Annotated in this window: 49 protein-coding genes (1 of these 49 running past the window's edge); 27 read left to right on the top strand and 22 right to left on the bottom strand. The window is 49.2% G+C overall.

Going from position 1 to position 57,671, the window contains the following annotated elements; all coding sequences use genetic code 11:
• Positions 1–1,486, top strand: the 3' portion of a protein-coding gene (locus tag ACOSVP_RS11360) for a TRAP transporter large permease (RefSeq protein WP_487347623.1). 128 nt of this gene lie to the left of the window's left edge; the window shows 1,486 of its 1,614 coding nt (coding positions 129–1,614); the start codon falls outside the window, past its left edge; the stop codon is at positions 1,484–1,486.
• Between the two features lie 68 nt (positions 1,487–1,554).
• Here ACOSVP_RS11360 and ACOSVP_RS11355 read toward each other — a convergent pair whose 3' ends face one another.
• The 7 genes from ACOSVP_RS11355 to efp form a co-directional block, all read right to left on the bottom strand.
• Complete coding sequence (locus ACOSVP_RS11355) at positions 1,555–2,082, bottom strand: hypothetical protein (RefSeq protein ID WP_487347622.1); 528 nt, start codon at positions 2,080–2,082, stop codon at positions 1,555–1,557.
• Between the two features lie 17 nt (positions 2,083–2,099).
• Positions 2,100–3,284 (bottom strand): AAA family ATPase, encoded by a 1,185-nt coding sequence (locus ACOSVP_RS11350; RefSeq protein ID WP_487347621.1) that lies wholly within the window; start codon positions 3,282–3,284, stop codon positions 2,100–2,102.
• Between the two features lie 92 nt (positions 3,285–3,376).
• Positions 3,377–4,126, bottom strand: a complete 750-nt coding sequence (locus tag ACOSVP_RS11345) for a sulfite exporter TauE/SafE family protein (protein WP_487347620.1) — start codon at positions 4,124–4,126, stop codon at positions 3,377–3,379.
• A 97-nt stretch (positions 4,127–4,223) separates the two neighbouring features.
• On the bottom strand, positions 4,224–5,582 hold the full coding sequence (locus ACOSVP_RS11340) for a sigma-54-dependent transcriptional regulator (protein WP_487347619.1): 1,359 nt from the start codon (positions 5,580–5,582) through the stop codon (positions 4,224–4,226).
• 10 nt (positions 5,583–5,592) lie between these two features.
• Entirely contained in the window at positions 5,593–7,878 is a 2,286-nt protein-coding gene (locus ACOSVP_RS11335; RefSeq protein ID WP_487347618.1) for an ATP-binding protein, read from the bottom strand.
• A gap of 29 nt (positions 7,879–7,907) precedes the next feature.
• Complete coding sequence (gene epmA / locus ACOSVP_RS11330) at positions 7,908–8,882, bottom strand: EF-P lysine aminoacylase EpmA (protein ID WP_487347617.1); 975 nt, start codon at positions 8,880–8,882, stop codon at positions 7,908–7,910.
• 85 nt (positions 8,883–8,967) lie between these two features.
• A complete protein-coding gene (gene efp, locus ACOSVP_RS11325; RefSeq protein ID WP_417552598.1) occupies positions 8,968–9,543 on the bottom strand; it encodes an elongation factor P in 576 nt (191 codons plus the stop codon).
• A gap of 165 nt (positions 9,544–9,708) precedes the next feature.
• Between efp and epmB the strand changes: the two genes are divergently transcribed.
• Positions 9,709–10,719, top strand: a complete 1,011-nt coding sequence (gene epmB / locus ACOSVP_RS11320; protein ID WP_487347616.1) for an EF-P beta-lysylation protein EpmB — start codon at positions 9,709–9,711, stop codon at positions 10,717–10,719.
• Between the two features lie 74 nt (positions 10,720–10,793).
• On the opposite strand, the gene ACOSVP_RS11315 is transcribed toward epmB, so the two are convergent.
• Positions 10,794–10,988 carry a hypothetical protein gene (locus tag ACOSVP_RS11315; protein ID WP_487347615.1) on the bottom strand — a complete coding sequence of 65 codons (195 nt, stop codon included), beginning with the start codon at positions 10,986–10,988 and terminating at the stop codon, positions 10,794–10,796.
• A gap of 301 nt (positions 10,989–11,289) precedes the next feature.
• Here ACOSVP_RS11315 and ACOSVP_RS11310 point away from each other — a divergent pair, with 301 nt between their 5' ends.
• The 4 genes from ACOSVP_RS11310 to ACOSVP_RS11295 are packed head-to-tail and all read left to right on the top strand — an operon-like array spanning position 11,290 to position 15,208.
• On the top strand, positions 11,290–12,219 hold the full coding sequence (locus ACOSVP_RS11310; protein ID WP_487347614.1) for an ABC transporter substrate-binding protein: 930 nt from the start codon (positions 11,290–11,292) through the stop codon (positions 12,217–12,219).
• A 5-nt stretch (positions 12,220–12,224) separates the two neighbouring features.
• Positions 12,225–13,256: a FecCD family ABC transporter permease gene (locus ACOSVP_RS11305; RefSeq protein ID WP_487347613.1), complete on the top strand. Its 1,032-nt coding sequence runs from the start codon at positions 12,225–12,227 to the stop codon at positions 13,254–13,256.
• Positions 13,257–13,268: 12 nt separating this feature from the next.
• On the top strand, positions 13,269–14,339 hold the full coding sequence (locus ACOSVP_RS11300; RefSeq protein WP_487347612.1) for a FecCD family ABC transporter permease: 1,071 nt from the start codon (positions 13,269–13,271) through the stop codon (positions 14,337–14,339).
• On the top strand, positions 14,336–15,208 hold the full coding sequence (locus ACOSVP_RS11295; protein ID WP_487347611.1) for an ABC transporter ATP-binding protein: 873 nt from the start codon (positions 14,336–14,338) through the stop codon (positions 15,206–15,208). The genes ACOSVP_RS11300 and ACOSVP_RS11295 overlap by 4 nt, the downstream gene beginning before the upstream one ends.
• Before the next feature lie 23 nt (positions 15,209–15,231).
• Here ACOSVP_RS11295 and ACOSVP_RS11290 read toward each other — a convergent pair whose 3' ends face one another.
• A complete protein-coding gene (locus ACOSVP_RS11290) occupies positions 15,232–16,131 on the bottom strand; it encodes a LysR family transcriptional regulator (RefSeq protein ID WP_487347610.1) in 900 nt (299 codons plus the stop codon).
• Between the two features lie 145 nt (positions 16,132–16,276).
• Here ACOSVP_RS11290 and ACOSVP_RS11285 point away from each other — a divergent pair, with 145 nt between their 5' ends.
• On the top strand, positions 16,277–18,244 hold the full coding sequence (locus ACOSVP_RS11285) for a TonB-dependent receptor domain-containing protein (protein ID WP_487347609.1): 1,968 nt from the start codon (positions 16,277–16,279) through the stop codon (positions 18,242–18,244).
• 100 nt (positions 18,245–18,344) lie between these two features.
• Here the strand turns inward: ACOSVP_RS11285 and glnE are convergent, their stop codons facing one another.
• Together glnE and ACOSVP_RS11275 are read right to left on the bottom strand one after the other, a co-directional pair.
• Positions 18,345–21,287, bottom strand: coding sequence for a bifunctional [glutamate--ammonia ligase]-adenylyl-L-tyrosine phosphorylase/[glutamate--ammonia-ligase] adenylyltransferase (gene glnE, locus ACOSVP_RS11280; RefSeq protein WP_487347608.1), 2,943 nt, complete (start codon positions 21,285–21,287; stop codon positions 18,345–18,347).
• 12 nt (positions 21,288–21,299) lie between these two features.
• Positions 21,300–22,262 (bottom strand): CYTH domain-containing protein, encoded by a 963-nt coding sequence (locus ACOSVP_RS11275; RefSeq protein WP_487347607.1) that lies wholly within the window; start codon positions 22,260–22,262, stop codon positions 21,300–21,302.
• A 114-nt stretch (positions 22,263–22,376) separates the two neighbouring features.
• Between ACOSVP_RS11275 and argE the strand changes: the two genes are divergently transcribed.
• On the top strand, positions 22,377–23,546 hold the full coding sequence (gene argE / locus ACOSVP_RS11270) for an acetylornithine deacetylase (protein WP_487347606.1): 1,170 nt from the start codon (positions 22,377–22,379) through the stop codon (positions 23,544–23,546).
• Positions 23,543–24,865, top strand: a complete 1,323-nt coding sequence (gene argA / locus ACOSVP_RS11265) for an amino-acid N-acetyltransferase (protein ID WP_487347605.1) — start codon at positions 23,543–23,545, stop codon at positions 24,863–24,865. Before argE ends, argA begins: the two co-directional genes overlap by 4 nt.
• Before the next feature lie 85 nt (positions 24,866–24,950).
• Here the strand turns inward: argA and ACOSVP_RS11260 are convergent, their stop codons facing one another.
• The 5 genes from ACOSVP_RS11260 to rpoE form a co-directional block, all read right to left on the bottom strand.
• Entirely contained in the window at positions 24,951–26,351 is a 1,401-nt protein-coding gene (locus tag ACOSVP_RS11260) for a DegQ family serine endoprotease (protein ID WP_487347604.1), read from the bottom strand.
• A gap of 70 nt (positions 26,352–26,421) precedes the next feature.
• On the bottom strand, positions 26,422–26,889 hold the full coding sequence (locus ACOSVP_RS11255; protein ID WP_487347603.1) for a SoxR reducing system RseC family protein: 468 nt from the start codon (positions 26,887–26,889) through the stop codon (positions 26,422–26,424).
• The gene (locus ACOSVP_RS11250; protein ID WP_487347602.1) at positions 26,882–27,829 is read right to left on the bottom strand and encodes a MucB/RseB C-terminal domain-containing protein; all 948 of its coding nucleotides are present in this window, start codon (positions 27,827–27,829) and stop codon (positions 26,882–26,884) included. The genes ACOSVP_RS11255 and ACOSVP_RS11250 overlap by 8 nt, the downstream gene beginning before the upstream one ends.
• Positions 27,826–28,476 carry a sigma-E factor negative regulatory protein gene (locus tag ACOSVP_RS11245; protein ID WP_487347601.1) on the bottom strand — a complete coding sequence of 217 codons (651 nt, stop codon included), beginning with the start codon at positions 28,474–28,476 and terminating at the stop codon, positions 27,826–27,828. Before ACOSVP_RS11245 ends, ACOSVP_RS11250 begins: the two co-directional genes overlap by 4 nt.
• A gap of 2 nt (positions 28,477–28,478) precedes the next feature.
• The gene (rpoE, locus tag ACOSVP_RS11240) at positions 28,479–29,090 is read right to left on the bottom strand and encodes an RNA polymerase sigma factor RpoE (protein WP_487347600.1); all 612 of its coding nucleotides are present in this window, start codon (positions 29,088–29,090) and stop codon (positions 28,479–28,481) included.
• A gap of 197 nt (positions 29,091–29,287) precedes the next feature.
• Between rpoE and nadB the strand changes: the two genes are divergently transcribed.
• Positions 29,288–30,916: an L-aspartate oxidase gene (gene nadB, locus ACOSVP_RS11235; protein ID WP_487347599.1), complete on the top strand. Its 1,629-nt coding sequence runs from the start codon at positions 29,288–29,290 to the stop codon at positions 30,914–30,916.
• 368 nt (positions 30,917–31,284) lie between these two features.
• Here nadB and ACOSVP_RS11230 read toward each other — a convergent pair whose 3' ends face one another.
• A complete protein-coding gene (locus tag ACOSVP_RS11230; RefSeq protein WP_487347723.1) occupies positions 31,285–31,563 on the bottom strand; it encodes an FAD assembly factor SdhE in 279 nt (92 codons plus the stop codon).
• Positions 31,564–31,879: 316 nt separating this feature from the next.
• Between ACOSVP_RS11230 and ACOSVP_RS11225 the strand changes: the two genes are divergently transcribed.
• The 7 genes from ACOSVP_RS11225 (at position 31,880) to ACOSVP_RS11195 (ending at position 39,407) form a co-directional block, all read left to right on the top strand.
• Positions 31,880–32,314 (top strand): pseudoazurin, encoded by a 435-nt coding sequence (locus ACOSVP_RS11225; protein WP_487347598.1) that lies wholly within the window; start codon positions 31,880–31,882, stop codon positions 32,312–32,314.
• 388 nt (positions 32,315–32,702) lie between these two features.
• Positions 32,703–34,010, top strand: coding sequence for an ABC transporter substrate-binding protein (locus ACOSVP_RS11220; protein WP_487347597.1), 1,308 nt, complete (start codon positions 32,703–32,705; stop codon positions 34,008–34,010).
• Between the two features lie 110 nt (positions 34,011–34,120).
• Positions 34,121–34,981: a carbohydrate ABC transporter permease gene (locus ACOSVP_RS11215; protein ID WP_487347596.1), complete on the top strand. Its 861-nt coding sequence runs from the start codon at positions 34,121–34,123 to the stop codon at positions 34,979–34,981.
• Positions 34,982–34,991: 10 nt separating this feature from the next.
• On the top strand, positions 34,992–35,822 hold the full coding sequence (locus ACOSVP_RS11210; protein WP_487347595.1) for a carbohydrate ABC transporter permease: 831 nt from the start codon (positions 34,992–34,994) through the stop codon (positions 35,820–35,822).
• Between the two features lie 18 nt (positions 35,823–35,840).
• Positions 35,841–36,944, top strand: coding sequence for an ABC transporter ATP-binding protein (locus ACOSVP_RS11205; RefSeq protein WP_487347594.1), 1,104 nt, complete (start codon positions 35,841–35,843; stop codon positions 36,942–36,944).
• Positions 36,937–38,367: a mannitol dehydrogenase family protein gene (locus ACOSVP_RS11200; protein ID WP_487347593.1), complete on the top strand. Its 1,431-nt coding sequence runs from the start codon at positions 36,937–36,939 to the stop codon at positions 38,365–38,367. Before ACOSVP_RS11205 ends, ACOSVP_RS11200 begins: the two co-directional genes overlap by 8 nt.
• Positions 38,368–38,510: 143 nt before the next feature.
• Entirely contained in the window at positions 38,511–39,407 is an 897-nt protein-coding gene (locus ACOSVP_RS11195) for a helix-turn-helix domain-containing protein (RefSeq protein ID WP_487347592.1), read from the top strand.
• An 81-nt stretch (positions 39,408–39,488) separates the two neighbouring features.
• Here the strand turns inward: ACOSVP_RS11195 and xylB are convergent, their stop codons facing one another.
• Positions 39,489–40,985, bottom strand: a complete 1,497-nt coding sequence (gene xylB / locus ACOSVP_RS11190; protein ID WP_487347591.1) for a xylulokinase — start codon at positions 40,983–40,985, stop codon at positions 39,489–39,491.
• A 246-nt stretch (positions 40,986–41,231) separates the two neighbouring features.
• On the opposite strand from xylB, the gene ygfZ reads away from it, so the two are divergent.
• Positions 41,232–42,143, top strand: a complete 912-nt coding sequence (ygfZ, locus tag ACOSVP_RS11185) for a CAF17-like 4Fe-4S cluster assembly/insertion protein YgfZ (RefSeq protein WP_487347590.1) — start codon at positions 41,232–41,234, stop codon at positions 42,141–42,143.
• 97 nt (positions 42,144–42,240) lie between these two features.
• On the opposite strand, the gene ung is transcribed toward ygfZ, so the two are convergent.
• Positions 42,241–42,924, bottom strand: coding sequence for a uracil-DNA glycosylase (ung, locus tag ACOSVP_RS11180; protein WP_487347589.1), 684 nt, complete (start codon positions 42,922–42,924; stop codon positions 42,241–42,243).
• Positions 42,921–43,808: a phosphotransferase gene (locus tag ACOSVP_RS11175; protein ID WP_487347588.1), complete on the bottom strand. Its 888-nt coding sequence runs from the start codon at positions 43,806–43,808 to the stop codon at positions 42,921–42,923. Before ACOSVP_RS11175 ends, ung begins: the two co-directional genes overlap by 4 nt.
• Before the next feature lie 89 nt (positions 43,809–43,897).
• Here ACOSVP_RS11175 and hexR point away from each other — a divergent pair, with 89 nt between their 5' ends.
• The gene (gene hexR / locus ACOSVP_RS11170; protein WP_487347587.1) at positions 43,898–44,761 is read left to right on the top strand and encodes a transcriptional regulator HexR; all 864 of its coding nucleotides are present in this window, start codon (positions 43,898–43,900) and stop codon (positions 44,759–44,761) included.
• A 332-nt stretch (positions 44,762–45,093) separates the two neighbouring features.
• Positions 45,094–46,590, top strand: coding sequence for a sodium/proline symporter PutP (gene putP / locus ACOSVP_RS11165; RefSeq protein ID WP_487347586.1), 1,497 nt, complete (start codon positions 45,094–45,096; stop codon positions 46,588–46,590).
• A gap of 185 nt (positions 46,591–46,775) precedes the next feature.
• On the opposite strand, the gene edd is transcribed toward putP, so the two are convergent.
• Positions 46,776–48,590 (bottom strand): phosphogluconate dehydratase, encoded by a 1,815-nt coding sequence (edd, locus tag ACOSVP_RS11160; protein WP_487347585.1) that lies wholly within the window; start codon positions 48,588–48,590, stop codon positions 46,776–46,778.
• A 363-nt stretch (positions 48,591–48,953) separates the two neighbouring features.
• Here edd and gap point away from each other — a divergent pair, with 363 nt between their 5' ends.
• From gap to ACOSVP_RS11130, 6 genes are all read left to right on the top strand, one after another.
• Positions 48,954–49,967, top strand: a complete 1,014-nt coding sequence (gap, locus tag ACOSVP_RS11155) for a type I glyceraldehyde-3-phosphate dehydrogenase (RefSeq protein ID WP_487347584.1) — start codon at positions 48,954–48,956, stop codon at positions 49,965–49,967.
• Positions 49,968–50,053: 86 nt separating this feature from the next.
• Positions 50,054–51,499, top strand: coding sequence for a pyruvate kinase (gene pyk, locus ACOSVP_RS11150; protein ID WP_487347583.1), 1,446 nt, complete (start codon positions 50,054–50,056; stop codon positions 51,497–51,499).
• Positions 51,499–51,954 carry a methylglyoxal synthase gene (locus ACOSVP_RS11145; protein WP_487347582.1) on the top strand — a complete coding sequence of 152 codons (456 nt, stop codon included), beginning with the start codon at positions 51,499–51,501 and terminating at the stop codon, positions 51,952–51,954. Before pyk ends, ACOSVP_RS11145 begins: the two co-directional genes overlap by 1 nt.
• 203 nt (positions 51,955–52,157) lie before the next feature.
• Complete coding sequence (gene purE / locus ACOSVP_RS11140; protein WP_487347581.1) at positions 52,158–52,649, top strand: 5-(carboxyamino)imidazole ribonucleotide mutase; 492 nt, start codon at positions 52,158–52,160, stop codon at positions 52,647–52,649.
• A gap of 3 nt (positions 52,650–52,652) precedes the next feature.
• Positions 52,653–53,723, top strand: a complete 1,071-nt coding sequence (gene purK, locus ACOSVP_RS11135) for a 5-(carboxyamino)imidazole ribonucleotide synthase (protein WP_487347580.1) — start codon at positions 52,653–52,655, stop codon at positions 53,721–53,723.
• A 183-nt stretch (positions 53,724–53,906) separates the two neighbouring features.
• Entirely contained in the window at positions 53,907–54,380 is a 474-nt protein-coding gene (locus ACOSVP_RS11130; protein ID WP_487347579.1) for an Lrp/AsnC family transcriptional regulator, read from the top strand.
• Here the strand turns inward: ACOSVP_RS11130 and ACOSVP_RS11125 are convergent.
• Positions 54,377–55,678 carry an MFS transporter gene (locus tag ACOSVP_RS11125; RefSeq protein WP_487347578.1) on the bottom strand — a complete coding sequence of 434 codons (1,302 nt, stop codon included), beginning with the start codon at positions 55,676–55,678 and terminating at the stop codon, positions 54,377–54,379. The two genes, ACOSVP_RS11130 and ACOSVP_RS11125, sit on opposite strands and share 4 nt — an antisense overlap.
• Positions 55,679–55,880: 202 nt before the next feature.
• Here ACOSVP_RS11125 and ACOSVP_RS11120 point away from each other — a divergent pair, with 202 nt between their 5' ends.
• Positions 55,881–57,584: a protein adenylyltransferase SelO gene (locus tag ACOSVP_RS11120; RefSeq protein WP_487347577.1), complete on the top strand. Its 1,704-nt coding sequence runs from the start codon at positions 55,881–55,883 to the stop codon at positions 57,582–57,584.
• Positions 57,585–57,671 lie beyond the last annotated feature (87 nt).

Here is a 57,671-nt window from a genome sequence, read left to right as displayed (position 1 = left end):
GGCAATTTCGTTATTTGGTGCAGGTCAACACTACACCTTGTTGGCGATTCCATTCTTTATTTTGGCGTCGTCATTCATGTCGACCGGTGGTGTGGCAAAGCGTTTGATTAACTTTGCCATTGCTTCAGTCGGCCACTTCCGTGGCGGTCTAGCCATGGCATCGGTATTGGCATGTATGATGTTCGCAGCCTTGTCTGGTTCATCCCCAGCAACCGTAGTAGCCATCGGTACCATTGCCATTGCGGGTATGCGCCAAGTCGGTTACTCAAAAGAGTTCGCCTCAGGCATCATCGCTAACGCAGGTACTCTAGGTATCTTGATCCCACCTTCTATCGTAATGGTGGTATACGCTGCCTCAACAAACGTATCCGTGGGTCGTATGTTCCTAGCGGGCGTTATCCCAGGTCTAATGGCCGGCGGTATGCTGATGCTAGCGATTTACGTCGTGGCTCGCGTTAAAAACCTACCGGCTGAAGAGTGGAAAGGTTTTGGCAACTTTATTCGTGGCGGTAAAGACGCTGGTTGGGGCCTATTCCTAATCGTTATCATCATGGGTGGTATCTACGGTGGTGCTTTCACGCCTACCGAAGCCGCCGTGGTGGCAGCCGTATACTCTATGTTCATCGCGCTGTTCGTTTACCGCGATATGGGACCACTTAAAGGTCAAACATGGACCAATGACAGCGATGCCCCAGCAGCGCGTGTTGGCTTTAACGGTAGCGTGTACGGCGTGTCTTTCTTCCTAGTATGGGAAATCATGTCCTTCTTCGCTTTCTCTGGGAGCGAAACGGTCACAGCAGGTACCCGTGCCATCATCGGTCTAGTGCTAGGTATTCTGCTAGCCCTGTTCTACATCTCTAAACGTGGCGCGAAACTGGAAGACGGTCTAGTAAGCTGCTTTGTTCAAGGTTTGCCAATCTGGGGTCGTAACTTCTCTTTGATGGCGCGAGGTTTCTTCCCAGCACTGTTCGGCGAGGAAACTCGCAAGACCATGCTAGAAGGTACTAAGACCACCATCATGCTGATGTTCATCATCGCTAACGCGCTACTTTTCGCTCACACCTTGTCAGCAGAGCGTATTCCGCAAGCGATCACTGAATGGATGCTAGGGGTTGGTTTCAACTGGTTCACCTTCCTAATTGCTGTCAACGTTCTACTGTTGATCGGTGGTCAGTTTATGGAGCCATCTGGTCTACTAGTCATCGTAGCGCCAGTTGTGTTCCCAATCGCAATGGAGTTGGGCGTAGACCCAATTCACCTAGGTATCATCATGGTGGTGAACATGGAGATCGGTATGATCACGCCACCGATTGGTCTGAACCTGTTCGTGACCTCGGGGATCACAGGTATGAGCTTGGCGCGCGTGGTAAAAGCGGCGATGCCATTCGTAGCCGTACTGTTCGTGTTCTTGATCCTAGTAACTTACATTCCTGCACTATCGACTGCACTACCATACGCGATTATGGGGCCAGAGATCGTACAGTAACCGTTTAATGACAGCCCTCTTGTCATTCTTTAGGCGCTCCTCGGAGCGCCTTTTTTATGCTTGATAGCCTACGCCTTAATTGCATCACGCACAGATACTACCGACTGATTTCTCGTTTGCTCCAATACTATGAGAGTAAATAGATCTGCGTAGGCCTTGGGATCAGTATGACTTCCACTTAACTTGGGGTGTAGTCGTCGCTTTAAATTTTGGCTGGTTTCATGGGCATTTACACGCTCCCCTAAAACATCTAACAGAGCACCTTCCAAACACTGAGGGCTCCACAGAATTATCTCAAAACCTGCTTTTGAAGCTTCTTTATCTTTTGCTTGAGTGGGCGGTAGATCAGAGTCTAAAACGAGTAACTTTCTAGAGTACGGCTTATTACCATATGTCCTAATTGAGTTGGTAATAATCACATCAGCTGATCCACCATCACCAGCTTCAATCTTGGGGCCTTTAAATCCGAGTTCACGCTTTTGAAATAAGCTCTTCATATAGCTTATAAATGCTTTGTCATCAGGGCCTTCTCCGACTATCAAAAGGGTCGTATCGCTTGCGCTTCTTGCTGCGCGTTTTTGTTTACCTTTGGCCATTTTTCGCTTCCTGCGTTTTACAAGTCAGGCACTGCGCCCAACGCACCAACCATATACTTAGCGTATAAATTATCATCCGATCGGACATTTTGCATTTCGTCCAACCTCCAAGCCTCACTGACCTGGTCGACTTTCTCTACTAAGTAGATTTGATGCTTTTGTAAACGATCCAACACCTCTGGAGAATGACAAGTAAATATCAACTGAGCTTGCTTGGGATTGGTATGTTCGAACCTAAACCAATCCATTAAAACAGGTACTAAATGAGGATGTAAGTCATTATCCAGCTCATCGATTACTGCTATCCCTCCCTGTTGTAACGTCTTAATAATTGGCTCTAACAACACAAAGGCAGATTGCGTTCCACTGGACTCCTCGAAGAAAGGAAGCTCAAACTCTTTGCCATCATCAGTCAGATGCTTCCCAAAGGGGATATAAATTTGTTTCTCTTTACCTGTCTCATCACGAACAACTCCGGACTGAACCGCCACACTACTGATTCCTAAGTCAAATTGACTTATAGCTTGTGACATTCTCTCACTATGTTCTGGCATTTTATGAAACCTTTCAGCCGCATCTAATAAAGCACCATGTTGATAATGACGACGTCCAGTACTCATAACATTAGTCTCGATTCGCTCAAAAAAATCTATAAATAGCCGAGCTTCGGGGACATCATTATTATACGCAGCTCCAATGAGAGATGTATTAGGGCGAATTTTTTCAGCAGTAGACTTTGAAAGCGAAAAGCCTTTTTGACTAAACTGATAGCCAGTTTTAGACAGCTGACGTTTAAATAGATAACTGAATTTACTACTTGTTTTAACGAAAAGACCTTCAAACTGAACCTCATTTGGGGTAATAGTCAGTTGGTATCGATAGTCTCTGTTATCAACAGCAAAATCCAACTCAAAACTAGTAGGTTTGTCGCTGTACAGAGCATGAGGAGCACAAGGAATCTTGTCGTCTGGTGAACTGTTAAGAAAAGAGTCCGTTATAAACCAGCTTAAAAATGCCAAAGGTTTCAAAAGTTGAGTCTTACCCGAACCATTTGCACCAAGAATAGCAATTGCTTTATTGAATCGCTCTTCACCAATGCTTACGTCGTAACCTGATGGCGTAGGCTTCTTACCAAGACTGAAATCAATAGTCGTCTCTTCTGCAAAGCTGTAGAAGTTTTCAAACGTGAGACTCTTAATCATATAAACCAACAATAGACATATTTTTGTTTATTCTGTCTTTTAAAGAGCATTCTAACAAGTATCAATCTTCAAAAATCACATTTCACTCAGTTTTAAGAAGATAAGCCCTGCCAGATCAAACGCACCGCCAGTAAGGTCAGGATGATATTAAAGATACGATGAAAATGGCGGTCGGGCATTTTCTTTAAGACTTTTAAGCCAATCCAAGTACCGATGGCACCACTGATGACCATACAAACCAGCAAAGGTAACCACGAGCCGATCGGGAAGCCCGCTTGTTCAAACACCACGATTTTCAACACATGCTGCAAAGACATGGCCGTAGCAAACGTGGCCACGGTACGAAAACGATCAACAAACACTTGCTTGATAAAGGCTGCCACCAAAGGTCCCGTAGCACCGACGAATAAGGTTAAAAACGTTGTAATCCCACCCGCGAGCATGGTGCCAAATTTGCCCAGCACCAGTTTGGGTAACTTAGGTCCCCAGCACAGGAACAAAATAAAACAGGCAATAGAGAAATACATCACATCCGCAGGCAGTGCGACGAGCACAAACTGACCGATTAACGCGCCGACAATCGCTCCAGGGAGAAACAAGCCAATCAAGCGCCAATCAATATGACGCCAGCTCATGGCGGCACGGCCCGCGTTGGAGCCCAACTGCGCCACACCGTGTAGTGGGATAATCACTTGCGGCGGTAGCACTTGAGCCATCACACCAAGCAGCATGACACCGCCGCCAGCACCGAAGCTTGCTGTAAATAACGAAGTAAAACCGGCGGTTATCACTAACAGCCAAAAGATCATTGGCGACAGGCCATTTAAGAAGAATTCAAGCACAACAGCACCCTATGTTGAAGGAAGGCTAATGCTAGCACGTTCCTTCAACGGGATTGGATGGAGAGATGATTTCTAATAGCGCAGAGAAGAAATTGAATTACGACTTGTATAAGTCTTTATCGAGACCGTACTTACGCATTTTGTCGTACAAGGTTTTACGCGGCAGGCCGAGTGCATCCATAGTATCTTTGATGGAGCCTTTTTGACGCATTAATTCTTGCTCTAAAAGCGTTTTTTCAAAACGTTCCATCTGCTCTGGCAAGGTCATAAAACCTGGGTTGGTTTCATTAGTAATGATCTGATCAAATTCAAACGAACCGGCCTCGCCCATCAATACATAACGCTCGGCAAGGTTACGCAGCTCACGCACGTTCCCCGGCCAATCGTAAGTCATTAAACTGTGCATGCGCTCCGCCGACAGTTGCTCGGATTCACGTTTGTACTGCGCCGTCGCCACCAAACAGAAGTGCTGCCAGAGTAACGGAATATCGTCCTTACGATCGCGCAGTGGCGGGATATCCACACGCACCACGTTTAAACGGTAGTACAAGTCTTCACGGAAGGTGCCGGTTTCACTCAGCTCTTTTAGATCGACCTTGGTAGCAGCCAAGATACGCAAATCCAAATCCACGCCCTTGTTCGATCCCAAACGTTCGACTTTGCGCTCCTCTAGTACTCGTAGCAGACGAATTTGCATCGACATGGGCATGCTCTCGATTTCATCGAGGAACAAGGTGCCGCCGTTAGAGTGCTCGATCTTACCGATACGCTGTGTCTTGGCATCGGTAAAGGCGCCCTTCTCATGGCCAAATAGCTCTGATTCCATAATCGAATCCGGCACCGCACCACAGTTGATCGCTACAAACGGCTTACCGCGGCGAGAACTGTGTTCATGGATAAAACGCGCCACCATTTCTTTACCGGTGCCGGTTTCCCCTTGAATTAAGATATCCGCTCCCGTGTCCGCCACATGCAATAACGCCTGACGCAGTCGGTGAATGCCCGGTGTATTGCCAATAATGCGTGGTCCTGGGGCATTGTGTGCCGCCAGTTCCAAACGCAAGAAACGGTTTTCCAGCGTCAAGCGACGCTTTTCACTGGCGCGGCGTACCACCTCAATAAAGTCATCGTTCGAGAACGGCTTTTCGATAAAGTCATAAGCGCCATCGCGAATAGCGTTTACCGCCATGCTGATGTCGCCATGTCCGGTAATCAAAATAAAGGGAATCTCAGCATCGATCTTTTTGACTTGCTCAAACAACTCCAAGCCATTCGTACCCGGCAAGTTAATATCGCTGACGATCACGCCTGGCCAATCAATAGATAATTGCTCGGTGACCCCTTGCGCGGAACCAAATTCCAATACGTCAAAATCTTCTAACTGTAGGGTTTGCGAGATGGCCATACGCACCGACTGTTCATCATCAATGACAATGACGCGATCCAATTCAGACATGGCTGAGTCCTTATTCTTTATCTAGCTCAAAGGCGTTTAGAGTAACACAAAACTCAGCGCCACCTTGCGGATGATTCTGGGCACTAAGATCGCCATTCATGGCATCCATAATACGCTGACTGATGGACAAGCCTAGGCCGAGTCCGGTGCCGCTACTTTTTGAGGTATAGAAGGGTTCAAACAAATGCTCCAGCGCATCGGCGGACAAGCCAGTACCGCTGTCACGCACATAGATGTGCACTCGATTCTTAAGTTGCTGCACCCGTACTTGGATCTGCTTTTGCTCACCGTTCTGCTCGACAATGGCATCACAAGCATTGGCCAGAAGATTCACCAACACCTGCTCCAAAAACACCATATCGGCCAGTACCACCGCCTGCACATCGTTGGGCACCTCAACCTGAATATTGGTTTCTTTGAAGCGCGGCTGCATAATTTTCATCGCCCCCTTGATCGCCGACTGCACGTCGATCGGGGTATGCACCACATTGCCTTTGCGGGCAAACACTTTAAAGCGGGCAATGATGTCACCCATATGATGACCGAGCTGACTGATGTGCTGTAGGTTGCTTTTCGTCTGTTCAAATTTTTCCCGCTCAAGGAACTTTAAGCCATTATCGGCAAACGCTCGAATTGCAGTAAGCGGTTGATTTAATTCATGATTTAAGCCAGCGCTGAGCTGACCTAAGACAGCCAGTTTTGCGGTTTGGATTAACTCCTGTTGCGTCGCCTTGTGCTCACCGATTTCATGACGTAAACGCTGGTTGGCTTGCTCTAATTCAGAGGTTCGCTCTTTCACCCTAATTTCTAGAGCATGGCGGGCATCGGTAATTTCCTGCTCGTAGCGTTTACGCTCGGTCATATCATGGAAGGTCACCAAATGACTGCGACGGTTAGGCAATTGCAGTTCACACAGGGTTGCCTCAAGCGCCACGTCTTGGTCCCCGCCTTCCACTTGGAATTTGCCTTCTACCGTGGTCAACCGCAGCGGCTCTCGCTCCGCATCCACTTCGCTGGACAAGGCGTGCTGCCAGCGCTCGGCGTCCCGCTCCGAAACATGAAACAAAGCCGATAGCGGCTTGCCAATCAAGCTGGATAAGGAACGGGCGGCTAACTTTTCTACGGCGGGGTTTAACGCCTCAATACGATAATGACCATCGAGGGTGACCAGACCTGCTTGAGTATGTTGAATTACTTCGCGAATATAGGCTTGGTTATGACGCGCCATTTCAATGGCGTCGGAACGTTCTTGCAACATGCGCGAACGCAAATGCGCCAAACCAAACACCAGCATGGTGATGGTGATCCCCCCTGCAAAAATGGCGCGCCATAGGGCAATTTGCTCTTCAATGGCGGTCAGCGGCACAAAAATCGCCACTTGGAAATCAAGCATCTGAATCCGGCGACTCATGGCCAGATAGCGATGCCGATCAACCACGTCATTGCCCAAGTTATCGGTCACCTGATCTAGCATTTCAATGACACTGGCACGCTCATCAAACTTCCGGCGCGACACGATGGGTAAGGTTTCAATGGCTTGATCGAAGTAGCGCTGGGATTCGGCAATACGGGTCAGCTCTTCGTGGGACAATTCTCCCATAACTTTATACAGCCATTGGGAGCGGGAAGAACTAAACACCACCCCATCAGGATCCAGCATTAAGAAGTCATAGGCTTGGTTATTAAAGCGCTTTTCAAATTGGGTCAGATCGACTTTCACCACCGCCACGCCGATGACACTATCACCTTCAAATACCGGATAGGAAAAGTAATAGCCACGACGATTTGAAGTGGTGCCTAGGGCGTAATAACGCCCCGGCTTGCCCTTAATGGCATCTTGAAAATAGGGACGAAAGGCAAAGTTCCCCCCCACAAAAGAGGTGCTCGAACGATAGTTGGAGGCGGCGATGGTATTGCCGTTCATATCGATAATGTAGCTGTCAGAAGCTTCGGTAATACGGTTGATTTGCTCTAACTCGCGGTTGAGCTGATTAATATCGGAAGGTAAACCGTCGCGCAAGGCCTTGCGCACTCGGTCGTTGGAAGCCAGCAGGGTCGGCATATGTTGGTATTTAGCGATGGCACTTTCCACCACGCTGGCCAATTGATTCAGCTGTTCGAGCGTATCGGTCGCCAGATCTTCGGTTTGCTGTTGCTTGAGCGCATCGCCACCACGCCAAAGGGTCAGCAAGCAGATAAAAAACACCGCCACGTACAGCCAAGCAAAGCGCTTTGGATTGGCAAGGGATTGCTTAGGCCTTAAAAAATCACTCACTCTTGCTAACAAAGGGGACATGGCGGTCTCTTATTATGGTCTGATAGCCGTTAGGCATGGGCTCCGGCGAATGGCACAACCCAATCAATATGAGGTTTGTTTTGCAATAACATTAGCAGACGATCGACCCCTAGCGCTACGCCAGCACACTCTGGTAAGCCCTGCTCGATGGCACTGATCAAACGCTCATCCGCTTGGCGCCACACTTGACCATTCGCCGCGCGCTCGGCCATTTCAGCTTGCATACGTTGCTGCTGTTCGGCGGCATCGGTTAGCTCATAGTAACCGTTAGCCAGCTCCATACCCTGCCAATACCATTCAAAGCGTGCTGCAGTGGCATACCCTTGTTCATCCTGCTGCTGTTTCGCTAACGCCGCTTGGGAAGCTGGATACGCATGGATAAAACAGGGTACGTCTTGGCCGATATTTGGCTCAACCAAGGTGGCAAATAACAACTCTAGCAGAGTGTCACGATCCTCTTCTTCCAGACCGTATTCGCTATGCTGATGGCAAACTTGTTGAAGTTCGTCAAGGCTAGCGCTAAATGGATTTAAGCCCACATGACGCTCAAAGGCAGCCGCATAACTAAGACGTTCTGAGACAATCGATTGCCCCATTAGCTCAGATAGCAGCTCGTCCATTTCTGCCATTAATTGCCAATGATCAAAGCCTAAGCGATACCACTCCAACATGGTGAATTCGATGCCATGACGACGACCGATCTCTTCGGCACGAAAGACTTTACCTAATTGGTAAATACTTGGCGCACCAGCAGCCAATAGACGCTTCATAGCGTATTCAGGAGACGTCTGTAGGTAATAAGTCACATCCTGCCCCAATGTGCGCGTGTGACTGGTCAGCACTTCAATATGGGGGTCACTGATGCTACCAAGCGACAAACACGGAGTGTCCACTTCTAACACCTCACGCTGATAAAAGAACGCGCGAATTTTATGAAACACCTCGGCGCGAAATTTCAACGCACTTAGATCAGCGGTTGGTTGCCAAACGTCTTTTGAATACATAGTTACGATCTTCTTTTAAACACAGCTCTCAAACACAAAAAAAAGCCCCCACACCTTGCGGCTGGGGGCTTCTTTCAAAAGGTAATTACTTACCCGTTGCGCGAGACACGTACTCACCCGTACGAGTATCGATACGTAGTACTTCACCAATGTTGATGAATAGAGGTACACGTACCACAGCGCCAGTCGCAAGTGTTGCTGGCTTAGAACCACCGTTCGCTGTATCGCCTTTCACACCAGGATCTGTTTCCGTTACTTCAAGCTCGATGAAGTTTGGTGGTGCTACTGCTAGAGGTGCGCCGTTGTAAAGTGTTACAACGTATTTCTCTTGCTCTTTCAACCATTTAGCACAGTCACCTACGGCCGCAACGTCAGCTGCGTGCTGCTCAAATGAGCCGTCAGTCGCCATGAAGTGGTAGAATTCGCCGTCTGTGTATAGATATTCCATATCGGTATCCATTACATCCGCGCCTTCTAAGCTGTCGCCAGATTTAAACGTACGTTCCCAAACACGACCAGTTTTTAGGTTACGCAGCTTAATGCGGTTAAACGCCTGACCTTTACCCGGCTTAACGTGTTCGTTGTCTAGTACAGCACAAGGCTCACCATCAACCATTACTTTAGTACCGCCGCGCATTTCGCTGGTAGAATAACTCGCCATAAATCCTCACAATGTCATGATTTAGATAAAAAGCTCTGAACGAACAAGATGTTCACAGGAGTTCATCGCGAAATAATTGTGCGAGACTCACAAGAGCGGAGGCCATTGGGCCAAAGATTGGCGGCCATAATAACCCAATTTAACTTAATTTTGCAGATATTTGACGTGATCCCGATTCAAAATGCGACCGACATTCATTGGTCCACTGAACTAGCCCAAGCAATTAAATCTCCAGCCGAACTATGGCCTTTAATTGGCCTCACCGAGCAGGACTTACCCGACGCCCAAAAAGCCATGGCGTCTTTTAAAATGCTGGTGCCACGACCTTTCGTTTCGCGTATGGAATTCGGTAACGCCAACGACCCACTGTTAAAACAAGTGCTGGCCGATGATATCGAAATGCTGCCAGTTGCCGGCTACAGCAAAGACCCGCTGGATGAAGGCAATCACAATCCGCAAAAGGCCATCGTGCATAAATACGAGCGTCGTATTTTGGTGATCACCACTGGCACCTGTGCGGTGAACTGCCGCTATTGCTTTCGTCGCCATTTCCCTTATGGGGATAACCAGCTGGCACAAAAAGAGTGGGACAGTGTGATCGATTACTTAAAAGATCATCCAGAAGTAAATGAAGTCATCTTAAGTGGTGGCGATCCTTTGATGCTAAAGGACAGCCAACTTAAGCAGCACATCGCTCGCTTAAACGCTCTGCCGCAGTTAAAACGTCTGCGCATTCATTCGCGTTTACCGGTGGTGATTCCTAGCCGTATCAATGACGAGCTGCTCGAATGGGTGTCTGCCAGTCGTTTAGATGTGGTGTTGGTGCTGCACAGTAATCATGCCAATGAGATTGATCAGACCATTGCCGACAAAGTCGCTCTGTTAAAGCAAGCTGGCGTCACGGTATTGAATCAGGGCGTGCTATTAAAAGGTGTGAATGACTCAGTCGACGCACAAGTGGCGTTAAGCGAAGCCTTATTTGATGCGGGCATCTTACCCTACTATATGTTTACCTTTGATCCGATCGAAGGCGGTGCCCACTTTGATATCTCGATTAGCGAAGCACAGCAACTGATGGGGCAAGTCGCACAGAAATTGCCAGGCTATTTAATGCCGAAACTCGCCAAAGAAATTCCCGGTGAGCCCGCCAAAACTGTCTTAGCACCGACGCTATAAGTCTTTTCCCTACTTTTTATAAAACAAAAAGCCGCTCACGCATGATGCGGGCGGCTTTTAACATCTCAATCAAATTAGACTTTGATATTGATGTTTTGTCCAAGGTTGCCAGTCGCAGGGGCGCTGGATTGAATCTGTTGAGTCGAAGTCGCTGCACTCGCAAGTAACTGTAGAGATTGTTGCCCCTGAGCTTCCTGCTGATTTTTAGCCATTTTTGCACTCAACGCTTCCATACCGTACGACGAACCAGCACTAGTGACACTGTTCATAGTCAGACCTCTTAGTTTGGCATCCTGCCTTTTGAACGATTAATGAGCGGTACATCCGAGTATTGCTCCACCGTGTTAACGGCCTACTTTTTAGACACTTTAACAGAAAGTTACGCTAAAACCCGAAAGCTACAAAATATTACATTCCACGCAACCCAGCTAAGTTCCCTCTTTTCCGTTGCAAATCCTGCAACGCACCATTGAAGGTAAAACTGCGTAAATCCAGTGCAACAGGATACTAAAGATTAATAAGAAACATTATCATTCAGTCCGTTGATTCATTTTTATTTAAGGAGACAGCATGTCTTTTATGCGTCGTGTAATGCTAGGCACTGCCGCTTCGGCCGTGGCTCTGTTCGCCAACAGTGTGTTTGCTGATGTAACAGTGGAGACTAAATACGGTCCGGTTACTGTGAAAGACGATGTCAAAACCGTCGTGACCTTGCACGAAGGCGCACTTGATGTGATGTCTGCCATTAACTTCCCTGTGGCAGGTTCCGTCGCGACCCGTGGCAGTGAAACGGTTTCCGATTACCTTGCGAAGCGCCAACCGAACATTCATATCGTGGGCACGGCACGTGAAACGAACCTTGAAGCGGTGATCAAAGAGCAGCCGGATGTGATCCTAGCGTCCAATGCCCTATCTAAAGAGCAGTATTTGATCCTTTCAAAAATCGCTCCAACGATTGTGCCGGAATGGAGCTTTGACACCCCGAATGCATGGCGTAAAGAAGCAGCCCTATTTGGCAAAGCCACGGGTAAAACTGCAGAAGTAGAAAAAGCCATGGCCGCCGTGGATGCCCGTGCTGCTGAGATTAAAGCCAAAGTGGAGCAGCAAATTCCAGCGGATCAGCGCCAAGTGTATATCGCGCGCTGGATGCCACAAGGTCCTATGGTAATGTCGAAAGACCTATTTGCTGGTAGCCTATTGGCACAAACCGGCTTTGCCCCACAAGATGGCGGTTTGTTAAAAGAAGGTCGTCCACACTCAAGCATTCTTAGCCTTGAGAACATTGGTGTCATTGACCATGACTGGCTGATCATGGCGACCTTGAATAAAGATGGTCAAGAAGCCTTCGATGCTGCCAAGCAATCCAGCGCTTTCTCCCGCCTAAACGTAGTGCAAAGTAATCACGTTCAGACAGTAGACGGTCAGGTTTGGACCAGTACGAATGGCCCGTTGGCGGCACAAGTCGTACTGGATGACATCGAACAGTTACTGGAAAAATAACACTAATGTTCCATCCGGTTCAGTTTTTTCAAAGGGCGCCTTCACAGCGCCCTTTAGTCGTTTGTTTTACCCTAGTCTGTAGCGCACTCATTGCCAGCATAGTCATTTCCTTGCTGATCGGTGCTGGCAGTATCGATATGGCGCAATCTTGGCAGGTGCTGCTCGGACAAGGCTCCGATGAAGCCGCTTTTATTGTGTCCGAATTACGTTTTCCACGCACGTTAGTGGCGTTAGTGGTCGGCATGGCCTTGGGCGTCGCAGGCGCACTGATGCAAGCAGTCGCGCGCAACCCTCTGGCGGAACCGGGCTTGTTGGGCGTCAGCGCTGGCGCTTCATTTGCCGTCGCCATGGCTCTATTACTGGGAGCCAGTGCCGCGACCCTGTCTGCCGGTGTCGCGCAAATCGGCGCGCTGGTCGGTTGCTTTTTCGTCATGGCAGCCGCCCGTTTGCAAGGCCAATTCAGAGACCCTGTGCGCTTGGTCTTGGCGGGGGCCGCACTGAGTTCACTGCTCACAGCGCTTACCTCTATTTTGCTGATGTACGATCAACGTGCCGCCGATGAGATTCGCTTCTGGGTCACCGGCAGTGTCGCAGGCCGTTCCTTAGATAGCCTGTTTACCGTCATGCCTTATTTTATTGCCGCCGCCCTGCTGACGCTTTATGTGTCGCGCCCGCTAGCCTCCATGGCATTGGGGGAAAAGGTGGCCCTCGGTCTGGGTCATAATCCTCGAGTAATTCGCTACCTAGTGATGCTAGCGGTGGCGTTGCTAACCGGTTCCGCAACCGCCATTGCAGGTCCGATTATGTTTGTCGGCTTAGTGGTGCCCTTTGCCGCACGTGCTTTAGTGGGTCCCGACATTCGTCGCACCATGATCATGTGTTTGCCGATTGGTCCTTTGATGATCATCAGTGCCGACATCCTCACTCGGGTGATTGCTCAGCCAGCGGAAATGCCGCTGGGCGTGCTCACGGCGATCGTTGGCGCGCCAGTGTTAATGCTGATTGTACGCGCTAAGCGCTTACCGACATTGGCTTAGGAGAATTTATTTATGTCTGTTTCAGATGCTTCTGTGCCACGTTTGACGGCTCCCGTCGGCCATTGGCTATTGAGCGTTGGCCAACGTACCCTACTGCTTGATAAGCAGGCGCTTAAGCGCAATGTCTTATTAAGTCTTGCCCTGATTGTGATCGGTATCGTCAGCCTAGGCATAGGCACCTTATCGGTTGCTCCAAAAGAGGTGGTGCTTGCGCTGTTTGGTCAAGGCGACACCATGACGCAATTTGTGATCAATGAATTACGTCTCAACCGTTTGCTGGCTGGGGGGTACACAGGTGCGGCCTTTAGTATTGCCGGTTGCTTGATGCAAACCGTGGCTCGCAACCGTCTCGCCACCCCCGGCATTATCGGTATCGACAATGCCGCCATGGCGTTTGCCGTGGCTTCAGTCGTTGGCGTTGGCATCAGCTTTGCGCCTTCGACCATGGCCTTAACCGGCGCGGCCACCGCAACAGCCCTAGCCTTTATTATCGGTGGTGGCAGCGGGACTCGAGGTTATCGTTTTATCGTTGCAGGCTTGGCCATTGGTTCCGTGTCTGCCGCCGTCTCCCAGTTACTGCTGACCCAAGTACATATCGACACCGCGAATGAAGCCTACCCTTGGACAGTGGGAAGCCTTTCTGGCCGTCCGGAAGAACAAATCCCAGTGATGGGCTTGATCACTCTAGTCGGCGTACTGCTGAGCATGGCACTGTGCTACCGCTTTCAGTTGATGGCCTTTTCGGATTCAGTGATTACCGCACTTGGACACACGCCAAATCGACTGCGTTTTGCCGCGGTGGTCATTGCCGTGATCTTAACCGGCTTTGCCGTCGCCATGGCCGGCCCCGTCGGCTTAGTGGCCTTGGTGGGACCAGAAATGGCGCGCACCTTTGCCCGCCATAAAGGCTTGCCACTGCTCTCAAGCGCTATCTGTGGCGCCATCGTCATGGTCTTAGCAGACCTAGCGGGCCGTACTCTATTAAGCCCAATTGAAATTCCGGTGGGGGTTATCACGGCCGTCGTGGGCGGCCCTTACCTACTTTGGATTCTGATTCGCAAACCTAAGCGGAGCTCATTATGAGTCAATTCACTCAAGCGCCATTAGGCACAAATTCGATTACCTTAAAGCATTCGGATCACACCATTATTGAAGACTTAAGTGTCCAATTCCCTGCTGGCAAGGTGACCGCCATCGTCGGCCCGAATGGCTGCGGTAAATCCACACTATTGAATGGTTTATCGCGTGTGCATCACCCAAGCAAAGGCCAAATCGTGCTGCAAGGCGACGACATTCATAAGCTGCCACCACGAGAAGTGGCGCGCAAATTGGCGCTCTTACCTCAAGAAACTTCCGCTCCGGATGGCATTACTGTGCGTGAATTGATTCGCTTTGGCCGCCACCCCCATCAAAGCTTTTTTAAGCAATGGGGCATGGATGATAAAACGGCGATTGAATTTGCGCTGCGTTCAGCCAACTTAGAGGATTTGGGCGACCGTTTACTTGATACCCTATCTGGTGGCCAGCGCCAGCGTGCGTGGATTGCCATGTCGATCGCTCAAGAAACACCGCTACTGCTGCTGGATGAGCCGACGTCAGCGCTGGATTTGGGGCACCAGATTGAAGTGTTTGATCTGATTCGAGAACTGTCAGCGGCAGGAAAAACCATCGTTATGGTAGTGCATGACTTGGCCATGGCAGCACGTTACTCCGATCATTTGATCGCCATGAAGGGCGGCAAGATTGTCGCGGAAGGAACACCTAAGGCGGTGATTACCCCTGAGATTCTAGATAATCTGTACGGGGTACAATGTGATCTACTGGACGACCCGCACACGGGGGCGCCGATCTTAATTAACGTACGTCGCAGTCGTACCGACGCCAACCATACAGGTCAAACAGACAGCTCAAAAGCAAACTCTAAGGCCAAACGTCAAACCGCTCTGGCATAGATATTATGAACGCTCTCAGCCAGTTATAGGCTGGCTGAGTAAGCTTTCTTCAAACGCGTCAGCAGAACCTGACTGCGCTTTGGTAAGTGGCCGTAGGCATAGAGTAAATACAGCGGCAGTTTGGGAGCTTGCCACTCAGGTAACACCTTCACTAGATCCCCTGGGTGATGACGTTCACGCATCGCCACCAAATAATCTGGCAATATCCCTACTCCACGGCCATTGACGATGCAATCCAAATGAAAGCCCATTAAATCCGTGGTTAAGCGCGATCGTGGCATAGGCACTTCGGTGTAACCATGCTCTTCGTGAAACAAGGAAATGGTGGCATCGTTGGCATAGAAGTTATGCAAATTGACCCATTCGTATTGCTCTAGATCCTGCGGCGATTCAATCGGGCTGTGTGCCGCAAGAAAACTATGGTGCGCGTAGACACTGCAATTTAACTCCCCTAGTAACTCAGACTTAAAATTGCTGTCCTTCAAGGCGCCCATAAACACTGCGACATCGGTTTGCTCACGCAGATCATCAAAGGTAGACAGGGTATGCACATCCACATTGACCTCAGGAAAGGCTTCCAAATAACGGAAAATCTCCTGCGTCACCCAAGAGCGACTTAACCCAGTAAAGACGCCAACATTAAGATGGCCCGAAACAGTTTCTTTTAAATCGTCCACCGTGCGATGGGCACGAGACACAGTATCTAAAATGGATTTAGCGAAAGGTAAAAACGCCTTACCTGCGTCGTTAGCAAACATACGGTTGGCTTGGCGGCGCATCAGAGGCTGGCGCATAACCTCCTCAAGATGGGAGATACGACGACTTAAAGTCGACTTTGATACCCCTAACTCCTTCGCACTAGAGCTTAGGTTGCCCGTCTCCACCACAGACACAAAGCTTTTCAAATCGTTTAAATCATACACAGATATGCTCTCCTGAGTCATTGCCGTTGTCATTTATGCAACGCGCCATCGCAGGACAATCTTACACAAATCAGACAGAATACAAATGATAAACATTACCATTTAATTTTGCGTTTTTCGTTCACTTTTAAGGATATTGCATACCATGCGTAAGTTTTCTTTCTCTCTGGTTGCCGCGAGCATTGCATTGGCTCACACCGCACACGCCGACACGGTCAATTTGGATGAATTAGTCGTCAGTGCTTCGGGTTATGAACAAGCGACCCAAGATGCTGCGGCATCGATTACCGTATTGAACGCTGAAGAGCTACAGAAGAAGAACTATCGCGATGTAACCGATGCACTATCTGCGGTACCCGGTGTGTTCGTCACTGGTGGCGGCTCTTCTTCCGATATCACCATGCGTGGTCTAGAAGGCAAATACACCTTGATCATGGTCGATGGTAAGCGCCAAGGTAGCCGTGAGACTCGTCCTAACTCTGATGGCCCAGGTATTGAACAAGGCTGGCTACCACCGATTTCCGCGATTGAGCGTATCGAGGTGATCCGTGGTCCCATGTCTTCACTATACGGTTCAGATGCCCTGGGCGGTGTCATTAACGTGATCACTAAGAAGGTTCAGCCTGAGTGGCACGGTCAACTGGGCATGGGCACTACCATCCAAGAAGACAACGCTTCAGGTAACAGCATTGCTACAGACTTTTACGCTGCCGGCCCATTAGTGGATAACAAATTGGGCCTTGAGGTAATGGGTCAAATTACAGAGCGTGATGAAGACCGCATTATTGACGGCTACGCAGATCAAGAAATGCAAAACATCACCAGCAAATTGACTTGGATGCTAAACCAAGATCAGTCGATCAAGTTTGAAGCCGGTACAGAAACCCAAGAACGTACAAATAACCCCGGCTACTCAATTGACGCTCTTGATCGTAACGGTAATGCCAACACAGTTAACGCTCAAGAGTACCAGCGTGATCACTTCTCTGTGACTCATGAAATCAACACTGAGAATGGCAAACACACGACTTACCTAAGCTACGAAGACAACGACAACAAAACCCGTGATATGCAGTACGAATCCACTGTGTTAAATCACCAAAGTCACTTGTTCTTCGACCAGCATACCTTGACGGTTGGCGGTCAGTTTGAAACTCAAACGCTGAGTGATTCTGGCAACAGCTTGCCAAGTGGTCTAAATGAAATCGAACGTTGGCAAGGTGCCCTATTCGCCGAAGACGAATACTACCTAACTGAAAGCCTATCAATCACGGGTGGTCTGCGTTACAACGAAGATGAAAACTACGGTAGCGAAGTGACACCGCGTCTGTACGCGGTATGGCAAACCACAGACAACGTTACCATTAAAGGCGGTGTCAGCGCTGGTTACCGCTCACCGGATCTACGTCAAGCAACGGAAGGCTGGGGCCAAGCCACGGGTGGCCGTGGCGGCAATGCGGTCATTATCGGTAGTGAAGATCTAAAAGCCGAGAAGAGCTTAAGCCATGAGATCGGTGTGGCTTGGACCGACCACCAAGGTACCAAAGCAGAAATCACCGCTTTCTACACGCAGTTTGACGACAAGATCACCGAAGAACGCATTTGTGAAACGCCTGATGGCGCCGCAGACTCTTGTAACTTCCAAGGTCACGATTACAACTTTATCAGCCAACGTATGAACGTGGATGAAGTGGACACTCGCGGTGTGGAAGCCTCATTTGGTATGCAACTGCTGCCAACATTGGCATGGGATGTGGGTTACACCTTCACCGATTCAGAACAAAAATCGGGGCAATTTGCTGGTCAGCCGCTGAACCGTATTCCTAAGCACCGTGTGCACACCAACCTGTCTTGGGATGCCACCGAGAAGCTAAACATCTGGGGTGAAGCCAACTACATCGGTGAAACCACTCAAGGTCTAAGCCGCGTGAGCATGACCGAAGAACTGCCAGATTACACGCTAGTGGACACAGGTCTAAGCTACAAAGCCAATGACTCGGTAACCTTCTACGCTGGTATCTACAACCTATTCGATAAGAAAATCGATCAAGAGACGTACGATAAGGTGCTAGATGGCCGCCGTTACCAAGCGAAAGTAAACGTTTCTTTCTAACAAGCGTTCACTTTCCACCTCTTAGTACTCTCCACCTCATAGAAAGCAAAAAGCCCCTAAGCGTTCGCGCTTAGGGGCTTTTCTATGTTGGCTCTCGCTGTTAATCACAAGGCTGATTGGCAAACGCATCCCAGTACTGGGCAATTAACGCCTGGTTTTCTTCCAAGATTTCCACCGGTACCAAACGCCCTTGCTTTTGCAGAGTCTGACGATGGGCGGTAGCACGATAGAAAGTATAAGCCTCTTTCATCTGCTCCACTTGATCGTCCGCCAGCAAACCACTGGCCGCAGCGGCTTCCAGTTGACGAATATTATCGGAGTAAGTCATCAAAGCAGGGAAACGATGTGACCAAGCCAGCACCATGTACTGCACCATAAATTCGATGTCGATGATGCCACCAGCCCCCTGCTTCAAGTCAAAACCCTTGTCCGCGCCACTGGTGTCCAAATGAGCGCGCATCTTCTCACGCATTTTTAGCACTTCTTGCTTGAGCTCAGCTCGGTCACGCTCGCGCCCTAAGATCTCGGCGCGGGTTTGATCAAACTGCTGAATCAACGCTGGATCGCCGGCCAATGCACGGGCACGACACAGGGCCTGATGCTCCCACACCCAAGCTTCTTTTTGCTGATAGTCTTTAAAGGCTTCTAAGCTTGCCACCAGCAAACCAGAGTTACCCGACGGACGCAAACGCATGTCTACTTCATATAAGCGCCCAGCGGAAGTAAAGCTAGTGAGCAAGTGAATGATGCGCTGGCCAAGGCGAGTATAAAACACCAAATTATCAACGCTGCGCTCGCCATTGGTCAGGCCATTCGACGCAGCATTATGGATAAACACCAAATCCAAATCCGAATCGTAACCCAGCTCAATACCGCCGGATTTGCCATAGCCGACCACCGCTAATTCTGGGTAAGTCACAGGCTCATGATCACGGGTCGGATAACCATGACGCTGAGTTAAGTAATGCCAAGATTGCTGTAATACCTGCTCTAACAGCACTTCCGCCAACCACGTTAAGTGATCACTCACTTTCATCAATGGCAGGATACCTGTGATATCACAGGCGGCAATACGCATAATGATGGAGCGGCGGAAACGACGCATCGCATCCATATGAGCTTCTTCGTCTTCTTCTGGCAGACGCAACAGAATCTGACGCAGTTCTTGTGCCATGTGTGTTTTTGACGGCGGTGAAAACAGCGTGTTGGCATCCAATAATTCGTCCAGCAACGCTGGCGAATTCGAGATCATTTCTGAGAACCAAACGCTCTCACGACACAGACCAATCAAATGCACGATGGCACTTTGGTTTTCTGACAACAGCACTAAATAAGCGGTACGACGTGTCACTGCTTCCATAATCGGAATGATACGTTGCAATACCAGATCAGGGTTAGCTTCCTCAGGCAGACAAGTCATAAGCGCGGCTAAAAACACCGCTAAACGCTCTTGTCCAATCGGCTGCATATAAGCCACCGCGCGGGAGCTTAAAAATTGCTGCAGTTGCTTGCTGACTTCCTCTTCCTCTTGCCAAGCAATGCCCTCAATGGCTTCGCTAATCAAATGCGCGTCCTGTGGCTGCTTTAAAATCATGCGCCAAGCTTCCTGCGCCAGCTCATCACAGGAATTTTCTTCACCATCGTCAATCAAGGCTTGGAAGTAACCGTGCACCTTATGACGGTGTTGCCATAAGGTGTCGAGCAAAGCCTGCCAGCTGCCCTCCCCCACCTGATAGGCTAAGCGCTCACGCTCTTTATCGGTGGCGGGTAGCAGCTGAGTTTGCTCATCTGCATAGCCTTGCAGCGCGTGTTCAACACGGCGCAAATAGCGGTAGGCCTCACGTAAATCTTGTACTTGCTGTTCTGGTAAGTAACCCTCTTGACTCAGCACTGGCAGCACTTTGAACAAGGCGGGCTTTTGTAAGCTCTGATTGCGTCCACCGTGAAGAATCTGCAACGCTTGCACAATAAACTCGACTTCGCGAATACCCCCTTCGCCAAGCTTAATATTGTGTTCAATACCTTTACGACGCACTTCCTTGGCAATCATGGATTTCAGATCACGTAGCGCGCCAATGGCACCAAAATCAAGGTATTTACGGTACACAAACGGACGGCGTAGCGCTTCGAATTCACGCACATCTTGAGCATCACCGGCCATGACGCGGGCCTTGATCATGGCGTAACGTTCCCAGTCACGACCTTGGTCTTGGTAGTAGTTTTCCAAGGAGTCCATGTTCATGACTAGAGCGCCAGACTGACCAAACGGACGCAGACGCATGTCCACACGAAAGACAAAGCCGTCGGCGTTGACTTGATCTAGATGCTGAATCAGCTTCTGGCCGATCTTGGTAAAGTATTCTTGATGGGACAGGGACTTTTTGCCCCCTTGGGTTTCGCCGTGCTCACGGAAGGCAAACACCAAATCAATATCAGAGGATAAGTTAAGCTCGAAGCCACCGAGCTTACCCATGCCAATCACAATCAGCTTTTGCGGCTGACCATGGCTGTCCAGTGCTTGCCCATACAAAGACAAGTAATTGCGCATCGACCACTGTTGGCTGACGTTAACCGCCACGTCCGCCAATTTACTCAAATGGGCGGTGAGGGTTTCCAAGGTGACCGTTTGCTCAATATCGCTGGTAATCAGACGCGTCATCCACCAATGGCGATAACGACGCAGTTGCTGCATCAAGGCTGGTTCATCCCACTCGGGCAACTCAATATCGTCTGCGACCGTCTGGCCCCAGTTCGCTTCACCAGCATAAAACTGTTCAACACTGGGCTCGGTCAGTGACTCTGCAGGAGAGAGAAAATCCTCCAGCCACTGGGGGGAACGGCAAAGCTGTTTATGCACATAGTCACTCAGCAACCAGACACGCTCGGCTTGCGCCAGCTTACTCTCTGGGACTTCTAAGCCAAAACGACGCGCGATGGCGTCGTGGATGGCCTGACGTTTGATGTCTAACTGCTCCTCAGAGAACAGCGCCTGAACTTGGGAAAGCGGTGTCAGCGTCAAGTTATCTTCCTTATTGTGTTGCACGCGAAGGTCGTATCAGTCGAGTTGTTTATTTAACCAATGACCTGTTTCTAACATCATTATTCCCGTTTCTAACGAGCCTGCCAATCCAGGCAGCAATTTAACATCGTGATTTTTGAATAATGCGTCATAGCGCTCGTCCAAGGCTTGCAGTTGCTCACCAATGTTCTCTGGCACGCACTGTTTCAGCTGATGCAAGGCACTACGAATCGGCTGTAGCAAGGCTTCGTCTTTGAGATAAAACATGGCTTCCCAATACACCAACCAGGTTTCGTACCAGTACTCGGCAAAACGAAGTAAAGGCGCTTTCGCGTTCGGTTTCTCAGGAAATTCGATACGACGATGTTTTAGACGCGAGCCTTTTTGTGCTTTCGAGACCACACTCACCTGAACTGGAATCGAGCCTGCGATGTACTTAGCAAAGCCATACAGGGCGGTTTCCGGACCGGCTTTCAGTTCTAATTCCAGTTCGCAGATAGGATCCTGACCATAGGCCGATGAGACCGCACCTTCGTCACACACTACTTCGATGGTGGCGCCTTCAAAATGAATCAGCCAAACATGACGTTTAAAATCGGTACGGAACACCTCAATCAGATCACGGGACCAAGCCATGTCTTGTAGCGCCTCGGGTAGCGGGACGTCGGACAGTTTGGTTAAATCCAGTGTATCGGATGGGATCGACCACTCCCATTCACCACGGGCATGCATACCCACACGGCTGCTGCCACGGGTTTTCACGGTTTGGATGTATTCTTGGTTAACCGCACGAATCCGCAGAGCAATGCCATTTTCCATTAACAGCGCATTGGCGGTATCGTAGTAACCATTCATTAGATCGAGTGTCGCTTGGCGGGTATTGCCAGTAGGAGCGTCTTTTTCACCACTATTTTTTTCACAAAAATCATCGAGAAAAGCACATGCCGACTTGAGATACTCGGGTTGAACCATTAACTTTAGTTCAAGCTCGGTAGCCATATTTCAAAACCTCTAAACTTCCGGATTGCCGGAGACAACAGTGTCAAAGAAGCAAGTTTACCAGAAGCGAATGCAGGCTAAATAACTTTCGGCGTTACGCCCTAGGAGCATCCCATGTCCTCACTTCCATCATTGCTGAGCATGATGTCACAACTGATCGCCACGCCCTCTATCAGTTGTAGTCAAGCAAGCTGGGATCAGTCAAATAAAGGCGTCATTTTATTATTGGAAAAGTGGCTTTCAAGCCAAGGCTTCCAGTGTGAGGTCATGCCGTTGCCGGGACAGCCAGAAAAGATGAACCTGATCGCCACCATCGGACAAGGGGCTGGCGGCTTGGTATTGTCTGGTCATACGGACACAGTGCCCTATGACGATGACCGTTGGCAGAGCGATCCGTTTAAGCTAGAAGAGCGTGATAATAAGCTCTACGGTTTAGGCACCTGTGATATGAAAGGTTTCTTCGCCATTGTGCTGGACACCTTGCGCGATATGGATTTGTCCAAGTTACAACAGCCTTTGATTATCCTAGCCACCGCCGATGAAGAAAGCTCCATGGACGGTGCTCGAGCACTGGTTGAAGCCGGTCGTCCAAAAGCCCGTTATGCGCTGATTGGTGAACCGACGTCTCTGACACCGATTCATGCTCATAAGGGCATTATGATGGAGAAAATCCGCATCACCGGTAAATCCGGTCATTCATCCAATCCAAGGCTTGGCAACAATGCCCTAGATGCCATGCACTCGGTCATGTCTGAACTGATGCAGTATCGCAATGGCTTAAAGCAGAAATACCGCGATGCCAACTTCGTGATTGATTACCCGACCATGAACTTTGGTTGTATCCACGGCGGAGATAACCCGAACCGTATCTGTGGACGCTGTGAATTAGAGTTTGATATTCGTGCTTTACCAGGCATGAGCAACGAATCCTTGTACCAAGAGATCCGTAGTTTGTTGCCCACCATTGAACGACAAACCAATACGCAAATAGAATTACATCATCTGTTTGCCGATGTGCCGTCGTTTTTAACCGCGAAAGAGTCCGATATCATTAAAGCCTGTGAACGACTCACGCAAAAAGAAGCGACAACTGTCGCCTTTGCAACCGAAGGTCCCTTCTTAAATCAATTGGGGATGGAAACTCTAATCCTAGGTCCTGGATCGATTGACCAAGCCCACCAACCGAACGAGTTCATGGCGCTGGATCAAATTGCGCCGATGCAGCAGGTTATCAAAGGATTAGTGGAACGTTACTGTTTAACCCCGAGTACCGAAAATAAATGAGGCAACGCGTGTCTGATGAACTTAACTATGTAGACTGGTTCCGCCACTCTTCGCCCTACATTAACGCCCACCGCGGCAAGACCCTAGTAATCTTGATCCCTGGTGAAGCGTTCGAGAGCCCCAACTTCTCCAACATTATTCATGACCTTGCCCTGCTCGATTCGCTTGGCATTCGTCTGGTGTTGATTCAAGGTGCTCGCCCACAAATCAACCGTGCTTTAGCCGAGCGTGATTTGCCATCCCGTATTGAGGATGGCTACCGTGTCACGCCGCAGGATCACCTGATCGATATTATCCAAGCGTCTGCTGCGGTTCGCGTGCAATTAGAAGCGCAGCTGTCCATGGGACTGTCTAACACACCGATGGCCAATGCGGGCCTGAAAGTGTGCAGTGGTAACTACGTAGTAGCCAAACCTCTAGGCGTGGTCGATGGCGTCGATTATGGCCACTCAGGTGAAGTACGCCGTATCGACAGTGATGCGATTTTCCGCTTGCTGGAAGACGACAACATGGTGCTATTACCGCATCTTGGTTTCTCACCAACGGGTGAAGTGTTTAACCTAAAAGCGGAAGACGTAGCGACTCAAGCAGCGATTCAGCTAAAAGCCGATAAGCTGATCATCTTCACCGAAGATGAAGGCATTTTCGACGACAAAGACGAGCTTTACTCTGAGTTGTTAGCACACCACGCCGATACGATTTTGGCGCAGGATACCCTGACCCCCATTACCCGTGATGCCCTAGAAGCCTGTTTAATGGCCGTGCGTGCAGCCGTGCCACGCGCGCACATCATTTCTTTCAATGAAAATGGTGGCTTGTTAAGCGAGCTGTTTACCCGTGAAGGCTCCGGCACCATGATCGATGAAGACAGCTACGAGAAATTGCGTACCGCGACCATCGACGATGTCGGCGGCATGATGCATTTGTTAGCACCACTGGAAGCTAAAGGCATCTTGGTACGCCGCTCCCGTGAGCTGTTGGAAAACGAAATCGAACGTTTCCTAGTGATTGAACGTGACGGAGCAATTGTCGCTTGTGCCGCCTTGTATCCATTCGAGCAAGAAGGTGCTGGAGAATTGGCGTGTGTGGCCGTCTCACCAGAATACCGTGGTTCTAACCGAGGTGAGCGCTTACTGAAAGGTATTGAACACGAAGCCAAGCGTCTTGGCTTAGATACCCTATTCCTACTCACCACTCGTACTGCGCACTGGTTTGTGGAGCGCGGCTTCCGTGAAACGACGTTGTCGACATTACCGCTCAAGAAACAAGAGCTGTACAACTATCAGCGTAACTCTAAGATCTTTGCTAAGAAGCTATAACAGCATTTCTAGGCAACATCAAAAAAGCCCGCTGCGATCGCTCGCAGCGGGCTTTTTCATAGCTTGCGTTGCTGGTTAGAACCCGTTACTCAACGATTTTAAATGGAATAAACATCGGGTAACCATCGCGAATCACACGCATTGGCACTGAACGATTCGACGGTAGTGCTTGCGCAATCGTATTAAACTCGCTGACATCCTTGATCGTTTGGCCATTTAACATGGTGATCACATCGCCCTGCTGTAGGCCATTGCGGGCTGCGGCACCACCCATCACTTGTTGCACCATGACACCGTTATCGATACCTAAACGGTCCGCCACGTTTTCTGGAACAGGCGATACTGTCATACCTAGACGATTGTCATCCTGCTGTGGCTGCTCCATGCCGGCATCCTCTGGACGCTTAGTCAGAGTAATGGTCACAGTACGCTCTTTGCCGTCACGGAATACCTTAGCTTTAGCATCCACATCGACCTGTAATTGACCTACTAGGTAAGGCAACTCTGATGAGTGCTCAATGGTTTTACCATTGAACGACATGATGATATCGCCCGCCTGCAAACCGGCTTTTTCCGCTGGCGAATCCGGCATCACGCGGCTCACTAGCGCGCCATGGGGACGGTCTAGATCAAAGGACTCTGCTAGGTCTCGGTTCACATCTTGAATCAGTACACCCAACCAAGCACGAGACACCTTGCCGTCTTTCTTCAGTTGATCCACCACTGACATGGCCACATTCGATGGAATGGCAAAGGACACGCCCATAAAACCACCGGAGCGCGTGTAGATTTGTGAGTTAATACCCACTACCTCGCCGTCCAAGTTAAATAAAGGACCACCTGAGTTACCTGGGTTAATCGCCACATCCGATTGGATAAATGGCACATAGTTATCACTCGGCAAATTACGACCTAAAGCACTGACAATACCGGCTGTTACGGTGTAATCAAAACCAAACGGTGAACCGATCGCCAGCACCCATTGACCCGCTTTCAGATCGTCTGAATTGCCCATTTTCACAATTGGCAGATCGTCCGCTTCGATTTTCAGTAGGGCTAAGTCGGTACGCGCATCGGTGCCCACCAGCTTGGCTTCGTATTCACGACGATCGTTCAAACGTACATGAATCACATCGGCGCCATCAATCACATGATTGTTAGTCAATACATAGCCGTCATGGGAAATGATAAAACCCGAACCAAGAGAGCTACGCTGTTGTTGACGTGGTTGCTGCGGTTGCTGTTGTTGGCCAAACGGCTGCTGACCGAAGAAATGACGGAAGAATTCATTCAATTCTCGGGCATCAGGACTGAGTTGAGCGGCATTGGTGGTCGCCGTTTGCTCAGTGCTGATGTTGACCACGGCCGGGGACGCCTCTTCCACCAGCTCGGTGAAGTCCGGCAAATTGGCCGCATTCGTAAGGGTTGAGAACAACATCATAAAAGTGACGCTGATCCAGCTCACACGTTTTAGCAATCTGTTCATGTATTGGTCTCCTCAGACGTACCAAAGTAGAAAGTAAATTGTTGCTATTGTGTCAGGTGAAGAGGATTTTTCAGGCTTTTTGCACCACAGGAATGATCTGGGCCTGATCTTTATTGATTCTCAAAACTCGCGGGTAAAAATCTGGATTTTTGGCTTCGTGAGACGACTTCCATTTCGCCGCCCATAAGCCGCCAGCAAACCCACTTACCGCTCCGACAATCGAAATTATAGTTTGTTCCGTGAAAATTGACGGCACTGACGCACCGAGCACCAAACCAAGCAAAGGTACAGCGTACATCCATAAGGAGGCTTGCAGCAGAGTATCTTCGGGAATGCCCACCACCACACTTTGACCGACTTTTAGGTCAGCCGGAGCAATCACTTTCATGAGCATACGGTTGCTGTTCGAGACTTTGGCGATGGCATGATGACCACAGCCGTGGCGTGCGCGGCAACTGGTGCAACTACTGGTGCGGATGGTTTCTACTTCTGCGATACCGTCAGCAATCGATAGGACGGTGCCATTTTCTTCAATCATTATTTGAACCCGGCATAATCACTGCCATAAGACGTTGAATCGTTTGCGCAGGCACTTCCCCTACTAAGGTCAGTAGGTACATTTGATCATTAACCTGGATGCTCTTTTCACCAGCAATGGTGGCACCAAGGTTCATAAAGGTTTGTGGACGTTTTTTGTCGGTTTGTTCGACAAACACCGACACTGTGCTCAAGCCATCGGATAACAGCATCATGTTGGTACTGTCATTCATGCGGCGAGCATCCTGCCACACCAAGCCAAAGCCATCCGGTAACCAGTCAAAATGCCAGTCACGCTTGACCACTTGCGGCTCAATTTCAACGAAGCGCTGCGTATAAGACTCATCACTTGGGGTGAAGTCCGCTTCTTTCAAGTCTGGCGTAAAAGAAACCGAAGTAAATTGAATGCGCTCCAACAGTTTATTGTTGGCACCAATGACATCGTGTTTCAGCAAAAATCCGGTTTTTTTATCGATCCAGAATTCGTGGCCGTAGCGATACTCGTCCTTCGGCACCAACTTCAACTTCACCGCTTGGCGTGAGGCGATACGTTGGCTTTTATCAACGATTTTAATGTCGTAGGCCTGCTTCAGGCGCTCTTTATCCAGCTCTTGAAAACGGCGGAAGGGCTCTGCTGGCACAAAGCCCGCCACGTAATCGTCTTTTTCAGGAAAGACACAGATGACACTGTCATCAATGCGGATCACCGCAATACGCTGGCCATCTAAATCTTCTAGACTTTCGTATTCCACGCCACCGATCAAACCACGGCGAACCCGCATGGAGTTCATCATACCCGCTTCTTGATGTACAAATACGCCATCGTAGGACAGAGAATCAAACGACTCTGTCATGCGGCTCAACCAGTCGACACCGGATTGAGCCGCCCACAAGGTGCTGCTTGCCGACACCAGAAGGGAAATGACAAAAGCGCGAATCATTGACCGTTCCCTTGTGGGTAACCGACAACTTTGGCCATCGGAATCATGCCTTGACCAACCGTCATGGACGCTTGCTGGGCATGCTGACGTAGGTAATTCTGCAAGCGCTCGTTATTTTGCAAGGCTTCTTCTGCACTCAGTGCCGTAATCGGTTCCGTCGGCGTCACCTGTGGCGCTGAATTCGCTACGAACGTCGGTGTGAACGTAGCATTTGAATCACCTTCAAGCAAGACATTACCGCCTAGCACCACCACAAAAGCAACGCTCGCCGCGACCGCAAGACCCGAGAACCAAGAACGTCTGGAACCCGTCGCTTGACTCAAATTCGGTAGTTCAACCTGCTCGAGTTTTTCGGACTTTAGTAGCTGGCTATTTTGTTTCGGAAAGACGACAACATTAGTCTCTTGTTTGCCTTGCTCAAGCTTGGCATGCATCTGCGCTAGAAACGATCCAGAATCTTCAATCAAGATAACATGATCAGGCTGAAGCGCCTGCTGAATCTGACTGTAATGATCCACTTTATGCGCCAACTCATTGATGTCGCTGGCAAGCAACATTTCAATGTCTGCATGGGTCGCTTCATTGTCTAAGAATGCTGATAGACTGTCGTCACGTCCTGAGCCGTGTTTATCATGGAATTTCGACATGACTACTCTCCTCCTCCCATAATGGGACGAATACGTTTTTCCACCGCCTCACGGGCGCGGAAAATGCGCGATCTGACCGTTCCCACTGGACAATCCATGACCTGGGCTATGTCTTCGTAACTCAATCCATCAAACTCTCGTAACGTTAGGGCGCCACGTAATTCTTCTGGTAGATCTTTGATCGCTAATTGAATCTCCGACTCTAGACGATCGCGGTTTAAATTTGCGTCCGGTGTGCCGGCATCTGATAACTCATTGTACACAGCGTGCACTTCTTCATTATCCAGCTCCACATCGCTGGAGGGCGGTCGTCGCGAGCGACTGACCAGATAGTTTTTCGCTGTGTTGACCGCTATTCGGTAGAGCCAGGTATAAAACGCACTCTCCCCTCGGAAGCTGTCAATCGCCCGATATGCCTTGATAAAACTGTCTTGCGCCACATCCAGCACTTCTTGCTTGTCCTGAACATACCGAGAAATAAGCGCAGCGACCTTGTGCTGATATTTCAACACCAATAAGTCGAAGGCGCGCTTATCGCCACTCTGAACCCGCTTAACCAACGCCTCATCGCTAGACGTTTCGTGCTGCATAGGCACCTCATAATTCGCTAACATACTGTGCCCACCATGTTGTTGCTTATATGGACAACGGACCATTTCGAGAGTTCCAAGAAAAATCTCTTGCCACCATTACTGACCATTGTATGCGATTTACTTCCTCAACAGTAACTGGGCCGTGTCGCACTGAGGTATTCATTGGTATTGCAAACAAGTGTAAAATCAGGGCGTTTAACATTACTTAGAACAACAACATGAGCCAACATCTTCATCACGACATAGTTATTATCGGCGCCGGTGCAGCGGGACTGACGCTTGCACTTGAACTGGCTAATAAGCATCAGGTGGCCATTTTAACGAAAGGGGACATCTCCGAAGGCTCGACCTTATACGCCCAAGGTGGCGTAGCGGCCGTATTGTCGGAAAAAGATACCATCGACTCCCACGTGCAAGACACCATTATTGCTGGGGCAGAGTTAGGTGATGAAGACGCCATTCGCTATACCGTGGAGCATTCCAAGGAAAGCATCGATTGGTTGATCGACCAAGGTGTGCCATTCACCCGTTACGGCGACAACGAAGATTACCACCTCACCAAAGAAGGCGGTCACAGTCATCGACGTATTATCCACGCCGCAGACGCGACAGGATTGGCCATTTCTAAGACCTTGGTGAAAAACGCTTTAGCGCATCCTAACATTCACTTCTTCCCTGATCGTGTGGCGATTGATTTGATTACCACCCAGAAACTTGGTCTAGACGGCGAAAACCGTGTTATCGGTTTGTACGCGCTAAACCAAGACTCTAAGCAAGTGGAAGTGTTTCATGCCCACCGCATTGCTTTAGCTACGGGCGGCAGTTCCAAGGTGTACCTGTACACCAGCAACCCTGATACCGCCTCCGGCGATGGCATTGCCATGGCGTGGCGTGCTGGCTGTCGCGTTGGCAATATGGAATTTAACCAGTTCCACCCAACCTGCTTGTACGATGCCAAAGCCAAAACCTTTTTGATCTCGGAAGCGGTACGAGGCGAAGGTGGCCGACTGCTGCTGCCTGATGGCACGCGCTTTATGGCCAACTTTGACGAGCGCTTGGAATTAGCACCGCGCGATATCGTCGCCCGCGCCATCGACCATGAAATGAAACGCCTAGGGGTAGATCACGTCTTGTTGGATATTTCCCATAAAGACCCTGAATTTATCAAAGAGCATTTCCCGACCATTTACCAACGCTGTTTGAACTTCGGTCACGACATGACCAAAGGACCAATCCCTGTGGTGCCAGCCGCGCACTATACCTGTGGCGGCGTGGTGGTGGATCAGTTCGGCGCTACCGATGTCAAAGACCTGTACGCGATCGGCGAGACCTCTTATACCGGTCTGCACGGCGCCAATCGTTTAGCCAGCAATTCGTTATTGGAATGTATCGTCTACGCCCGCTCTGCAGCGCGCCAAATTCTGTCAGACAATGCAACAAGAGCCGATTATCAGATTCCAGACTGGGATGCGTCTAAGGTTACTAACTCTGATGAAGACGTGGTGATCACGCACAACTGGCACGAACTGCGCCGTTTTATGTGGGACTATGTGGGCATTGTGCGCACCAATAAACGTCTATTACGTGCTAAACACCGCGTCGATTTATTGTTGTCGGAAATCGATGAGTTCTACTCCAACTATCGCGTCACCGCAGACCTATTAGAACTGCGTAACTTAGCGGTGGTGGCAGATTTGATTATTCAATCGGCGATGGCGCGTAAAGAAAGCCGCGGTTTGCATTTCACTCTGGATTACCCAGAGAAGATGGAAAACAGTGAACCGACTATTTTGAAGCCGCGGATTCGCTCTTCTGAGTTGGCAAACCAAGCAGTTTCTCAACATTAAGGCGAGAACGCAGATAGCGATAATCGGCCTCGCAGAGCTGATCTCGGTATAACCAACGGTAGCGGCAAAGATGGTGCAGCAGCCTTTTCAAAAAGGGTTGCTGCATATCAGGATGCAGAATCACCACACACCAAAGCTCAGTTTGGTAAAGCAGTGACAAAACTCCGCAAGCACCTGATTGATGCCAATGCAAGACATCCTTTGACGTATCCAGCGAAAAGCTTGGCCGCCTCTCACTTTTGAGCAGCATAATGCTACCCCCAAGCAGCGTCAGCCATTGCAAGACGCTAGGCCATTGCAATAGCGCTAAGATGACAATCACCGCTATCAACCATAGCAGTGACATCACCAGCGCCAGTCGTGACGCCTTAAACTCGGCGATAGTTCTCTGGCTGGACACGAGTCACAATCAAATGCACGATGCGAGCAAGATCTGGGTCCTCAGGCACTTCCTTTTGCATAAACCAAGGGAAGATTTCCTGATCTTCGCATTCAATTAGCTTATAAAAACGCTGTTTATCTTCTTCGTCTAACGTTAAAAATACGTCATCCAAGAAGGGTTCAAACAACACATCCAGCTCCAACATACCGCGACGACATTGCCACTTTAAACGTTTGAAGTTGGCTGAATCTTTCGATTCGATGATATCTGTCATGAGAGATCTCCCCGATTTAGTGGCGCCATTATAGCCCTTCACCGCCCCTCGGCAAACTGATTGAAAACGCAAACAAATGCTTTATTGACCCTCATCTTACCCAGCCAAAACCAGAGCACTGATCGAATCAGCCCGTTCGCCTCGTACTACAAACAGCTACTTTCAAGTTAAAATGCCCCTTCACTGGATGCTGGACGAAAGATTACCCAGCACACGGTATCAATTTTACGACTGGATGAGTCAGCGCAATGAGCCATCAACTCAAACGCGATATATTTAATGGCAATGTAAAAACGTGAGGGACACCATGTTACGACGATTTTTTTTGAGCTTAGTACTGACCGCCATGGCCAGCGCAGCGTACTCAGCAGAACACACCGTAAAAATGCTCAATCAAAACGCATGGGGCAGTATGGCTTTTGAGCCTAGTTTTCTTCAGGTCGAAGTCGGCGATACAGTGACGTTTGAACCAACCGATTATGGTCATAATGCGGTCACCATTAATTACCTGATTCCGCGGGGAGCCAACCGTTACCGTGGCAAAATCAACCAGCCCATCACCATGACTATTAATGAAGCCGGATTCTATGGTATTGAATGCGCGCCACACCTGACCATGGGTATGGTGATGATTATCCAAGCGGGCGACGCTGACATCACCGAATTTGCCATTCCAGATACACTGCCCAAACAAGCCAAGCTGCGTTTCGATGCAATCAAAGCCTATGCAATAAGCCGCTAAGCTCGGCTCATTATTGCTTCTGCCAGCACCTAGGTGACCTACCCTATAGCGTTGGTCACCAAAACGCTTTTATCCCCTTTTATCCTACGATTTTTGTTAAGGTTTAGTCGCCATTGCCAATCTACTCAAGCAACGGACTAATGCTTTCTTGACCCCTTTGTTTCGATTTCCCTTATTTACATAGCAAATATTGCACAGTCAAAAGAGTATTATTTTGACTACATTTTTGATCATCCCTCATCAAACCAAACAAAAAAGTACAACTATCCACTATTTATGTACTAGTGAGTCAATTACGACTTGCACTATTCTTACTCAACTTGATTAACAAACGATCAAGGTCTCTAGGTGCGACAATAAAAAGAAACTTACCCAAATGGGAGAACCTATGAATAGTCTTAGCAAAACAGCCATCGCCTGTGCTGTGTCTCTAGCTGCCTGCAACGCGTTCGCAGAAACGCAAATTACCGTTGCTACGGTAAACAACGGTCACATGATCGAAATGCAAAAACTGACTCCTGAGTTTGAAAAACAATACCCTGACATCAAGGTGAAATGGGTCACCCTTGAGGAGGGTGTATTGCGTCAAAACGTCACCCAAGACATTGCCAACGGCAGTGGCCTCTACGATGTCATGACCATCGGCATGTACGAAGCACCGATTTGGGGTGAGCGCGGTTGGTTAGAGCCAGTGGATACCAGCGGCGACTACGATGTGGATGACCTACTGCCATCTATTCGTGGCGGTCTTTCTTACAACAACACCCTCTATGCTGCGCCTTTCTACGGTGAAAGCTCGATGGTGATGTACCGTAAAGACTTGGCTGAAAAAGCCGGCGTTACCATCAGTGACCGCGACAGTTGGGAGCATATTCGCGCGGCCGCCAAAGCAATGAACGATCCTGAAAATGGTGTTTACGGCATCTGTCTACGCGGTAAAGCTGGCTGGGGCGACAATATGGCCTTCCTATCTGCCATGGCCAACTCCTTTGGCGCACGCTGGTTCGATATGGACTGGAAACCACAGCTAACCACCGATGCGTGGAAAAATACCGTGTCTTTCTACGTCGATATGATGAATAACTACGGGCCACCAGGCGCCAGTGGTAACAGCTTCAACGAAAACTTGGCACTGTTCAACGAAGGCAAGTGTGGTATGTGGATTGATGCGACCATCGCGGCGTCCTTCGTCACCGATCCAAAGCAATCCAAAGTGGCGGATCAAGTCGGTTTTGCTCAATCACCTTATGCGGTAACGGAGAAAGGCGCTAACTGGCTTTGGTCTTGGGCACTAGGCATTCCCGCGGCAACGAAAAAAGCCGATGCGGCGCAAACCTTCGTACGCTGGGCAACCTCAAAGGAATACATCAAGCTGGTCGCCGAGCACAACGGTTGGGACGCTGTGCCTACTGGGACGCGCGCCTCCACCTATGCAGCGCCTGAGTTCCAACAAGCAGCGGTGTTTGCCGAAGCAGAACTTAAAGCCATCAATTCTGCTAATCCAAACGACAGCACCATGGAGCCGTCACCCTACGTAGGTGTGCAGTTTGCGGCCATTCCCGAGTTCCAAGCCATTGGTACGACGACTGGGCAAATGATCTCCGGCGCACTGTCCGGCAGCATGTCGGTCGATCAAGCGCTGCAATCAGCGAACCGTTCAGCGGATCGTCAGATGCGTCAAGCTGGCTACTACTAAGAGCGAAGTCACATCGCTCTTGCGGTGGAAGTGAGGTCTCAGCCTCACTTCCCTGCCTATAAATAATCGTCGCGAGACGCGCTAAAAGCTAATCACGAGAGAATTATCCCATGAAGCGTTCCATTACCCGCTTGTTAATGGCGCCGTCAGTCCTATTGCTGTTGGCTTGGATGATAGTGCCATTATCAATGACCATTTACTTCTCCACCATCAACTACAACCTGTTGTACCCAGGTCGTAATAACTTTGTTGGTTGGATGAACTTTGAATTCTTTATCACCGACCCAGGTTTTTGGATTGCGATCTCCAACACTCTAATTTTATTAGTGTCGGTACTGGTAATTACGGTGGTGCTAGGGGTGGCATTGTCCGCTCTGATCGATAAGCCGTTTTATGGCCGTAACATAGTGCGTGTGCTGCTGATTTCACCTTTTTTCATCATGCCAACGGTCAATGCGCTGATCTGGAAAAACATGATGATGAATCCGGTGTATGGCATCTTCGCTTGGATTTCCAATAGTTTAGGGCTTGAACCCATAGACTGGTTGTCCGATTACCCGCTTATGTCGATCATTATTATGGTTAGCTGGCAGTGGCTACCATTTGCCATCTTAGTGTTTGTAACCGCCCTCCAATCCCAAGACACCGAGCAGAAAGAAGCGGCACAAATGGACGGCGCTAATGGCTGGCACATTTTCCGCTACCTCACCATTCCCCACTTGGCACGCCCAATTGCGGTGGTGGTGATGATCGAGACCATCTTCCTGTTAGCCGTGTTCGCCGAGATTTACGTCTCTACGGGCGGCGGCCCAGGCTATGACAGCACCAACCTTGCGTACCTAATCTACAACCAAGCACTGCTGCAATACGACGTCGGTGTGGCTTCGGCAGGCGGTTTGTTCGCCGTCATTCTAGCCAACATCGTTGCTTTCTTCTTAATCCGCGCGGTCGGCAAAAACCTGACCGTGTAAGGAGACGACCATGACTTTAACGCAACAACGAAAACTGAAAACTCTATTGGTCGGATTGGCCTCTTGGGCAGTGGCTTTACTACTGTTTTTCCCGATTTTTTGGATGTTTATTACCTCCTTTAAAACCGAGTTACAGGCGATTTCTGTACCGCCACAGCTATTCTTTGAACCAACATTCGAGAACTTCTCGATCGTTCAAGAGCGTAGTGATTATCTAAAACACGCTTGGAACTCGGTCTTCACTTCGTTTGGCGCCACCCTGCTGGCGTTGATCATTGCGATTCCAGCCGCCTACTCCATGGCCTTCTTCCCGGGTAAGAAAACCAAAGACATCTTGTTGTGGATGCTGTCCACCAAAATGCTGCCAGCCGTGGGCGTGTTAGTGCCGATCTACATTTTGTCCCGTGACTACGGCCTATTGGATTCCAAGTTAGGCTTGGTGATTATTTTCACCCTAATGAACCTGCCCATCATCGTTTGGATGCTGTTCTCTTACTTCAAGGATCTGCCTAAAGAAATCCTTGAAGCTGCGCGCATGGACGGTGCCACCCCTTGGGATGAAATGGTCAAAGTCGTGCTACCGCTTTCAGTAGGCGGTATCGCCTCAACCGGCCTTCTATCCATCGTGTTGTGCTGGAACGAAGCCTTCTGGTCATTGAACTTAACCGCGTCAGAGGCCGCCCCTTTGACCGCGATGATCGCCTCTTACTCAAGCCCTGAAGGTTTGTTCTGGGCCAAGTTATCGGCCGCTTCCACCCTTGCCTGTGCCCCAATCGTTATTTTTGGCTGGTTCTGTCAAAAACAACTGGTACAAGGTCTTACTTTCGGCGCAGTGAAATAGTTTATAGGAATAATAACAATGGCTTACCTAAACATTACCGATCTACAAAAACACTATGACAACTACCACGCGCTACGCGGTATTAACCTTGCGATTGAAGAAGGGGAGTTCATCGTCTTCGTTGGTCCATCGGGCTGTGGTAAATCGACCCTACTGCGCACTATCGCAGGTCTAGAATCCAGCACTGGCGGTACCATCGAACTAGATGGCCGCAACATCACGGAACTGTCCTCCTCAAAACGCGACCTAGCCATGGTGTTCCAGTCCTACGCCTTATATCCGCATATGACGGTGGCAGAAAACTTAAGCTTCGCCCTGCGTCTCGCGAAAGAAGACAAAAGCGTGATAGATGAAAAGGTAAAATCCGTTTCTGCTTCGTTGCAACTAGACAAGCTATTAGAACGTAAACCACGTGAACTCTCCGGCGGTCAGCGCCAACGCGTGGCCATTGGTCGTGCCATTGTGCGCCAACCCAAAGTCTTCCTGTTCGATGAACCGCTATCGAACCTAGACGCCGCCCTGCGTGTGCAGATGCGCTTGGAGCTGGCACGTCTACACAAGAAACTCGGCACCACCATGATCTACGTAACCCACGACCAAGTGGAAGCCATGACGCTTGCGGATCGTGTGGTGATTTTGAACGCCGGTCAAATCGAACAAGTGGGCACACCGCTTGAACTTTACCGCTCGCCAAACAGTCGCTTTGTGGCGGAGTTTATCGGCACACCGAAGATGAACCTCATTGAGCTGGACAACATGGTGCGTGAAAACGATACCCTGCACTTAAAACTACTCGGCGCCAACATCGATTTCCCAGTTGCGCGTACTCATGGTCAACTGCCAGACAAGGTGATTATGGGCATCCGTCCTGAGCACATGCATTTGGTGGAAACGGATGGCGACTTGGTCGGCAAAGTTGAGTTGATCGAACATTTAGGTTCAGAAGCTTACACGCACATTCGTTTAGCCAATGAGCAAACCATTATTGTTAAAGCCCCTGCGCGCACCACTATCAAAGATGGCGAACAAGTTCAAATTCAAGTGGACCGAAATGAAGTCATTCTTTTTAACGACAACAACCGTGTTTTTTCAGTGATTGCTGAGGATGCAAACCATGACTAATCGACTTCAAATGCCAACCAATTCAGAGCAAATGCAACGCCAAGATTACCAGCGCTCTGATATCTCTTCCGGTGTCATGCATTTAGGGGTGGGTGCCTTTCATCGCGCTCACCAAGCGGTATATTTTGATCGACTATTGGCCTTACCAGAAGGTAAACAATGGGGCATCACTGGTGTAAACATTCGCCCACAAGACAGCGGGCAGTTTGCCCGTTTCATGGAGCAAAAAGGTGAATACGTACTAAAAACCATGGACTCTGACGGTACCACGGTTTATGAGCACATTCGCTCCATCGTCCGTCAAATCGACGGGGCGCAAACCCCAGAGCTAGTCGATCAAACCATGGCCGGTGCTAGCATTCAGCTGGTGACCTCTACTGTTACCGAAGGCGGTTACTATCTAGACGAAGCACGCCAATTGATGACTGATCATCCGGCGATCAAGAGCGACCTAGCCGGTGGTCGAAATACATTGTACGCCTTTTTATATGCCGGTCTTAAACTCCGTAGCCAAACCTCCAACGCGAAAATCACATTACTGTGCTGCGACAACCTGCGCCACAATGGCGAAGTGCTGCAAGCAGGCTTAATGCAGTTTTTAGACGCCAAAGGTGATCAAGCTCTGAGCCAATGGGTCAGCGAAAATGTTGCGTTTCCATGTGCGATGGTCGACCGCATTACCCCAAAACCCAGCCCGATTCATGTGCAAGACGTGCAACAGCGCTTTGGCACCGATGATGAAATGACGGTCATGGGGGAAGACTTTATTCAGTGGGTAGTGGAAGACAACTTTGCGGGCAGCAAACCTGCGTTAGAGCGCGTCGGAGTACAGTTTGTCGATAAAGTAGACCCCTATGAAGAAGCTAAAATCCGCATTCTCAATGCCGGCCATACCAATGTGGTGTATCAAGCAGCATTAAAAGGCATGACCTACTTTGATGAAGCCATGCGCGATGGGGAATTGCGCCAATACTTCGAGGATTTCATTGCACAGGATTCGATTCCAGCCATTGGTGAATCGATTGTCGATCTAGAACACTATGCCAAGATTATCGAACGTCGCTTTAGCAATGCCAATATTGGCGATACCGTGGAACGTATCTGTACCGACGGTTACGCCAAGTTCCCGATTTTCGTTTATCCCTCTTTGATTGGCTGTTACCAACAAGGACGTACGCCGCAAAAAACCATTGAAGGCATCGCTGCTTGGTTTGTCTATTTTCACAAAGCCCAATCTGGAGCTGTCACAACGCCCTATCATGAGCCAAACTTAACAGCACTAGCGCCCTTCACTAACGATGCGCAAGGGATTAAGGCATTTGCCAACGACCGCTTCCTCTGGGGAGAAGTGCCGAGGGATTACCCTGAGTTTATCGACACACTGAGCCAAGCTATTATGGCCATGCAACATAAATATTCTTAATAGCACTGTGACTTATGAGACCCGCGGTCTAGTGAGTCAAGGTTAGTAAGGCAACTTGCCTTAGACAGATGCTACGCAGGACACCCCATTGACCTAATGTCGTCATGGGGTGATCGCGTAACAAGATTTAAATAGGTAATACTATGTCTACAATAACAACAAAAAGAGTCACGCCAGAATATGAACTGGTCGACGATGGCATCGAGACAATTCGCTATCTCGAGCATGGTTTTCCCAGTGAGTTGATCCGCTGGCATGCCCACGATGACTATGAATTACATTTTATTGTCGCTTCCCAAGGCAAGGTATTTGTCGGGGATTACATTGGCAACTACAAACCGGGGCAATTGATCCTGACTGGCCCGCGCTTACCTCATAACTGGATCTGCCAAGACGGCGATACCAGCGTTCCGTTGCGTGATATGGTGATCCGCTTTGATCACGAATCCTTTGAATACGGGGCCAAAATTTTCCCAGAACTGGCCGAAGTCTTACCCATGCTGCTGCGTGCCAAATCGGGGATTGAATTCTTCGATTTGGACTATGACTTCCTCAAAGAAACCTTCGCCACGGTTCGCGATTCTTCTGGCTTGCAGCGAGTGATCAACGCATTACCGTTGCTACACAAACTGTCCCAAAGCCGCAATTACCGTCTGCTGTCGACGGTGCAGATTGATTTGAAATCCAGTGAAACCCTACAGCGTAAAATCAATACCGTAGTGGATTACGTTTCCAATAACTACGCCAACGACATCACTTTAGCCGATGTGGCGAGCCTAATTGGCATGTCCGACAGCCACTTCTCACGCTTCTTTAAAAAGGCCACGGGCAACCGCTTCACGGAATTTGTCAACCGCATGCGCATCAGCCGAGCCTGTAATTTGCTGACCGAGACCGATCAGCAAATTGCCAATATTTGCTTTCAAGTGGGATTTAACAATGTGGCGAATTTTAACCGCCGTTTTCATGAGCTGAAGGGCGTCACGCCGAGAGATTTTCGCACCCAATACTACAAACGCATTGAGGGCCATAACGCTTAAGTCAAAGGATAAGTCTTCCTCCGAGGCGGTAGCCCCCTTGAGGAATCTTTGCCGCCACCTGCACTGCAGCTGGCGGTTTTTTTATGGCTGAGCTGTCAACGCCATAAGCGCCTCATTAAGACTTTGTGTCTGTTGATACAATCGCTGATAGAGTTGGTATTTAGCTTGATAATAGTCATGCATCAAAGGCGCTGGCTGATGTTCGGCAATGACCTTTGGCAGCGGACAATGCTGCTTGATTAAGAGTTCAATATCCTCGCCCTGCTGCTCACGTAAACCCAGCAACGCCAAACGCGCCGCCCCTAAGCCTGGGCCAACATCGCCCCCATCTCGATAACTTAACGGTTTATTGAGCACATTGGCGATCACCTGACGCCATAACGCACTGCGTGCGCCACCGCCAATCAAGGACAGTTGCTGCACTTCACTGCCCGCACTCGCCAAGGCGTTTTGACAATCCAACAGTGAAAAGGCAATGCCCTCCAGCACCGCCAGCGTCATTTCGGCACGACTGGTACTGTTGCGTAAGCCCACGAACTGAGCCGATGCCAAAGGGTCATTAATCGGCGTACGTTCACCGTTTAAGTAGGGCAGAAAAAGGACTGACGTTTGCCTGATCGGGCTCTGCTCAAGCTCCAGCAGTAGCTCTGCTACTGGCTGTGCGACCAGCTCAGCAAACCACGCCAGCGAGTTGGCCGCACTGAGAGTAACGCCCATCTGATGCCAGCGATTTGGCAAAGCATGGCAAAACGCATGTACGGTATTTTCCGGTTTCGCATGATGGGATTCTGATACCGTGAAATAAACGCCAGAGGTTCCCAATGAGACAAAGCCCTGTCCCGGCTCGGTGATGCCCATACCCACAGCTCCTGCGGCGTTGTCCCCCGCTCCAGCCACCACTGGCACTTGCGCAAGCCCAAGCTGCGCCGCGACCTGTGCCGTCACCAGACCAATCACCTGCTGGCCTTCGTGTACGCTGGGCATATTGGCGTGGCTCAGACCACCTAGAGCGAGCAAGCGCTCATCCCACTGGCGCGTTTCAGGATTAAGCCAAAGGGTGCCCGCCGCATCAGAGCAGTCCGAACTAAACTGCCCAGTTAAGCGATAGACCAAGTAATCTTTCGGCAATAACACTTTATCAATGGCTTGAAACACCCCTGGCTCATGCTCTTTTAGCCACAGGATTTTCGGTAACGTAAAGCCCGGCATGGCCAAGTTACCAGAGAGAGTCATGAATTCAGGATGAGCGGCCATCATGGCATCGCATTGAGCTTTACTGCGTCCGTCATTCCAAAGGATACAAGGCCGAAGCACTTGTCCAGCGCTATCCAGCACGGTAGCGCCATGCATCTGTCCTGAGAGCCCAATCGCTTGCACATCGCGCAAATTGATCTTATGGGATAACTGCTGGCACACCCGTCCAACGGCTTGCCACCAGTCTTCGGGCGCTTGTTCAGACCAGGTGGCTCGTGGTGAACTCACTTGCAAGGCATGACTGGCTTGCGCCACCACTTGACCCGCGCCATCAATGACCACGCCTTTTAATCCTGAGGTGCCTAAATCCAACCCTAAAAACATAGCTGTTACCTGCGTTAGATGATGACTGTGCATCGTTATTATTCTGTTTTAATTGAGTGTCAGCAGGTGCGCAGCGTTAGTCAATGCTTGAGAAGAAATCTGCATGTTGCGTATCAGTCCATCGCAAAAAGCATCCATTTGCGCCACTTTTAGAACAGAGCAAGGATTTGCCCGTCCCATACATTGATTTCGCTCAAGTGAGCCCCACATAATGAAGCATATTCATTTATCAATTTTGAGGTCATTATGCAGCTCCAGCAGCTTCTTAGTGAAACACTGCCCGCAACCAGTTACGGTCACAGCCAAGACCTAGGCGTCATTTCCATCCAAGGCCCTGACAGCGTCAAATTGCTGCAAGGTCAAACCACCGCCGATATGAAACTGGTCAGCGAACAAGCCAGTGTGTTTGGTGCCGTGTGCACGCCAAAAGGTCGCATCATTGCCAACTTTTACATTCTGCAAAATGCGGTAGACTCCTTTTTAATGGTGCTTAAACAAGATGTGCTCGACACGCTATTGGCGCACCTAAAAAAATACGCCGTATTTTTCAAAACAGAATTAAGCGATGTCAGTGCGCAATATCATGTCAGCTCGCTGTTCGCGCTAACCGATACCCTTGAGCCGCAAGATCATTATGAATTGGCCATTCCAACCACACATCAAGACGGTTGCAGCCAGCTGATTCTGAACAACACTTATTACCAAGAGACCCTCACCGTAGCGCAAGCGGCAGAAGAGCTACCCGCTGCAGAAGATCCCGCTGCGCACAAGGTGATGGCACTATTGGCTGCGCGTCCTCTGCTTGGCAAAGAGCATTTGGAAGAGATTCTGCCCCAGTGGATCAATATGCAGCGTAACGGCGGCATCAGCTTTACCAAGGGTTGTTACACTGGCCAAGAAATCGTGGCGCGCATGAAATACCGTGGTAAGTCGAAAAAACACATGGCGTTATGCGTTTGCGAAGGACCCATGAAAATCGGCACGGATGTGATGAGCGAAGACGGCAAGGCGATTGGTTCTGTGTTTGATACAGCACCACTGGCAAACTGCCATGTAGCGCAATTAATCCTAAACGTTGAGCAAAACGAGCTGGGGAGCGCGACCGTAGAAGGCTACGATATAAACCTGATTCCTCTGCCTTACGAACTCGGTAACTAACCCGAGTTTAGACAGCCCCCTGTTTAGAGAGGCTGGTAAAACAAAAAAGCGCGCTAGAGAGGAGATCCCTAGCGCGCTTTTTTTATCACCGTCCGATTTACTCGGCTGGCTGTAAATGTGTGCTCCAATCAATCGGTGCTTTACCGATGCTCTCCAAGTACTGATTGGCTTTGGAGAAATGGCCACAGCCCAAGAAACCACGATAAGCCGATAACGGAGATGGATGCACGCTTTCTAACACACAGTGTTTAGAACGGTCGATATGGCGCCCCTTCTTCTGCGCATAAGAGCCCCACAGCATAAATACTACGCCTTGGTGATGCTCATTGATCAATTGAATAATTTGATCAGTAAAGGTTTCCCAGCCTTTGTTCTGATGCGAACCGGCTTTTGCTGCTTCCACGGTCAACACACTGTTTAGCAGTAGCACCCCTTGACGCGCCCAGTTGACCAAGTAACCGTGATTCGCCATAGGGATTCCCAAATCGCTTTCCAGCTCTTTATAGATATTCACCAAGGACGGCGGTGTTTTGACACCTGGTTTTACCGAAAAAGACAAGCCGTGGGCTTGGTTCGGACCGTGGTAAGGGTCTTGACCCAGTATCACGACCTTGACGTTATCAAAGCGCGTTTCGTTTAAGGCGTTAAAGCAGTCATTGGAATGGGGAAAGATGACTTTGTGGGCGCTTTTTTCTTGTACCAGAAAGGCACGCAGCTGCTGCATGTAGTCTTTATTGAATTCGTCAGCAAGCAAAGCTTGCCAATCGGAAGCGAGGTTCATAATTTGTCAGCTTTAAAATAGGGATTAAACACAGGATCGTTTAGCAGCGCATGATACCACTGCAGACAATCTAAATCTTGTGTGCCACACAGCTGATGCCGTAGCAGCAACCAGACCAACTCACGCACCACATAGGCTTGGCGATACTGCTCGATCCATTGCAATTGCTCAGCACTCGGAGCAGAGCCTAAAACAATCTTGTAGGCCTGCTGCAATTGCTCAGCACTGAAATGATGAACATGGGCAACCAAAGCCAGATCAAATAAGGGGTCATTCATACCCGCCGACTCCCAATCGATTAGCCAGGCTTTCGCGCCATCTAAGAGGATATTCTTGGGATTCAAATCGTTATGACAGAGCACTAACTCGCTAGGTCTTGGTACCGACTCTAGGGCATTATAAAAATGACGCGCTTGGCTAGTGAGCGCCACTACCTCCGCGGTCATCTCAGTTTCCTGTAAGCGATCTAGCCAATCTTTCATCAACTGGTACACATCGTATTGCTTGGTCACTGGCGGCAGCTGATGTAACGCCGCCATGGCATTACAAAGTGGCAATAAGGTGGCCTCGGTATGCTGCACATCCCATGGTAAAGTCTGACCTGGTAAAAACGCCCAGACAATGGCCCGTTCATCCTGCCACAGGATATTGGCCGCCAGCTGACGTGTCGCAGCGAGACGACAGACCTCACGTTCGGTTGCCCGATCAATGCCAAATGCTGGGCCATTCGAATCGGAAATTCGCAGCACTAATTGGGGCTTTTGCTGCCAACTGATCTGATAGGTTTTATTGGAGAAACCTTCCTCTAGCGGACACACTTCAATCTCACCATGTTCCGGCAAGATGGAGTTCATTTGCTTCAAATACTCAGAAAGTGCACACATTTTCAATCACTTATTGCCAGAGGGGGAAACCGCTGTCAGAATGTCCTTGATACCCATTTGAGTCAATATTTTACTGTTGAAGCACATAAATGAATAAGCACGAAGACATTATTCGCAGAATCCAAGAAAAGCTCAGTACCCTAAGTAAATCTGAGCGTAAGGTTGCTGAAGCTATTTTAGCCGACCCGAAAACGACTATTCACTCTAGCATTGCGAAGCTTGCCGCGCGTGCCGAGGTCAGTGAGCCAACGGTTAACCGTTTTTGCCGTAGCCTAATTGGTAGCGGCTTCCCTGATTTCAAAGTGGCTCTTGCCCAAAGCCTTGCCAAAGGCACTCCCTACGTTAACTTAAACGTTGAGCCAGATGATGCGCCAGGCGCTATCACCAATAAAATCTTTGAAGCCGCCAAGAACAACCTAACCCGTGCCCAAGAGCTATTACCTGAGACACTGATCAGCCGTGTTGTGGATGTCTTGGCCCAAGCACGCCGCATTGAGTTCTACGGCCTAGGCGCCTCTGGCCCAGTGGCGAAAGACGCGCACCATAAGTTTTTCCGTTTGAATATGCCGGTGGTGGCTTACACGGATATTCTGGTTCAGCGCATGGCAGCCGCAGGCACACACCCAGGCGATGCGGTGGTGGTGATTTCTTTATCAGGTCGTACCTTGCCATTGATCGAGACCGCACGGGTCGCGCGTGAAGCGGGTGCGACTGTGGTCGGTATTACCAACCCAGGTTCTCCTTTGACTGAACACTGCTCAATCGTGTTGCCTATTGAAGAAACCGAAGATACCGATATCTACACGCCGATGAGTTCTCGTATCGTCTATCTAACATTGATCGATGCCTTGGCAACGGGCGTACTGTTAAAACGTGGCCCTGAGTTCAATGAGCATCTGCGTAAGTTGAAACTGAGCGTGCAAGACACACGTCTGCCTAAGCTAGACAACTGATTCCGCTTAGCCTCTAAGTCCACGGACTTGGAGGCTAACGCTTTCCCAGATCGCATCATCCTAACTATCTTCCAGCACATCCTGCTCTGTTCCCAGAGTATCTCGACAAATTGTCGGAGAATTCTGAAAGACGCCCTTCCTACTGGTACATAGAATCACCAATCAGGTTTAAATTATGAGCAGAGTCACCACTTTTCTCTAAGCTTAAGCCCATGCTCATAACAATAAAGACGATGACTTTTTGAGGCTAGCTTGCACAGTTTTTACCACAACTAAGACGAATTGCTCGGTAACATCTGCGCCTCAAAACTATGATAATAAGAGGACTTACGATGATTGATAATAGCTTAGCAATAAGCTTTACCTTTCTAGCCTACCTAGCGGTGATGCTGGGCATTGGCTTATACGCTTATAAGCGCACTTCCAATTCGGAAGACTACTTTCTAGGTGGACGCTCATTAGGCCCTTGGCCAACGGCACTCTCTGCTGGCGCCTCTGATATGAGTGGCTGGTTGCTGCTTGGCTTACCTGGCTATGCCTTTGCGGCAGGCATGGAGTCCCTTTGGCTAGCGGGCGGCTTGCTGGCGGGAACTTGGCTGAACTGGCTAATCTGTGCCAAACGTCTACGCACTTACAGTATTCAAGCGAATAACTCGCTGACACTGCCGGAATACTTATCAACTCGTTTCCAAGATAACTCGAAGCTGATTCAGACGATTTCGGCGTTCTTTATTCTATTGTTCTTCTTGTTCTACACCAGCTCAGGCCTAGTGGCCGGCGGTAAACTGTTTGAGACGGTATTTGGACTCGATTACCGCTGGGCGGTGGTCATCGGCACTGTATGTGTAGTGTCTTACACCCTATTCGGTGGTTTCCTAGCAGTATCTTGGACCGACCTTGTTCAAGGCCTACTGATGTGTGCAGCCTTGGTGATCGTACCACTTGCGATTATGGAAGGTGATTGGTCACAACTACCAGATACTCTAGCCGCTAAAAACCCTGAACTGTTGACGATGTGGAACGATATTAACGGCGAGCCATTGAGCATCATCGGTATTATTTCCCTCGCCGCATGGGGGCTTGGTTACTTTGGTCAACCACATATCTTGGCTCGTTTTAAAGCATCACGTTCTAATAAAGATTTGATCACCGCACGTCGCATCGCAGTGGGTTGGACTGGCTTGTCTATGCTTGGTGCCTTGCTAATCGGTTTGGTGGGTATCATCTATGTGGACAACCATATGGCCGGCTCGTTAGAAGACGGTGAGAAGATCTTTATGATCTTGGTGAACGCGGTATTTAATCCTGTGGTCGCCGGCATTCTATTGGCCGCTATCCTCGCAGCGATTATGAGCACGGCGGATTCTCAGCTATTGGTGTCTTCTTCAGCCCTAGCAGAAGATTTCTACAAAGCTTGGATCAACCCTAATGCCTCACAATCACAGATCGTCAATGTCGGCCGTTTAGGCGTGGTTGCTCTGTCTGTGATCGCTTTGCTGCTGGCGTTTAACCCAGAAAGTTCGGTACTTGGCCTCGTTTCTTACGCCTGGGCAGGTTTTGGTGCGGCGTTTGGTCCAGCCATTATCTTGAGCCTATTCTGGCGCAATATGAACCGCAATGGCGCTCTAGCAGGTATCTTAGTGGGCGGTATTACCATTGTGGTGTGGAAACAAATCTCCGGCGGTATCTTCGATATTTACGAAATCGTACCGGGCTTTATCCTATCGACATTGGCCATAGTCGTGGTCAGTCTAATGACCGGTAAACCCCATTCAGACGTACTAAATACGTTTGATGAGTACGAGAAAAAGCTGGATACCCTAGGCTAATCTCACTCTCAATTTTAAATAGCCGAGCACTCACACTGCTCGGCTTTTTTATGCCTCATTTTCAATTCTATCCTAACCTTCCCCTTAATAAGGGAAGGGATTTGAAATCCTACAAGGCAAAAAAAAGCCTCCCGAGGGAGGCTTAAACACTATTACTAACAAACGTTAGTAGTCAGAGAAATTCTTTACTCATGGAACAGGCTGCACGCACCCTGCTCTGCGCCATTGACCAACATACGGTAGCTGGCGAACAACTCGCGGCCCATACCTTGATGGGAACGACGCAGGTCGCACTGCGCTTGTTCACGTTGGGCCAGTTCTGCTTCGTCCACCAACACAGACAGCGTACCCGCCACCGCATCAAGGCGCACCAAGTCACCGTCTTGAATCTTACCAATCACACCACCCGCTAAAGCTTCTGGCGTCAGGTGAATCGCTGCTGGCACTTTGCCGGACGCACCAGACATACGACCGTCAGTGACCAGCGCTACCTTGTAGCCTTGATCCTGAAGGTTGCCTAGGTAAGGCGTCAGCTTATGCAGCTCCGGCATACCAATCGCTTTTGGGCCTTGGTAACGAACCACTGCGACACAGTCACGCTTTAGCTCGCCACTACGGATGGCTTCCACCAGATCGTTCTGGTCATGGAACACCACGGCTGGCGCTTCAATGATGCGGTTCTCTTCTTTTACCGCAGACACCTTAATCACCGCGCGGCCGATATTGCCTTGCAGCAAGGCCAAACCGCCTTCTTTACTGAATGGATTCTCGATCGGACGCACCACATCTTCATCCAGACTTGTTTCGATACCATCACGCCACACTAGTTGATCGCCATCCATAAATGGCTCCTTGGTGTAGTGTGTCAAACCTCGACCCACGATGGTGTTCACATCTTCGTGTAGCAAACCGCCTTTCAATAGCTGCTTGGTTAGGAACGCCATACCACCCGCTGCTTGGAAATGGTTAATGTCCGCTTGGCCATTCGGGTAAATACGCGTTAACAAAGGTACTACTTTTGATAGCTCTGCAAAGTCTTGCCAGTTAACAATGATGCCCGCCGCTCGTGCAAACGCCACGATGTGCATGGTGTGGTTCGTGGAACCACCGGTCGCCAACAAGCCGACAATTGCGTTCACAATCGAACGCTCATCAATGACTTTATAGATCGGACGGTAATCGTTACCCAGTGCTGTTGTCTTGGTCGCTAGCTGCGCCACATAACGGGTCAACGCCTCGCGCATTGGGTTATCAGGGTTTACAAATGAAGAGCCTGGAAGTTGTAGGCCCATCATCTCTACCAATAATTGGTTCGAGTTCGCGGTGCCGTAGAAGGTACAAGTACCGGCACTGTGATAAGACGCCGATTCCGCTTCTAATAGCTCATCACGAGTCGCTTCACCCTTAGCAAATTTTTGACGCACCGCCGCTTTCTGTGCATTGGTAATGCCTGAAGGCATTGGCCCTGCAGGCACGAAGAAACAAGGCAAATGACCAAAGCGCAATGCAGCGATCAACAGTCCTGGGACGATCTTGTCACAGATACCTAAGAATAGAGCCGCATCAAACATATTATGAGACAGAGCAATCGCTGTACCTTGAGCAATGTTGTCACGACTAAACAGCGACAATTCCATGCCTTCTAGTCCCTGCGTCACCCCATCACACATAGCTGGAACACCACCTGCGAATTGTGTTACAGAGCCCATTTCAGCCACGGCTTGACGGATAATGTCAGGGTAATGCTCGTACGGCTTGTGCGCCGAAAGCATATCGTTGTAAGAAGAGACAATCCCGATATTGGCCTCATCCATCAGTTTTAGCTTTTGCTTTTCCTGAGGCTGGCAGGCCGCAAAACCGTGCGCCAAGTTACCGCACGACAATGCCCCACGGTGTGGACCCTTTAACTCAGCCTGCTGCATATCCGCTAAATATTGAGAACGTAGTGCTTTGCTACGTTCAATAATGGCTTGGGTTACTTTTTCCACAATAGGGTTCATCTTTGCTCTCCATCAAGATTTCATCACACTGATCAATGAAACAGATTTATGTAATTTTACTACATTTTAATAATTTAACCGCAACAAACAAGTGCAAAACAGACAAAAAAGACCATTTATGTAATTTTTTTACTAAAAAACACTACCAAGCGGCTTTTTTTTCGTTAGAATAGGGCCATATAACAGGCTAAATGATGGAAGATTACGAAGTCATGACTATTTTTTGAACAAAATTAGTAAGTTATGCTCTTCCTTCCGGAGAATTTTTTTATTTTTGTAGTGTTTTTACAATAACATTGAAATGAAACTGTCCTACACTTACCCCATAGGACAGACTGTATCTTCAAACATTAGGAGTGAGATATGACGATTAAGGTAGCTATCAACGGTTATGGACGTATCGGACGCAACGTACTTCGAGCGCTTTATGAGTCCGGCAAGCGCAACCAAATCCAAGTCGTTGCCATCAACGATCTTGGTGATTCCAAAATCAATGCTCACTTAACTAAATATGACACAGTTCACGGACGTTTCAATGCCGATGTGAATTTCGATGCTGAAGCACTGTACATTAACGAAGATAAAATCCTGACATTCTCTGAACGCGATCCAGCAAAACTACCATGGGAAGCACTGGGTGTTGACGTGGTGTACGAATGCACTGGTTTCTTCACCACCAAAGAAACAGCGGGCGCTCACATTACTGCAGGCGCGAAGAAAGTCATTATTTCTGCGCCAGGCAAAGAAGTCGATGCAACGGTTGTATACGGTGTTAACCAACAAGTATTAACGTCTGACATGACGGTGATTTCTAACGCTTCTTGTACAACTAACTGTCTAGCGCCGATTGCTAAGCCTCTGAACGAGAAGCTAGGTATCGAAAGCGGTTTGATGACCACTATCCATGCCTACACGAACGATCAGCGTTTATCAGATGTTTACCATGAAGATCTATACCGAGCTCGTGCCGCGGCGATGAACATGATCCCAACTAAGACCGGTGCTGCTGCGGCAGTAGGTCTAGTGGTACCAGAACTTGCGGGCAAATTTGACGGTATGGCCGTTCGCGTACCAACCATTAACGTTTCTTTGGTGGATCTAACCTTCTTAGCGCCACGCGAAACAACCGCGGAAGAAGTAAACAAGATTATTGAAGATGCCGTGGCTGCAGACCCAGTATTGGCCGAAGTTCTGTGCGTCAACTATGAACCACTGGTTTCTACTGACTTTAACCACAGCACCTACACTTCGAACTTTGATGCGACACAAACTCGTGTTCAAGGCAAATTAGTTAAGGTTATGGCGTGGTACGACAACGAGTGGGGCTTCTCAAATCGAATGCTAGATAATACACTTGCACTCATGAGCGCAAAATAATACTTCTAATAACAAAGGCTGCTGATGCAGCCTTTGTCGTCTCTATATTCTAACTCCACGCTTTAAAAAATTTTTTTGGAATTAATATGACTCGCAGAACCAAAATCGTTGCCACGCTAGGCCCAGCTTCCAGCTCTCCAGAGATGATCGAAAAACTAATCTTGGCCGGGGCAAACGTCTTCCGTTTAAACTTTTCTCACGGACAACCTGAAGATCATATTAATCGTGCCAATGTGGTGCGTGAAATGGCAGCGAAAAACAAGCGCCACGTAGCCATTCTTGGCGACCTACAAGGTCCAAAAATTCGTATCGCACGTTTTAAAGACACGAAAGTTACATTGAAAGATGGCGCGCACTTTATCCTTGATGTGGGCTTTGATAAAAACGCAGGCGATGAAACTCGCGTTGGTATCGATTACCCACAGCTAGCTGAAGACTCTTCTCCAGGCAACATCCTGCTATTGGACGACGGTCGTGTGGTACTTGAAGTATTAGAAGTTAAAGGCTTAGAAGTTCACACTAAAGTTATCGTGGGTGGCCCGCTTTCAAACAACAAGGGCATCAACCGTCAAGGCGGTGGTTTGTCAGCCGCTGCATTGACTGAAAAAGACAAAGAAGACATCAAAACTGCTGCGGCCTTAAAAGCTGACTACCTTGCTGTCTCGTTCCCACGTAGCGCTGCAGATCTTGAAGAAGCCCGTGAACTAGCTAAAGCAGCAGGCCTTGAAACCGGCATCGTTGCTAAAGTAGAACGTGCTGAAGCGGTAGCGGACAACGAAACATTGGATGCCATCATCCTAGCCTCTGACGCTGTCATGGTGGCTCGTGGTGACCTAGGCGTTGAAATCGGTGACGCAGAATTGATCGGTGTTCAAAAACACATGATCAAACGTTGCCGTCAGCTTAACCGCCCTGTTATCACAGCAACGCAGATGATGGAAACCATGATCACTCAAGCGATGCCAACTCGTGCCGAAGTGTTCGACGTTGCTAACGCTGTGCTAGATGGTACTGACGCAGTGATGCTTTCTGCTGAGACAGCAGCGGGTGCTTACCCAGAAGAAGTAGTGAAGAAGATGGACAGTGTCTGTCTTGGTGCAGAGAAGCACCCTTCTGTAATGCGTTCTAAGCACCGTCTAGATGTGACTTTCACATCCGTGTCTGAAACTATCGCCATGGCAGCTATGTACGCGGCCAACCACCTTGAAGGTGTGAAAGCGATCATCAGTTTGACCGCTTCGGGTACCACACCATTGTTGCTATCACGTATTTCTTCTGGTCTGCCAATCTATGCATTGTCGCCAAACCAAGCAACACTAAACAAAACAGCCCTGTACCGTGGTGTAACGGCTGTAGCCTTCTCATCTCAAGAATACAATGTGGACACCATTATTTCTGGTTTAGTGAACAAGGTGAAATCTCTTGGCCTAGTTGAAGATGGCGATCTTGTGATCGTGACCAAAGGTGATCACTTGGTATCACACGGCACAACCAACATGATCAAAGTGGTTGAAGTCGGCGCGGTTGCTTAATGGATAAGAAAACCGTCACCACGGCAGCGCGTAAACGCGTTGCTTTGGTTGCCCACGACAACATGAAGCCTGAGCTAACCACTTGGGCAGTCCAGCATAAAAACAAGCTGGTTAAACATGAGTTGATGGCAACCGGTACCACGGGCAACTTGCTGCAAAAGCAACTGGGCGTACCGGTCAATGCTCTGATCAGTGGTCCCTTGGGTGGCGATCAACAGCTTGGTGGAATGATTGCCGAAGGTAAGATCGACATTTTGATCTTCTTTTGGGACCCATTTGAGCCAATGCCTCATGACCCGGATATCAAAGCTCTTCTGCGAGTGGCAGCGGTTTGGAATATTCCGATTGCCTGTAGCGTCTCCTCGGCGAACTTCTTAATCAGCTCGCCGTTGTTTGATGAGCCATTTGAGAAGCAAATCCCAGATTATGAAAGTTACCTAAAGGCGAGACTCTAACTCGCCTTTTTTATATTTATAAATTCCCTCCCCAAAGCCATAAAAAAGTCGTTTCTAAGCACTCCCTAACTCGCGGTTTCGGCGAAAATCGGCTATATTATCGCCCCTATTTACTGGAGTTGAGCACAGCTCCTCCTATGACTTGAACATTAACTCCGACACTTCCCCTCATACCCGTTGGAGAACAGCGCAGGAGAACGATTTTGCAAGCGAAAGTAGCCCTTATTATGGGATCGAAAAGTGACTGGGCCACCATGGAAGCTGCGGCTGAAATCATGGACAAACTAGGCGTTGCTTACCATGTAGAAGTGGTATCAGCACACCGTACACCTGTTAAGCTGGCTGAGTTTTCTGAAGCTGCGGTTGAACGTGGTTTTAAAGTGATCATCGGCGGTGCCGGCGGTGCAGCACACCTGCCAGGCATGGTGGCAGCGCACACTCGTCTACCAGTGCTAGGTGTTCCAGTTCAAAGTAAAGCTCTAAACGGTATGGACAGCTTGTTGTCTATTGCACAAATGCCAAAAGGCGTTGCCGTAGGTACGCTTGCGATCGGTACTGCGGGTGCCTTCAACGCGGGTCTACTTGCTTGTCAAATCCTAGCAAATGAAGATGCTGCGCTAGCGGAACGTATCGAAGCCTTCCGCAGCGAACAAACTGAAACTGTTCTATCTAATCCAGATCCACGCGAGGCTTAATTCATGTCATCTATTTGGGTACTCGGCGCAGGTCAACTTGGCGCTATGCTTAAACAAGCGGCTAATCCACTGGGCCTAGACGTTAAACCAGTTGATATCGAAACCGATGAAACCCTGCCACTGCAGGCAGATGACATCGTTACTGCAGAACGTGAAGACTGGCCTGAAACCGCTGCAACTAAACAGCTGGCAGCACACCCTAACTTCGTGAACCTAGAAACATTTCCACAGCTTGCTGACCGCCTAACGCAGAAGCAATGGATCGATAAGTTAGATCTAGCGACGGCTCCTTGGTTCCCAGTAGAAGACGATTCAAGCGCTGAAAAAGCATACGCTACATTGGGTGATCGCGTGCTAATGAAACGCCGCCGTGGTGGTTACGACGGCCGTGGTCAGTACTGGTTGAAGCAAGCTGAAGGCACGGAAATTCCTGATGAATGGAAAGGCCAAGCGATCGCAGAACAAGCGATCAACTTCGACGAAGAAGTGTCTGTTGTCGGTGTACGTGGTAAGAACGGTGAGAAATACTTCTACCCACTGACTCTAAACCTTCACATCAACGGTATTCTATACGCGTCTATTTCTCCACTACAACGCCTTGAGCACCTACAAGAGCAAGCCGAAGGCATGCTAGGTAAATTAATGGATGCCTTGGATTACGTGGGCGTAATGGCGATGGAATGTTTCCGTTGCGGCGATAAGCTACTGATCAACGAATTGGCGCCACGCGTGCATAACAGCGGTCACTGGACCCAAGCCGGTGCCAGCGTTAACCAATTTGAAAACCATATCCGTGCCGTTGCCGGTTTGCCTTTAGCGCCAGCTGAAGTGAAAAACCAAAGCATGATGGTGAACTTGATTGGCGTTGACGTAGATTACAACTGGCTATCAATCAAAGGCCTTGAGCTTTACTGGTACCGCAAAGAAGTGCGTCCAGGTCGTAAGGTAGGCCACCTAAATGCCTGTTCTGGCGATCTAGACCAGCTACAGTCGATTCTTAAATCACTGAGCACCATGCCTGAGCCATACGATGAAGCGCTGGCTTGGCTAGCGAAGAATCTTCCTTCCGCTTAATTGCGAAAAAGGCTGCCAAAGGCAGCCTTTTTTATGTCTAAGCGCAAATTTATGCGTACTTCTCGCCAAACCAGCCCTATCTACGCTTGTTTATTCAAAATATTACCCTAGGATATATTTAAGACTCAGCCGCACTCTCCAACTATAAAATATAAGCTGAGCGACAATTCTCAGGAACCTTGAATGAACCAATTAGAACTTGATGCTTTCGACTGGAAGCTGTTAAAGGCGCTACAAAGCAACGCTCGCCTGTCCAATGTGGCCCTGTCCGAGCAGGTCAACCTATCTCCTTCCCAGTGTTCGAGACGCTTACAGCGGCTGGAACAAAGTAGCCTTATTGAATCCTACAACACACAACTAAACATCTCAGAACTCGGTTACCAAGTGACAGCCTTTGTTTCTGTCACCTTAGACAAAGGTAACAGCCTAGCCCGTAAAAACTTCCAAGAACGGATTGAGGGCATGGACACAGTTCTAGAGTGCTACGCGGTTACCGGCCCTTGCGATTACTGGCTAAGAGTCATTTCTCAGGATTTAAACTCGCTGTCAGACTTTTTAAATGACGAGTTATGCAGCATGGAGGGCGTGCGTGATATTAGCTCCACCCTAGTACTGAATAACATCAAACGCAGTAGCAACGTCCCCTTACCTAATTAATGTTTGGAGACATCCGGTAGGCGGATCGCCATCATAACGCCAACTAAAGTAATGATGGCATAAACACCAATAAGCGCTTCCAGTGACACCACTTCACTCAGTAGACCTAGCAAGCTAAACAGCAATAACATGATACCAATTGCTGTATTGCCAACGGCTACGTAGCTGGTGCGTTTATTGCCTTCTGCCATATCGACCAAATAGGTTTTACGCCCGACTCGAATTCCTTGATGGAAAACCGTCAAAGCAAAATAAAACATAGGCAGTAGCCAAATAGAGCCAAGCAAATCAGGCAACTCTAGCGCAACCACAAACAGAAGAAGCCCCGTTAGAGCCCCTAAGCTTGAAGCCATAATCAGTACTTTACGGCTAGAGACATCCGAAAAACGCCCCCAGAAAGGCCCTGATAGCAATCCAGCTAAGCCACTGATGCCCATGAAAATGGCCAATACCCAAATCGAGCTACCCATGTGCTGTTCCGCTAATAACACATAATAGGGAGCGCTTAACGCAGTTCCTAAGAAACAAGCGCGAGTAATAACAAAGTGACGGAATTCCCTATCGGTGTATAACAGGGACAACTGTGACAACGCAGAGAGGAGACTAAACTCGCTTTGCTCTTTTTCACTTAGAGGCTCATCAACTCGAGCAAAGATCACTGCTGAAAGTAGCCACAGCACCGCCCCCGCCACTAGCCCCCAGATAAAGTAACTCGATGTTTGCCAATCGTAGACATAACTCAATGCCATCATTACCGCTAAGCCAATGGTGACCAGACCTGCAGCACTTGCCGACAGCCCCGTCACTTGCCCCCGCTGTGATTTGGGAATGGTTTTGCCTAACACATCCTTGGTTGCCACTGAGTTAAGGCCACGTGCACAGCTAAACAGCACCAGTAGCGTAATGATCGCCAAACCTGCAACATAGCCTTCTAAGAAGTTAGCCACCAATGCCATCAGCAATAGAGATAGGGCTTGAATGACACTGCCAGCCACCCAAATCCATTTTCGGATTGCTAGGCGTCGCATGGCACTGGCAATCAACAATTGTGGCAACAGTGATCCCGCTTCACGAATCGGCACCAGCCAACCCACCAAAAATGTTGGTGCCCCGACGCTTTGTAACAACCACGGCAAGGTCACTTTTGGGTTGACGATGGCATCACCCGTATTGATTAGAAACTGAGCACTAATTAAGCGCAGAAAGTTTTTTGCGAGCGAATGCTTGTCACCCACTTCTTTGTCATCAGACTTCACCATCGACTTGTACAGACTCATTACCCGCGATTGACTACCCATTCAGCAAAATCCTTGTTTTTACATCTCAATACTCTACGCACCATTCTAATAAATCAGCTCAATGAATTGCGCAGCTAATCTTAAAGTAATGAGGTTCAAGACTAAAAATGCCCACAGGTCTATCTATCATGGGGCGGTATAAATACAATTTATTAAAAGTAAGACGAATCCACCTAGCATTATTTAAGCGAGAAGATGCACTATGGCCAGCAACGACACCAGTGACCTCAATTCTAAGATATCGACCATTGAAGAGTTCGCCAAGTTAGCCAACTACTCCTTAATGGATTCACTCAACCCTGATCCCGATGCCAACCAAGATGGCAACGAGCATCAGCCAAGACAAGTCTATTCTGGCCACTATGTACCAGTCACACCGACTCCTTTGCCAAACGCCGAGTACATTGCCCATAGCGGAGCCTTGTTTGAAGAGCTGGGCTTGGACGATACACTGGCACACACACAAGACTTTAAAAGAGTGTTTTCTGGGGATCTTTCAAACGTACCCGCGCCTATGTCTAAACTTGGCTGGGCAACTGGTTACGCGCTTTCTATTTACGGTACAGAGTACACACAGCAATGTCCTTTCCGCACCGGCAATGGTTATGGTGATGGCCGTGCCATGTCGATCTTCGAAGGCGTCTTCAAAGGCAAGCGCTGGGAAATGCAGCTCAAAGGTGGCGGACGTACCCCCTACTGCCGTGGTGGCGATGGCCGTGCCGTACTGCGTTCAAGCGTGCGTGAGTTTTTGGCGCAAGAAGCCATGCATGCCCTTGGCATTCCTACCTCTCGCTCCTTGAGTTTATTCGTTTCTACATCCGAGCAAGTCAATCGCCCTTGGTATCACGAAGGCTCTCAGTCTACTGATCCAGAAATCATGGTGTCTAATCCCGTTGCTATCTCCACTCGAGTCGCACCATCATTCTTACGTGTGGGTCAGTTAGAGCTGTTTGCCCGTCGTGCGCGCAGTAATGCTCACCCCTACGCACTCAAAGAGCTCGAAATGATTGTGCTGCACTTGATTGATAGAGAGTACCCAAAGGAAATCGATCCAGCGCTCGCCTTTTCCGACAAGCTTCTCAAACTGGCTCAATTGTTCCGTGAGCGCCTAAGCACCTTAGTAGCTGACTGGATCCGAGTCGGTTATTGCCAAGGTAACTTTAATGGCGACAACTGCCCTGCAAGCGGCTACACCCTAGACTACGGCCCGTTTGGCTTCTGTGAAATGTTTGATCCGGCTTTCCAACCTTGGACCGGCGGTGGTCGTCATTTCTCCTTCTTTAACCAGCCCTTAGCGGCACAGCAAAACTTCAACATGTTCTGCAAATCGCTTGAGCCATTACTGCAAGAAGAGCCAGACGCACACAAAGCACTGCTGCAAATCCGTGATGAGTTTATCCAGGTGATGCAGCAGAAAATCGAAACCATGTGGGCTAACAAACTAGGGATGGAGTCCTATGACTCAGAGCTTGTGCAACAGCTGTTAAACTTGATGCTCAGTTCCCGCACCGACTTTAATATGTTCTTCCGAGAGCTGTCTCATATACCGAAAGACATTTCAGCCCTGACCTGTGCTTTTTATACAGAACCAACTGAAGAACAATTAGACCAATGGCAGCAATGGCTTGACCTGTGGCGCACCGCTATCAATGCGGACGAACGGCAAGCCAGCGTTAGCCAAGCGATGAAACAAGTAAACCCCAAATACACTTGGCGTGAATGGCTAGTCGTTCCTGCTTATCAACAAGCAGAACAAGGCAACTACGGTCTGATTAAAGAACTACAAGAAGTGCTTAATAATCCTTATCAGGAGCAGTCCAAAGAGATAGAGGATAAGTACTACCGTCTACGTCCAGAAGCGTTCTACCGCATGGGCGGTGTTAGCCATTACAGCTGTTCTTCGTAAAGATTAAGAAGTACCCCCTCCCCTTGCTAAGGGGAGGGGGAGGGGGGCTCTGATCTGCTGAGACCTTATTACTTTCAGGGGTCAGAT

Source organism: Marinomonas sp. HM11-D (genome assembly GCF_057626615.1).
The sequence above is the reverse complement of the archived record's forward strand: the minus strand, read 5'-3'. Positions and strand labels throughout refer to the sequence as shown.

What these genes read in the sequence shown, in the direction of transcription:
- ACOSVP_RS11355 (WP_487347622.1), bottom strand. Translation starts at nt 2,082, where the DNA reads ATGGCCAAAGGTAAACAAAAACGCGCAGCAAGAAGCGCAAGCGATACG.
- ACOSVP_RS11350 (WP_487347621.1), bottom strand. Translation starts at nt 3,284, where the DNA reads ATGATTAAGAGTCTCACGTTTGAAAACTTCTACAGCTTTGCAGAAGAG.
- ACOSVP_RS11340 (WP_487347619.1), bottom strand. Translation starts at nt 5,582, where the DNA reads ATGTCTGAATTGGATCGCGTCATTGTCATTGATGATGAACAGTCGGTG.
- ACOSVP_RS11335 (WP_487347618.1), bottom strand. Translation starts at nt 7,878, where the DNA reads ATGTCCCCTTTGTTAGCAAGAGTGAGTGATTTTTTAAGGCCTAAGCAA.
- epmA (WP_487347617.1), bottom strand. Translation starts at nt 8,882, where the DNA reads ATGTATTCAAAAGACGTTTGGCAACCAACCGCTGATCTAAGTGCGTTG.
- efp (WP_417552598.1), bottom strand. Translation starts at nt 9,543, where the DNA reads ATGGCGAGTTATTCTACCAGCGAAATGCGCGGCGGTACTAAAGTAATG.
- ACOSVP_RS11315 (WP_487347615.1), bottom strand. Translation starts at nt 10,988, where the DNA reads ATGAACAGTGTCACTAGTGCTGGTTCGTCGTACGGTATGGAAGCGTTG.
- ACOSVP_RS11310 (WP_487347614.1), top strand. Translation starts at nt 11,290, where the DNA reads ATGTCTTTTATGCGTCGTGTAATGCTAGGCACTGCCGCTTCGGCCGTG.
- ACOSVP_RS11305 (WP_487347613.1), top strand. Translation starts at nt 12,225, where the DNA reads ATGTTCCATCCGGTTCAGTTTTTTCAAAGGGCGCCTTCACAGCGCCCT.
- ACOSVP_RS11300 (WP_487347612.1), top strand. Translation starts at nt 13,269, where the DNA reads ATGTCTGTTTCAGATGCTTCTGTGCCACGTTTGACGGCTCCCGTCGGC.
- ACOSVP_RS11295 (WP_487347611.1), top strand. Translation starts at nt 14,336, where the DNA reads ATGAGTCAATTCACTCAAGCGCCATTAGGCACAAATTCGATTACCTTA.
- ACOSVP_RS11285 (WP_487347609.1), top strand. Translation starts at nt 16,277, where the DNA reads ATGCGTAAGTTTTCTTTCTCTCTGGTTGCCGCGAGCATTGCATTGGCT.
- ACOSVP_RS11275 (WP_487347607.1), bottom strand. Translation starts at nt 22,262, where the DNA reads ATGGCTACCGAGCTTGAACTAAAGTTAATGGTTCAACCCGAGTATCTC.
- argE (WP_487347606.1), top strand. Translation starts at nt 22,377, where the DNA reads ATGTCCTCACTTCCATCATTGCTGAGCATGATGTCACAACTGATCGCC.
- argA (WP_487347605.1), top strand. Translation starts at nt 23,543, where the DNA reads ATGAGGCAACGCGTGTCTGATGAACTTAACTATGTAGACTGGTTCCGC.
- ACOSVP_RS11260 (WP_487347604.1), bottom strand. Translation starts at nt 26,351, where the DNA reads ATGAACAGATTGCTAAAACGTGTGAGCTGGATCAGCGTCACTTTTATG.
- ACOSVP_RS11255 (WP_487347603.1), bottom strand. Translation starts at nt 26,889, where the DNA reads ATGATTGAAGAAAATGGCACCGTCCTATCGATTGCTGACGGTATCGCA.
- ACOSVP_RS11250 (WP_487347602.1), bottom strand. Translation starts at nt 27,829, where the DNA reads ATGATTCGCGCTTTTGTCATTTCCCTTCTGGTGTCGGCAAGCAGCACC.
- ACOSVP_RS11245 (WP_487347601.1), bottom strand. Translation starts at nt 28,476, where the DNA reads ATGTCGAAATTCCATGATAAACACGGCTCAGGACGTGACGACAGTCTA.
- rpoE (WP_487347600.1), bottom strand. Translation starts at nt 29,090, where the DNA reads ATGTTAGCGAATTATGAGGTGCCTATGCAGCACGAAACGTCTAGCGAT.
- nadB (WP_487347599.1), top strand. Translation starts at nt 29,288, where the DNA reads ATGAGCCAACATCTTCATCACGACATAGTTATTATCGGCGCCGGTGCA.
- ACOSVP_RS11225 (WP_487347598.1), top strand. Translation starts at nt 31,880, where the DNA reads ATGTTACGACGATTTTTTTTGAGCTTAGTACTGACCGCCATGGCCAGC.
- ACOSVP_RS11220 (WP_487347597.1), top strand. Translation starts at nt 32,703, where the DNA reads ATGAATAGTCTTAGCAAAACAGCCATCGCCTGTGCTGTGTCTCTAGCT.
- ACOSVP_RS11215 (WP_487347596.1), top strand. Translation starts at nt 34,121, where the DNA reads ATGAAGCGTTCCATTACCCGCTTGTTAATGGCGCCGTCAGTCCTATTG.
- ACOSVP_RS11210 (WP_487347595.1), top strand. Translation starts at nt 34,992, where the DNA reads ATGACTTTAACGCAACAACGAAAACTGAAAACTCTATTGGTCGGATTG.
- ACOSVP_RS11205 (WP_487347594.1), top strand. Translation starts at nt 35,841, where the DNA reads ATGGCTTACCTAAACATTACCGATCTACAAAAACACTATGACAACTAC.
- ACOSVP_RS11200 (WP_487347593.1), top strand. Translation starts at nt 36,937, where the DNA reads ATGACTAATCGACTTCAAATGCCAACCAATTCAGAGCAAATGCAACGC.
- ACOSVP_RS11195 (WP_487347592.1), top strand. Translation starts at nt 38,511, where the DNA reads ATGTCTACAATAACAACAAAAAGAGTCACGCCAGAATATGAACTGGTC.
- xylB (WP_487347591.1), bottom strand. Translation starts at nt 40,985, where the DNA reads ATGTTTTTAGGGTTGGATTTAGGCACCTCAGGATTAAAAGGCGTGGTC.
- ygfZ (WP_487347590.1), top strand. Translation starts at nt 41,232, where the DNA reads ATGCAGCTCCAGCAGCTTCTTAGTGAAACACTGCCCGCAACCAGTTAC.
- ung (WP_487347589.1), bottom strand. Translation starts at nt 42,924, where the DNA reads ATGAACCTCGCTTCCGATTGGCAAGCTTTGCTTGCTGACGAATTCAAT.
- ACOSVP_RS11175 (WP_487347588.1), bottom strand. Translation starts at nt 43,808, where the DNA reads ATGTGTGCACTTTCTGAGTATTTGAAGCAAATGAACTCCATCTTGCCG.
- hexR (WP_487347587.1), top strand. Translation starts at nt 43,898, where the DNA reads ATGAATAAGCACGAAGACATTATTCGCAGAATCCAAGAAAAGCTCAGT.
- putP (WP_487347586.1), top strand. Translation starts at nt 45,094, where the DNA reads ATGATTGATAATAGCTTAGCAATAAGCTTTACCTTTCTAGCCTACCTA.
- edd (WP_487347585.1), bottom strand. Translation starts at nt 48,590, where the DNA reads ATGAACCCTATTGTGGAAAAAGTAACCCAAGCCATTATTGAACGTAGC.
- gap (WP_487347584.1), top strand. Translation starts at nt 48,954, where the DNA reads ATGACGATTAAGGTAGCTATCAACGGTTATGGACGTATCGGACGCAAC.
- pyk (WP_487347583.1), top strand. Translation starts at nt 50,054, where the DNA reads ATGACTCGCAGAACCAAAATCGTTGCCACGCTAGGCCCAGCTTCCAGC.
- ACOSVP_RS11145 (WP_487347582.1), top strand. Translation starts at nt 51,499, where the DNA reads ATGGATAAGAAAACCGTCACCACGGCAGCGCGTAAACGCGTTGCTTTG.
- purK (WP_487347580.1), top strand. Translation starts at nt 52,653, where the DNA reads ATGTCATCTATTTGGGTACTCGGCGCAGGTCAACTTGGCGCTATGCTT.
- ACOSVP_RS11130 (WP_487347579.1), top strand. Translation starts at nt 53,907, where the DNA reads ATGAACCAATTAGAACTTGATGCTTTCGACTGGAAGCTGTTAAAGGCG.
- ACOSVP_RS11125 (WP_487347578.1), bottom strand. Translation starts at nt 55,678, where the DNA reads ATGGGTAGTCAATCGCGGGTAATGAGTCTGTACAAGTCGATGGTGAAG.
- ACOSVP_RS11120 (WP_487347577.1), top strand. Translation starts at nt 55,881, where the DNA reads ATGGCCAGCAACGACACCAGTGACCTCAATTCTAAGATATCGACCATT.